Origin of the sequence: Vibrio sp. OPT41 (assembly GCF_015163595.1) — a bacterium.
GTDB classification, from domain to species: domain Bacteria; phylum Pseudomonadota; class Gammaproteobacteria; order Enterobacterales; family Vibrionaceae; genus Vibrio; species Vibrio alginolyticus.
Window position 1 is genome coordinate 118,316 of record NZ_JADDYH010000010.1, and the last position, 51,567, is coordinate 169,882.

Consider the following 51,567-nt stretch of genomic DNA (forward strand, 5'->3'; position numbering starts at 1 on the left):
GTGCAAAATCAGCCGAGGCATTCAAGCAATGTAACTGCTCTAGTGGCGTACCATTGAAATAAGGCTTAGAGTCGAACTTATGGAACAGCCCATCCAACAGACTCAGGTGATCCTTAACAATAATGACCGACTGTTTGATATCTTCTAGGTTCTGATCTTGCCCTGCTGTGTATTGGGAAAGTGCAAGGTTCATCTGTTTTTTTATGCCGATGTAATCGACAACCAGACCATTCTCTTTACCTTCAAATTTACGGTTTACTCTCGAAATGGTTTGGATAAGATTATGCTTTTGCAAAGGCTTATCAATGTAGATGGTATCGAGGAACGGCACATCAAAGCCCGTTAACCACATATCTACCACAATAGCGATTTTGAAGTTCGATTTGCCATTTTTAAACTGACGATCCAGCTCTTTACGATACTCTTTGCTACCGAGCTTATTCCACAAAGCTTTATCATCATCTTTGTCACGAGTCATAATCATCTTAACCCGCTCCATCGGCTTAACTTTCTTCTTATCACTTTCAGATAAAGTTGCACCATCTTCACAGACTTTTACATCATCCCACTCAGGACGAAGCGCAATCAGTTCTTTGTAGAACTGATAAGCGATTTCACGGCTACTACAAACGAACATTGCTTTGCCTTTTTGAGTCGTGCCTTCTTCAACACGGTTCTCATAATGCTCAACAAAGTCTTTCGCTATGGCTTTGATACGATCTGGGTCGCCCAGTATGGTAGACATACTCGCCATAGCCGTTTTGCTTTTATCTATTTGATATTCGTTTGTTCCAGCTTCTTCACACTCTTTATAGTATTTTTCGACTTCATCGAGCTGGCGACCATCAAGCAGCACTTTTGCTGCTCGACCTTCATAAACAATACGAACGGTAATTTCATCATAAACCGATTCTGTCATCGTGTAGCTATCGACAACCGCACCAAATACATCCAGCGTTGCGTCAATAGGCGTACCAGTAAAGCCGACATAAGTAGCGTTTGGTAAAGAGTCGTGAAGGTACTTAGCAAAACCGTAAGTCTTTTTCACCCCGTCTTCAGTAACAGTAATTTTCTGTTCTAAATTGGTTTGGCTTCGGTGCGCTTCATCCGAGATACAAATGACGTTGGTTCGATCAGTCAGCAGTTCCAAATCTTCCGTAAATTTATGGATAGTTGTCAAGAATACACCACCACTTTTACGCCCTTTCAGGTGTTCTCGAAGTTCAGCACGGCTCTCTACACTAATGATGTTTTGATCACCCACATAACCTTTTGCATTAGTGAATTGACCTGAAAGCTGATCATCCAGATCAGTACGGTCAGTAATAAGAATAATGGTTGGGCTACCCAATTCGATATCTTTCATCAGTAGACGAGATAAGAACAACATTGTGTAACTCTTACCACAACCAGTCGCACCGAAATACGTACCACCTTTACCGTCACCACTCACCAACTTACCGTGCTCATCAAAGCACTTCATATGTTGTTTGATATTGGCAAAAAGCTTTGTTGCTGCATAATACTGAGGATAACGACAAACAATCTTTTCTTGTTTGCTTGAGGTATCAGGTAAGTAGATAAAATGACGTATCACATCGGTAAGTCGTTTCTTGTTAAACAAACCGCTGATCATCGTAAACAATGAGTCAATACCATCTTTGTCGAGCTTCTCTTTACCCGTAATTTTACGCCAAGAGTAAAAGAACTCGTATGGGGCAAAGTACGACCCCATTTTGCTGTTCACACCATCACTAATCACGCATAGAGCGTTGTATTTGAATAGTTCAGGAATATCTCGATCATAACGAGTAGTAAGCTGCTTATACGCATCATAGATAGTCGCGTCTTCACGAATAGCGCTCTTAAACTCAAACACCACCAATGGCAAACCATTGATGTACAGAATGCCATCAGGGATACGTTGCTCATAGCCTTGTATCTCCATTTGATTAACTATGCGATAGCAGTTGTTCTCAAGTTCAACGTAGTCGATAAGCTGAATGTATAAATCTTTCTGGTTTGCGTCTTCACGCTTGAGCAAAAAACCATCAGAAATAAACTTCATAATGGTTTTATTGGTATCGTACAGATCCGAAGCGGGAAGATACTCAAGCTTATGGATAATTTGCTCTATCTCATAGGCGGTAATACCTTCCTCTTGGTAACGTTTAGCTAGAAATTCACGAAGATCGAACTTAATCAGCACATCTTCAGGTGCTCGCTCAATTGCGTCGCCACGAGTATGTGGGTAGCCTTCTTTCCCTAGCAGTTCAATGATGGCTTGTTCCAGCCGTTCTTCTGTGAATTTCATTTATTACGCCTTTGATATCTTAGCTTGAAGAATGGGAGCAAGATCCTTTAAAAGAGCTAGTTCTTTTGGTAATACAAGCAATTGATTTAATAGTATATCTAGCTGACGGTTGACTTCTTCATAGACTCCATCAGGAGCAACTATTATGCTCAATGGGTTAAGAATTTTCATTGTAAGAAACTTTGTTGCAGTTCCAGAAGAGCTACCCTTGAAGCCTTCTAATTCATCTTTGATAGAAAAGTAAACTTGCAATAAAGATAAGTTTTTAACTTTCGGTGTAATTACATATGTTCTCTGATAAGCATCAAATTTACCTTCAAAATACTTTAGCGGATAAATTGCACTGGCATTGTTACCAGCAAGAAGAACTGCTTTTCCATCAAAAGAATATGTGTCAGTTTTGTACGTCTCAGAAGAGCAAGTAAAAAATGGATATTTCCCATTATCAACCGCAGCATTTGAATTTAATTTTCCTGTTTTAAATGTCAAATAACTCTCATAAGTTCCAACTTTCCAGCCCTTTGGAACATCACGCATTGTTTCCTCACACACCTGCATTTCACCACCTGAAGACTTGTAAGGCTTCCCTTCTAGTTCAGGCTTACCGATAGATTCTGCGTATTCTTTTGAGATCGGAAATTCAAAATCAACAAACCACTGTTTATAAATAGCTTTAGCGGTATCTTCTAGCTTTTGAGTAAGTTGTCCGTTGAGTGCAATACGGGCATTCACCACATTGTATTCACGCACTATTTCACGCTGCTTTTCGATGGACGGGACAGGTAATTCCATATCGCAGAAATCGTCCCACTCTAAGCTTCCTCGAACGCCTCCTACAGCTAGAAAACAAGCGTGTCTATCAAACTCAGAACGTGACATCCACATCATCAAATATTCAGGATCTAATGACTCTGTATTAACGACCTCAAACACTAGATATGCTTGAGAAATAATTGCTTCATCAAAATCTATTTGCAGGGCTACTGGGATTTTTTTATCTCGTCTTACCTGCATTAAGCTGCAAGCAAATTGCCCTTTTTTTATGATTTTATAGTTGGCCATATCTGTCCCGACAGTATTAGCCACTGAAGGGATAAACTCTTTAGAAATCGACAAACCTAACAGCGTCTTAACTTCCAACTTCCTATTTCGAACATCGACCAAACGGATGTAATCGCCAATTTTTTTATAGTTCGATGTCATAACCAAGCTCTTTAAATACAGATAAAAGTTCAATCTTTGATTTCTGTTCAGCTTTGAGTAAATCTCTCATCTCTGTTTGTATAGAACTCATTTTCTCTTCAAAATCAACATGTTCATCTTTATTCACAAACTCTATGTACTTACTTGGTACGAGCGAATAATCTTTAGCTTTGATCTCTTCTTTAGATGCAGAATAGCAATACTCAGCAACATTTTCATAACCTGAATCCTCGCATTGCCAGCGATGGAAGGTCGAAGCGATATGCTGAATATTTTCTTGCGAGAATTGGATAAACTTCTTCTCAAATGGAACACCAATTTCACGGAGATCCATAAATAACACTTCGTCTTTTCGGTCTCTATAATTTCGGGTATGGTCGGCTTGCTCAACTACACGCTTACTCTTATTTTTATTGATAATCCACAAAGTTACACTGATGTTAGTGGTGTAGAACATATTTTGAGGTAAAATAAGAATTGCCTCGACTAAACCATTTTCAACCAACTTTTTACGGATTTCTTTCTCTGTACCATCCCCTGATAAAGCACCATTTGCCAAAACAAATCCAGCCACACCATTGTCTTCTGACAATTTAGAAACCATATGCAAAATCCAACCATAGTTGGCATTACTGCTTGGTGGCGTTTCGTAACCGTCCCAACGATGATCATCGACTAGCTCATCGGAAGCTCGCCAATCTTTCTGGTTAAACGGCGGGTTTGCCATAATAAAATCAGCTTTTAGAGCTTCATGCTGATCGTTGGCAAAGGTATCTTTTGCAGCCGCACCAAGGTTGGCAGAGATACCACGAATCGCGAGATTCATTTTCGCTAGTTTGTAGGTTGCGCCTGTGTACTCTTGACCATACACAGAAACGTCTTTCTTGTTACCTTTGTGGTTCTCAATGAACTTCATTGACTGAACGAACATCCCACCCGAACCACAACAAGGGTCATAGATTTTACCTTTGTATGGCTCAATCAATTCTGCAATTAGGTTAACGATGCTCTTTGGTGTGTAAAACTCACCTTTACCCTTACCCTCTGCAATCGCAAATTTAGATAAGAAATATTCGTAGACACGACCCACCACATCTTCGTGCGGATTCGCTAAGGTATCGATGTTGTTAATCACATCGATCAGTGCAGATAGCTTGCTCACATCCAAACCAAGACGAGAGAAATAGTTATCAGGCAATGCGCCTTGTAATGCTTTGTTGGTTTTCTCGATGGTGCTTAAAGCAGTATCGATCTTTAAGGCAATATCTTCTTGTTTAGCGTTTTGCTGAACAAAGCTCCAACGGCTTTCCTCAGGTAGATAAAAGACATTCTCTTTAGTGTATGCTTGAACTAAATCAACATACTTTTCTTGCCCTGAATTAATCAATTCTTGCTTACGCTTCTCGAATGTATCACTGATGAATTTGAGGAAAATCAGGCTCAATACGATGTGTTTGTATTCTGACGATTCAACACTACCACGCAGCTTGTTTGCTGCATCCCAGAGTGTTTCTTCGAATGATTTTTCTTTCTTCTTTGCTGCTGGTTTCTTAGCCATTTATTGATGTCTTCTTTCGATTATATTCGCTGCTGATTGTTCAAGATCTTATCAGGTGAGGTAAACCTACCAATGAAACTTATAATATCTTGTTTAAGTTATGTTTTTTGCGCTATCCAACTCAAATTAATTTGTTCGATCTTTTTTTGCAGATCTACAATTTTTTTATGTGCTTCAAGCACTTTCAACCTCACTATTTCAAGCTCTGCCAGCTTCTCGGCTGAAAAAACAGGAATATCCATATTACTAAGGTCTTTTGCTGATAACATTTGAGCGGTTGTTCCTGTTACCAAGCTTGAAAGCTGCTGCTGACCAAACTCCGAAGTGAGATACTGATACAACGCAACACTTGATAGATTGTTCACATGTGGTTTTAGCCTAAGAATCGCAAACGCCTGACTCGCGATGACATTATCTTCAATATTGTCATCGATTAGTGCCACTCGTCCGACAGCGCCACGACATGAAACAAGAACGTCACCCGCTTGAATTTTCTGCTTTTCAGCTTTTACGACGTCTTTGGTGGAGACCTTGATTCGCTTACCAGCTCCCTCAAGCTGCCCTATCGTGTTTAAGCTTGTGAGATTGTGTTCAATATATTCAACATCCGCATCCGCATCGTGCTTCACTGCCTGCGGGCGAACGATTTCAACCAATTCAGACAACTTAGCGGTAGGGTACTGCTCAAGAAACTGCTTAAGCGCCATATCTTCGTTGGTCAGAACATAACGGCTAGGCGATAGGTTGTAATCCATCGCTTCAATTTCTGCAATCGAGCACACTTTGCTGAATTCACTGCTCTCAAGTGCGTTGTAAACAGACAGTATTTGCTCAGCATTCACTAGCTTATTACGTACTCGCGAATATTTATCAACAAAGTGGTCACTGCTTGCATCAATGAACAAAACCGAGTCATTGGTTTTATGTTTATCAAATATCACAATACTCAGGGGGATCGACGTTGATGCAAGCAGGTTGCTCGGTAATGCGATTACCGCTTTAAGCCAGTTCCTATTCACTACATCTTGTTTAAACAGCTTTTCCCCCGCAGCAGAACGATATAAAAAACCGTTAGTTACAAAGCCAACTACACAATCTGAAGCGTGAGCTAACATATGGCGAAGTTGATAAACATCTCCCATTAAAGATTTTTCAGGGAAGCGCCCCCAGATATCATGAATATCTAATTTCGCATAGTTTTTCCCAAGTGGTGGCATTGCAATTGAGCTTTGAAATTGCTTGAGGCCACCATCACCAATCAAAGTAGGAACAAAGATTGGGTCAGTGACAGTAACTCGAAAGTTTCTATCTAAAAGTACATTCTGCACTTCAGCATAAAACTCGTCTGAACGCAGCAGTGTTTCTCCTTCTGTGACACTTTGAGGTGGTAATTTATTAGCAAATTCATAACCTGCAATAAATGGGCAGTAAACAGACTCCACCTTCTCACCTAACAAACTCACTCCTAAATGAGTAAGTTCATCAGGAATAGTTAACTGCACAGAACTCTTTCCACTATCCTCTAAAAGCTTCGTAAGTGCTGTTGATAAGTCTTGATAGCAGATAACATTTGCACGAACTAAATCTTGAATGGAAGTTACTAATTGATGAATAACTTTATCGGATAAAGACCAGCTCTCTGCGTGATACTGAACTGATACACAGTCATCCATAACCTTTTGAAGTTGTTCTTGTACGCTACTACCAGCTACAAATAGTTGGTGTTCATCACTCAACTTTTTGCTTTCATTTAGCTTTACCCAAGCGCAACACGCAGCAAACTGCTCAGCAAAAGCAGAAGGCTCATTAGAACCTCGCAAAGCATCCAATAGTGACCAAATTTGTTTTTTCACAGATTATCTCCCTTGAATTAGTGGACAGTTTGAGATCGGTTGTAGCTATCTAAGGCGTAAGTCGTGATTTCAGTCTCACCTGACTCAACAAGGACCAGACCACCTCGGCTTCTCATCTTCTGCATTTGCTGAGAAATCTTGTTCAACTCATCCAGAGCTGCATCGATTCCTTTTCTATTGAGGTAAGTCTTATCGCCATCGTCTACGCCAAACATTTTTACGATTTCAAGCATCTGTGACTTGATTGCTCGCTGATTCATGCGCTGATGGATGTGTCTTGTTTTTGCCATAACCAACTCTCCCTTGCCGTTTCGATAAGAAAAATATACAACCAACAAGGAAAAGTGTCAACGAAATTAAAATAATTTTTTACTGATTATTTTAATTTATCACCACACAAAGATATGGTGAGGAGTGTTCTTGGCAGCTTTTTCTTTTTGGAAGTAAGCCAACCATGTCCACCAAGAGCACGATCAAGCTCAGTTCGAGATAGCTTGCGATCGGAGTTAGATAGTATTTGCGTCACTTTCTTTGAAAGCTCTTTATCTCGTTGTTCCCAATCCACTCTATCAACATGTTGGACTTCTTGCGGCGCAGGTAGACAACTGTCTAGCCAATATTTCTGATGGTTATATAACCAAAAAAATGCAGCCTCACAGTCAGTTTTAACGTTTTGTATTGTCGCCTGAGGTTGGGTAAGTAGGTATCTTGTGATTTGGGCTTTATATCGACGAGACATTGATTGGTGTTTACAAAGCTTGCGCCATTCGACCAGTCCTTCAGTTGTTGAGATGATGAGTTCAATACTTCCTGTCGATACTTGATGCTTTCTTGCTATCACTTGACGGTGAAAGCCTTTACGAGCCATATTTATAACATCTTGTTTGAGTGCTTCGGTGATCACTTTGGGGCGGAGGTTGACTGGAATCTGATGTTTTAAAGCAATCCCTTTTACATAACAGCGGCTTTTTCCTAATTGCCTGCTAACTTCAGCCATCGAGCAGCCTTTACGTAGCAAATCGCAACAACGATCTTCAACTAATGAATTGGTGTTATCCACTTTGGATACATGGCTAAACTTCTCATCATCTGCAATCTGCTCTAAATAAAAGTCCAGTATGAGTTGCTTAAAGGGTGGCTGGTTCATCGTTCCCGAAAGAGCTGCTGACCAATATGAAAAATCCTGTTCAGACTTCGGCTTGAGAGCGCTGTCACTTGGAAGTATCTGCTCCGACAATACGAACAATGCCTTACAAATCTGCTTACGCCTTACCTGTCCCACACTAGTAATAAAGCCTTTTTTCCTAAGCCTCTCAATACGCTTTTTATTCGAAAGTATGCGCTCGTTCTTGCGAATTTGATGTAAGTAACATCCACAGTAGTTCGCAAATTTGGCTGCCATAGGTGAACAATCAAGTGGTTGAATAGAAGCTATAGATGGCATATCAATGTGCGACCTTTCAGGCAATGCTACATGATTTAGCCAAACCCCATGTCGTGGGCAAGCATCAACACCTGTAATCTGATGCAAACAATGCCAGTATGACACGCCATATTTACTTACTTCTTCTTCAGCACATTTAGGGCAGTATTTGATGTGTAGACGCTCTCTTTCTCTAAAAGCGGAAATTTGACTCGCTCTAATTAAGCTGTTGGGTGGCACGTTTATGTCACCTATCACTTGTCTATACTTAGGGAGAAAATGGAAAAACAAAGGAGCAAGAGTTTGATTTGTCCATATATCATGAACTGACTGATTTAAGGTTTTACATACCAATCCAAGATTTGCATTTAGGTAAGGATGCACAGAAGCTCGACTGTCGCCAAAGATATCCTGGAGGTACTGCTCTGTCGTAAAGCCACAAATATTAAAGTGTCTACAAATTCGACTGTGAAAGGATTCATCTGGTAATGGTTGGGGTAGCCTCATTTCCACGCATCCTCAATAAAATCACTCTAACTACAGGCAAAATGCTGTAACGGGTCATCGAGCAACGCACCATTTCGTCTTAAATATTCAAACGGATTGTCACTCTTACCTGCACGTTGAAAAAGGTCGGTATCTTCTATTCGGTCATGAAGATCAACAATGCCTAAAATGTCGATTAACTGCTTAGCAAACTCAGGATGCTGTGGCTTGGTGATATCGCCCGTGCTATCAACTCGGGAGACGGGTGATACTGATGGGGACTGTGGTTGGTTCGGCGAGACTCGCGACTTTCCTCTCGGCAACGCCCTTACAGACTTTAGGCTTCTAACTTCTTCCGTTTTTGATGATAGCCCACACGCTAGAGCATAACCCATCTCTAATGTGGCGACGGTTATTGTTTCATCACACGTCCCAATGACTGCTCGTTGCGCTTCTCGATATGTGCGACATGCCATATCCATGTTGCCAACGGATAATTCATAGAGCTTATTGTTAAGCTCTTGAGTTAGCTCTGTATAATTATTCGTCCATTGATACTTCCACAGCTCTTCAACAAATGCTTCCCAAGCATCACTGTCATGCTTCAATACCTCCATAACCAAATAACCACCACTTTCAGCACGCCTCGCCGCTTTCAACGTCCTTGCTAATGTGTCATCAAATGGAGGGTTCGCACAAAAGAAAATTGGAACACCAAGTTTGTTCACTAGACTGTGCAAGAAGTTCAAAAGATTGTTCTCACCACCAGTTCGTTTGAAAACAAGCCTCTGCATTTCATCGATCACTAAGATTCCAAGAAAACTAGATTTAATGTTCTGCTCAATCTGTCGAACTAATGCACCTATCGTTCCTGCGGGTTTCGTTTTTTCTCTCCCTAACGATAAATCTAAAGATGCCAGTATCTCTTCACATAAATCCCGAACGCTAGAGTTGTTTGGACAATCAACTTTTATCCATACAACCTGCTTATCCAGCTCCATAAACTGGTTGTCATATGATTCATGTTCAATAACATTAGGAAAGTAGTTGAGTATCTGTTCAAGCATACTTGTTTTTCCCACTCCACTTTCTCCGATAAGAGTTAATCCATCGCCTCTTGGTTGGAAAAAGCCCGTTCTAGGCTCAATATCAGGGCATTCATCGACTGGATAATGAAGATATTGTGCGGTTGTTGGGCTAAAAGGATTCTTCGATGAATAACCATTTTTGATTGCCCGCTCAACTGCTCTAAAACATTCATAGTAATCATGTAATGGCTGACGCAGCTCTTTAATACGACTAAGATATTCCTCTCGAACAAGCGGATCTGGATGCTGACAAATATGCTCTGCATAATCAGGATAGTGACTAAATGCGATCATCAACTCTTCCCAGCCTTTCTTTGGGGGTAAGGCTTCAATTAACGGATTACCTTGATGCTCAGGCAGAATTGCATTTTGGTAGGCGGCTTTTTCGATTCTCATTCTTTATCCTCACTCGCTTGACGCTTTCTTCCTCTAGGCAACACATGGATTTGCCTTCTAGCAGTGATCGGGGGGTGGGGGTTACCGCTAATATCCTGACTATCTGACTCAGTGAGGATGTTGGTCGTAGCCTCTAGCTCGTCTCTGCGATTTTTACGAACATTCTTCGTCCTTTCTCCAAAAGACAGTTCTGAAGACTTGCTGCGCTGCTTTGCACTTTGAGCCATTTTTTTTCGCTGTTTGTGAGCGTCAATCGATGCAACATTAATTGGTGACTGCTCTTTTTTGGCGGCTAACCAGTCTTGCATAAAATCAGCTTCAATCATGGTTTTGTTTTCAAACATACGACTACGAGGAAGCAAAAGACACTTGGTAAAACCTTGGTTTCTATCTAACCGAACATAAATAAAGTTTGTCGTATTCTCATCAATTCGCGCATCTAATTGCCATCGACCTGAACTTCTCGCCACTGAGGCTAAATTCAGTTCTTCAACATCATCACAGGTGTAATACATACCATTGTAATGGATACCACTTCTGGTCATGCTTACAGTAGTTGGAGGTAACAAGCGTGCGATTACTTCATTACTGTCGGCAAGCGTTAAGTCATGCTTATGTTTAGCAAGGTGAATCTTCCAATAATTTAGGGGCGTTGGTGCCAAATCATTTTGAATCAGCAAAGGACTGGACAAAGCAAGCTCATCAAAAATCGAACGGTTGTGATCTAAGACCGCTTGTATCATTTGAGTAGTTACTTCTTTTAGTGTGTATATTGCGTCTTTTCGAGGATCTCTGCTCCCTCTGACAACATTACCACCACGAGTTGTTCCCATAAGGTCATGCAGCAACTCTTTATTCAAAATATCAAACCGCTTTTCAACAATACCTTTACCATCAGGACGGTAAGGTGGAGTGAATTTCAGCTGAGTCATTGGTGTTAAAGCCTGCTGAGGTTTTAAACCAATCATTTCTCCATTGTCACATACAAGACTTTGGGGGATATGAGCCACAGGCCATTCTGAGTCTTCAATCTCAATGCCAAATTGACGGCAATACTCAGATTTAGGTAAAAAGCAATTGGCTAATGCCTGTCGAGCCGCTCGCCAAGAAGCATGATACAGAGATACATGCAACCCAACTATCATGCGGCTAGATCTATCCACAACGACATAAATGGTAGGTCTGCCTAGAACATATTGCGCACCAAGCTCAGAAACAACATGAACATCAGCGACCGTGGCATCTATCTCAAATACTGAACCTATAGTAGAACTAACTTGAGTGACGCTTCCTAAAACACTTCTTTTATTCCGAAGGTAATCCGTTTCTGACGTTCTCGCCTGAATGATATGGTCTTTATCGAACAGCTTTTTAGACCAATAACTGAACTGCTTTAATGTTGGAATATAAGGCGCTCTACCACATGCCTCGGCTAACCTTATTTCATTCTCATAGCGCTCTCTGAGTAAATGCTGGTAGGTCTTACTCAGAGTCATCCCATTTTCTTTCAGAAAATATTTCTTTAGCGCCTTGCGAAAGTAATCTTTATCTAAATCCGTGACGATATACTTCGCAGCTCGATTTAAAGCGACAGTTCTTGGGCTTCTAGGTGCTCCCAAAGCCTTATCTTTGGCAAGTCGCTCTTTTCCAGCGCCACCGCTACGTGCGAATGCGGGTAACAATGCCATTTTGTCTTGGCCATTTTGCCAATACTGAGTAAGTAACCTTGCGATACTTTTTCTATCTGAACCTACTGTTTGTGCATATTGTGCCAAGTACGGCGCTCGCTTCTTAGTAGCATAGTCGAACAGAAACTCATGATTATTGACTATACCCTCAATCAGTCTGTAATTTTTATCTCTACGATCTCGCTGAGAGGTTGGTATCTCAGACTCGTCGATTAGCAGATGAGGGGCGGCATTATATTCAGACCTTTGAATTTTTCTTCTTTTCGACTGTTGGATGAAACTTTCAATAGAAATACCAACAGGGCGTATTGTTGTAGAGGTTTGGCTTAAAGGAAAAAGGATTACGCAATCTGCGGCATCTAATACTTCTAGAACTCGGTATAATCCGTCTTCTAAGATTTCAGACCTTTTAAACTGCCACACAGAGTTTCTAACGATCTCCATTGATGATACCTCTCTGGATCAAATGAACTCCATCAATCCTAATAATTCCCTCTTCAGCGATATCACAAGACAAATCTACATCTATAAGTTTGTTCGCTATAAGGTAACGTAGGAGCGTCAAAGACTCATCATGTGAGGTAATACCTGATGCTGTAAAAAGATCACAAACATCTTCTACAAAACGCTGACCAATACCTAAGGTCTGTAAAGCGACAGTAACCTGTTCATCAGAAAAGAACGTTGAGTCTTCACGAAATGGAGCGGTAGCCCAATCGATGTTTTTACTCTGAGTTCGGGTAAGTTCATTCCCTACAAAAAAACTAAATGGAACATTCAAAAGCTCCCAGCAAACTCTTTCTATATCTATTTTTTCAAGGACTCTTTGATGATGAGCTTCGTCTTCAGGCTTTACCGAGATAGCTTGGTAGCGAATACCATTTTCAGTGCTAATCGTCAGAAGAACGTCAGTTGTTATAACGATTGGTTCACCGCTGATTGGATGAGCGGGGTGTTCAACCCCGATGACTTTGGCAATCTTTTGGGTGTAATTAAGGGGGAGTAACGGGAATTGCTCTCGAATATCGATAACACTGTCTGAAAACTCACTTAGATAAAACAATTGGCTTTCTATCGAAGATAGGAGATGGTGAACTCGCTGGGTTTTCCGACCATAAATCTGAGAACGTATCCCCCTAGACTTAACATCTTGCACTCTAAGCCAAGGCTTGTAATCCTTGCCCTCACCTAATCCATACTTGCCTTTCAGCGCTCTCGAATAATCTTCAAAAGTCTCTAACTTTCTGCCACGTCCCATAGCTGATCCAATAAAGTTTTCTTCAATAAAAAATAGAACATGTAGCTCTTACGGGCAAACTTTATTGTCTCAAAATGCTCTTACGGGCAAACTTTAACGCTTACGGGCAAACTTTATTGTCTCTACACAATTAAACCCACTGCCCCGCAACAAAACCGCTCGACCAGCACCACTGAAAATTGTAGCCCCCTAGCCAACCAGTCACATCCATCACCTCACCAATAAAATAAAGCCCTTTAATGTCTTTGCATTCCATGGTTTTCGAGGATAAGTGATCAGTATCGACACCGCCGAGTGTCACTTCCGCAGTTCGGTAGCCTTCAGTGCCATTCGGGGCGATATCCCAATGCTCTAGGCGCTCCACAATCGCCGCAAGCTCCTTTTGATTGAACTGTTTTAGCGGTTTATCGACTAGCTCTTTACGTTCAATTAAGACTTCAACCAGACGCTTAGGCAGCACTTTGGCAAGCGTATTCTTGAGTGACTGATTTGGATGCTTCTCACGACTGCGTTCTAATAACTCAGCAACATCATCGTTTGGCACAAGATTGATCAACACCTTTTGTCCGGCCCGCCAGAATGAAGAAATCTGTAACACTGCTGGACCAGATAACCCACGATGTGTGAACAACAGGGCTTCTTTGAACATGGTGCCATCTTCAGCCGTAATTTCCGCAGGTACCGCGATACCAGATAACTCAGCAAAGTCTTCTTTGTCTTCTTTATGCAGAGTAAATGGTACAAGACCTGCCGTGGTTGGGATAACTCGAAGACCAAATTGTTCCGCGACTTTATAACCAAATGGTGTCGCTCCCAGTTTTGGCATCGACAAGCCACCTGTTGCGATAACTAAAGACTCACATTCGACAATCTCAGTACCAGCATGCAAACGAAAGCCTTCATCAATTTTTTCAATCGAATGAACATCGCATTGGTAACGCTGCTCGATGTTCGGCATGTCACACTCAGCTAACAACATCTTCACGATATCTTTGGCCGTAAATGCATCGACACAAAACAACTGGCCGTGATCACGCTCTTCGAACTCAATGCCATGTTTACACACCATCGAGATGAAATCCCAGTTAGTGTATTGGGAGAGCGCCGACTTAACAAAGTGCGGGTTTTGACACAAATAGTGATTAGCTGAAACGTCGTAGTTAGTGAAGTTACAACGACCACCGCCCGAGATAAGGATTTTACGTCCTGGCTTTTTAGCATGATCGAGCACCAAAACACGGCGGCCTCGCTTGCCTGCTTCTGCAGCACACATTAAACCTGCTGCGCCTGCGCCAATTACAACAACATCAAATTTCTTACTCATCGGTAGCTCTTAGACTGATTGGTATCGAATCAAAATAAAAAAGGATGTGCACATTGCACATCCTTGCTTTCTAGGCGCGACATTCTACCGACAAATACCGAAAGGGAAAAGCGCTTAAACTCTAAGCGCTCTGTATGTCCGCATCTCAGACAGAACAACTATCTAGATTATTGACTCTTAGAGAATGAAGGCTGCAAGTAGCGTCACTCCGAGCAACGCGGTCGATAGAACAAACAATTCACGCACTCTTTCACACTTACCAGTAAAAATTTCATCGTGGTGATGATGATATTCTTTACTTTTAATGTAGTGATACAACCTCACCTGCTTGGTGACATTTCCATGAGTGGTAAAAAAACCATTACCATCAACTTGCTGATATAACAGCGGATGCGCTTCACGCATGATATAAATTAGAGAACGAAGAGCGGTGAGATACCGGACCATATTAACTCCAGTTACCACCATTAGCGCAAATAAGATTGTGTCTCCACTGATCATCTTTTCCTCCCTACATCTTCAACAATGCTCAAGAGAAAAAGACGATCAACACTTCGTCTTTACCCGCTACTTACAACGTCCCAAAACGCGTTTACGCAGCTGGAGCATCCATGATTGAAGATGAACCTTCTTTCGCCATTTGTGCTAGATCTTTGTCAATGAAGAACAACGCTTTACCGTCTTCACCTACCAGTTCGATCTTATCTAAAATCCCTTTAAACAACTTCTCTTCTTCGTGCTGTTCTGACACGTACCACTGTAGGAAGTTAAACGTTGAGTAGTCTTGGCTAGTAAATGCAACGTGCGCCAGTTTGTTGATTTTTTCCGTGATCATTTGCTCATGTTCAAATGTCTCGCGGAAAACGTCACCTAGGCTCGCAAAGTCATGCTTTGGCGCATCAATAGCGCCTAAGATTGGCATTGAGCCAGTTTCACTCACGTAAGTGAATAGGCGTTGCATGTGCTCCATTTCTTCTACGGCGTGAGCGCGTAAAAATTCAGCCGCACCTTCAAAACCTTTGTCTTCACACCAAGCACTCATTTGTAAGTATAGATTGGATGAGAAAAATTCTAGGTTAATTTGCTCATTCAATTGTTCGACCATAGTTTGAGACAGCATGTTAACTCCTATTATTGTGCATGCAATATACCCAAGTAACCTCGAAATAAATGACGCTGCGAGAATAGCTTGGTCTGGCAGACACGGCGAAGTTTCACTTCAACTCTAGTCAGTAACACTACGCTTATTTCAGCATATCAAAGTCACTTGGGTATAACGCCACTATAACATGATTACTGAGACAAGACTTTGTACCTACGGCACCGATATGAGATCACTTCAGCAAATTTTTTTTGGGGTTGGTGCTAATCTAAAACTATGACCTTACAAGGAGATAGCAATATGAGTTACAAACACATACTTGTGGCAGTCGACCTTTCAGACGACAGTAAAGTGTTGATTAAGAAAGCCGTATCACTGGCTAAACCTCTGGATGCGAAAGTCTCTTTTATTCACATCGACGTGAACTACGCAGAACTCTACACCGGGCTTATCGATATCAATATGGCAGAAGCGCAACATCAAGCAATGGAAGCATCGCGCACACAATTGGCAAACTTCGCTGAATATGCGCAATACCCAATTGCCCATACTTTAGTCGGTAGTGGCGATTTGAGTAATGAGCTGTGCGATACCATTCAAGATTACAGTATTGATTTGGTGGTTTGTGGTCATCACCAAGATTTCTGGAGCAAGATTCTATCTTCGACTCGACAGCTGATTAACTGCTCACCAGTCGATATGCTGGTCGTACCGCTAAAAGACTGATTGGCGCAGCGATAAAACTTGGTTAGACTGCGGGCACATTTGTTGTTGATAAAGATTCTCATCCATGGCTTATCTATCCGCAGTTACCCTACTTTGGGCATTCTCATTTAGCCTGATCGGCGTTTACCTCGCCGGTCAGGTTGATTCTTGGTTCTCGGTGTTCATGCGCGTGGCACTGGCGAGCCTGGTTTTCATTCCCTTTTTGAAATTCCGTGGCGTTAGCAAATCCCTGATCGCGAAACTGATGACCGTCGGTGGCTTCCAGCTCGGTTTGATGTATTGCTTCTACTACCAATCTTTTTTGCTCCTTTCCGTGCCAGAAGTATTGCTGTTCACAGTATTCACACCCATTTACGTCACGCTAATCTATGACTTCTTGAAAGGTCGCTTTTCACCTTGGTACTTAGTTACCGCAGCAATAGCCGTATTTGGTGCCGCCTGGATTAAATTTGCAGGCATTAATGAAGATTTCCTACTGGGCTTTTTGGTCGTACAAGGAGCAAACCTCTGCTTTGCCATCGGTCAGGTGGGCTACAAATATATCATGGAGAGTGAACCCGTCGATTTGCCACAACACACCGTGTTTGGCTACTTCTACTTAGGTGCACTTTGTGTAGCAACCGTGGCTTTCGCGCTCATGGGTAACCTCGACAAACTACCTACCACTGCAACACAATGGGGCATTCTGACATACCTTGGGTTGATTGCTTCTGGTTTTGGTTACTTTGCTTGGAACAAAGGCGCGACTATGGTGAACGCAGGGGCACTGGCAGTAATGAACAATGCATTGGTTCCGGCGGGCTTGATTGTAAACATTGTGATTTGGAACCGCGATGTTGATGTCATGCGACTCGCCATTGGCGGTGCGATCATCATGCTATCCCTATGGATTAACGAAACCTGGGTGAAAAAGCGCGTAGAGATGAGTTACGCCAATAAGTAACGCAGCTAATCCTATAAACATTTCGACAATAAAAAACGCTCTCCGACTGGAGAGCGTTTTTTTTAATTCAATTAATGCACTTTGGCTTGCGAGCTTGCGCCCATCAACGCATTAGGCGGCGCTGGTAACAACACTTCCAACTTCGCATTGCGGGCTTCCAGTTTGCGTTGACGCTTGAGCAACTTCTGCTGCTTTTTTGCCACTTTTAGCAGCTTTTTCTGCTGTTTGTAGTGTTTTTTCAGTGCCTTTTTCGCTTTCTTGAGCGATTTTTTATCAGCTAAATCAAACCATACTGGTGCGTCGGCTCTTACTGGCTCCGGAGATTTTTCGGCTTGTTTTTTCTCTTTCACACGCTCAACAACACGCTTCACAATCGCGGCTTTTTCGTTGCTTTGTTTAGTGGTCACTGGAATCGCTTGTGATGGCAGAGCTTCAACCAATAAGCCACATGCTTGTTGCTCACTCAATGGCTTGTCTTGGCATTTTTGTGGAGGAATTGCGGCTGGCTTACAAAGGGTATCTTTGGCCGATGAAGAGCGTGCGCAAGAACGACAAACGAATTTTGGTGCGACAACTAAACGATGGATATCACCAAGTTCTGCCGCGATCTGTTTGCGACTCATTTTACATAAACGTTTAGCCATTCTACTACTCCAGCTTCCCAGTTATCGACCGCATCACAACAAGTGAAATAATAATAATTCTTAGTTAGATATACAGTCAGAGAAGGGAATTAGCAAGAGAAAACTATCAATAGAGACGAGGAAAGAGAGGCTGAGTCACAGCACGACACACCGCACTGTGACAAGAAAAGTTGAGCCGTCAGGAAGTTATGCCATCGATGCTTTAACGTAGACATCGAAGCGATTTTTTTTCGTTTCAATCGCCATGGTCGGTTTTTTCTCGTTCAGCCAGTTAGCATAGTCTGGGCGTTTAACTACTACACGCTTTGTGGCTAACGCCATGGCTGGTTCTAGTAGGCCATCGGCGTCCAAATCAGCGCCAACCAACGATTGGAAAACGCGCATTTCTTTTTTCACGAGCGCCGACTTCTTTTTATTTTCTGGGTGCGGATACATCGGGTCAAGATACACCACATCTGGCTGGACAAAGTCTTTATCTTGCGCCAATTGTTCCAGCGCATCATGGCTAGAAGCATGGATAAGCGACATGCGCTCAGATACCCAGGTGCCGATTTCTGGGTCTTGTTTCGCTCGATCCAAGCCATCATCTAACAAAGCCGCTACGACTGGATGACGCTCGACCATCTGCACTTTACAACCTAGCGAGGCGAGCACAAACGCATCACGACCAAGACCTGCCGTGCCGTCTAACACGGTTGGCGTTGCCCCTTTGTTCAACCCCGCCGCTTTCGCAATTGCCTGACCTTTACCACCACCGAACTTGCGACGATGACCGACCGCACCACCAATCAAATCCACAAAGATTGCACCCAGCTTTGGTTCATCCACTTTACGTAGCTCCAAACGCTCGGTGGTTAGCACCAAAGCAAAATCGCTATCGTCAGTATGAGAAAGCCGCCAACGCGCAGCGAGTTCATCAAGATGAGATTGTTGAGACGGGTTTTCACAGATCAATTGCAGTTGCAAAAGGAGGCTCCAATAAAAATCGAGGTAACTGGCGCTGAGTGTATACCTAAGTTACCTATTAATGCTAGGTTGAGCTTGCTACGCAGGGGTTATACAGCCGTCAGTTGCTCCACTAGCTCAGAAAGCGGCTTAGGATGGCCAATACCGTAGCCTTGGCCGTAGTCCACACCGAGGTCTATCAAATGCTGCATGACCTGGTCATTTTCGACAAACTCCGCCACCGTCACTTTGCCTAGTTGCTTCGCCAGGTCATTGATTGAACGAACCATCACGCGGTCCATTTCATTTACGTTGATATCTTGCACGAAAAGACCATCAATTTTCACGATATCGACAGGAAGTTTCTTTAAGTAACCAAATGAAGACAATCCAGATCCGAAATCATCCAATGCAATCATGCAACCCAAAGCCTTTAGCTTGGTAAACAACTCAATGGCTTGATCCAGATTGCTCATCGCCGCTGTCTCGGTGATTTCTAAGCAGATTTTTTCACACGGCAGAGTCGAACTTTCCAATCGCTCCAATAAGAAGTCAATAAACTCTTGATTCCCCATAGATTGACCTGAAAGGTTTATCGAACAGCGACCAAGCTGTTCAACCACCTCAGGACGCTGTTCAAACCACTCTAGTGTTTGAGTAATAACCTGCTTATCAATCCAATGGGCAATGTTGTAGCGCTCGGAAGCAGGGATAAACAGCGCAGGAGAAACATAATCACCGTACCCACTGCGAATACGCACCAAAATCTCAAAATACATTTGAGTCTCGTGCTTTTGTAAGCTTTTTATCGGTTGAGCAAACAGTTCTAAACGTTGATTCGACAATGCCTCATGCACCAAATTGACGCTCTGCATTTCCATCTGACGACGCTGCAACTCTTCGTTATCTAAGCTGAATAGATTATAGCGGTTACGGCCTTGCTCTTTAGCGGCGTGACAAGCAGAGTCTGCTTGAGCGTGCACCATTTGTGGCGTATCAGCGGTATGATCGATGATACGGATACCAATTGAGCAACTGATGAACAGGCGTGTGTCTTCCCAAATAAAGAGGTGTTCGCTTAGTGTCGAGATGATCAGTTTGGCAATATTGATGGCGCCATATTCGTCACAGTCTTTGAGTAACACCGCAAACTCATCGCCTCCCATTCGAGCCAAGATGGAATTGTACGGCAGAACGCCTTCCAGCATACTTGCGCAGAATTGAATCGCCGCATCACCTGCATCATGCCCAACCGTATCATTGAGGACTTTTAGTTGATCTAAGTCGAGGTACAACATGGCGTGGACTCGACGATGGCTGTCCACTTCGCACAGTGCGGTCTTAAGCTCTAGTTCAAAATGGTTTCTGTTGTAAGTCCCCGTCAGTAAGTCATAGCGAGCTTGGTATTCCAATTTCTCGGAGAGCAGTTTGGTTTCGGTAATATCTTCGCCCACAATCAGCAGTTGCTCAGATTCACTCAGCGGACGAATATTCTCGCGCACCCAAACACGATGACCATTTGCATGACGATACTCGACTTCACGTCGCCAAACACCATGCACTTGCTGGTTGGGTTGCAATAACACTTGGCGAGGGAACAGCACTTTGTCATCAAAATAGAACTCCCTCAGGCGATGTCCGAGCATGTCCATCGGTTTGTAGCCAAGAAGTAGTTGAGCAAATCGATTCACTTCTTGAATTCGGTTATTACTATCAAGCGTCACCATCATCACGGGCTGCTGCTCATAATAGTTGCGTAGGGTTGACTCACGTTGGTAGAGCTTGTCCTCCATCAATTTACGACTGGTAATATCGCGCGCTTCAAACAAGTATTGCTTATGATTCCCTACTTGCTGAGAAAAAGGCTTGAGCGAAACTTCTAATACCAAGGCGCCGTGTTCTTTACTCCAAATTTCAGCTTCAAACGTCGACACTTGATGGTGAGGCGCATGGAAATACTCCTCTAGCAGCGCTTGGGCTTTCTCACTCCAGTTGGGATGAAACCAAAGTGGTCGGTCTAAACGCAGTCCTTGGTGATAAAGTAAGGATTGAAGGTGATCGTTGCCCGATTTAAGCACACCGTTGGCATCCAAAATGCCCATATACTGCATGCTCTGATCGAAAATCGATTCTAGAATAGCCTGGCTTTCTCGCGCAGCGCTCTCACTGCGACGCATCCGCTGTAAATAATAACCCATCAGCAAAATGACCACCGACATCACCACAAACAGACTACCAAACAGGCGAATTTCCTTGGCAAAACGTTCAGAAAGCTTCATTGGCTTATTAAAAAATACCGCAGAAACCTCTTGTTCAGCCCCCAATCCCCAACGCGCTACCGCTTGGTAATCGAGCTTTATTTCAGAATCACTTTTTTTCACGGCAGGCAGAGGCTGATCAGGGTTATCCAAAACGAATTCAAGCATCTCTGCACTCTCAATACCATGCCGATAACCACTTTGAATAACCCCTCCAACTGCGCCATGACCCAAACCAATGTCATGCACCATAAACAGCGGCGCGTTTGAGACTTTGTTGACACCAACCCAGTCACGCTCGCTGCCAACCATACCTTGTTTATCTCGGTAATAGGTCCAGAACAAGACGACTTTATCGGAACTCAGTTTTGCGACTTGTTGTTTTAGATCGATGATGCTGTCTGGGACAAGTTGTACGATTTTGTCTCGATATTGCGGGAACTTGAGGACAAAATTGTCGATTTGATAACGCAACACCTCACCGGTCACCGAGTGGTCACTGACGATGAGAACTTGTGTGTAGTTCGGATGTAAGCGCTCAATAAGAGCGAGATTCGCTTCCAAATCGACATCTTCCATGACTCCGGTTGCATTCAGAGAACGATGTAAAGAAGGATGGTAGTTATTAATGCCGTTAAATATAACTGGGGTGTCTTTGATGATTGGGGCTAAACGCTGCATGAGTTCAAGTGCATTGTTATCGCTCACTAAAATGGCATCGAATCGCTCTTTGCGTAATTTCGTAAAATACAAGGATTTTAGTTGCGCAAAAAACTGCTCACTCTGGTTACGTTTCGAGTCTAGATAGAGCACACGCATGTCCAGCGCTCGATCGCCCAGCTGTTGCTCGATGCCTCGCTGTATGGAGTCCGTCCAGAAAAAACCCTGATGATAGGAGTGCACGACCAACACCTTCGGATCTGAGGCCGTAGCAAACGCGCTCCAACATAGCGCGGCAATAACCAGAAAACGCTGCACATTATCTCCATAGCTCGGAGTTAACCCGCAGTTACTCCTGCCAAACCTTGTGAATCCTATCCGCTATGAGTATAAAAGGGAGGTAAAACTCTATCCCTAACGGAAATCATAGTATGAATGCGAGCCTGCCGAAACTCGACGACCTTGACCGCGCAATATTAAAAACACTGATGGCTGACGCCAGAACGCCCTACGCAGAAATGGCAAAGCAGTTCGATGTCAGCCCTGCCACTATCCATGTGCGTATCGAGAAGATGAAGTCGGCTGACATCATCGAAGGAACGGAGGTGATCATCAATACCAAAAAGCTTGGCTACGATGTGTGCTGCTTTATTGGTATTAACCTCAATGCAGCTCGTGATTACCACTCCGCGTTAGAAAAACTCAACGCGCTCGACGAAGTCGTTGAAGCTTACTACACCACGGGCGCGTATAACATATTCGTCAAATTGATGTGCAAATCGATTGAAGAGCTGCAATTTGTACTGATCGACAAGCTGCAAGCCATTGATGAGGTTCAGTCCACGGAGACATTGATATCGTTGCAGAACCCGATCAACCGCAACGTAAATCCGTAAAATTTTTTATAAAAAATGTACAAAAAAGGCCAACCGTTCGGTTGGCCTTGATGTTTTTTGCTCAATTTACGCCGCAATACCCGAATGGCGCAACAGTGCATCGATTTGTGGCTCGCGGCCACGGAAGCGCTTAAACAGCTCCATTGGCTCTTCACTGCCCCCCATTTCTAGGATGTTGTTCAGGAAGCTTAGACCCGTCTCTTTGTTGAAGATGCCTTCTTCTTCAAAGCGAGAATACGCGTCTGACGACAGCACTTCAGCCCACAGGTAGCTGTAGTAACCCGCACTGTAGCCACCAGCAAAAATATGGCCGAAGCTGTGTGAGAAACGCGCCCACTCAACCGCAGGAACTACCGCGACTTTCTCTTTCACTTTCGCCAGAGTTTCCAGTACACGCGCACCCACTTCAGGGTCATATTCGGTGTGAAGCGTGAAGTCGAACAAGCCGAATTCTAGCTGACGCAAAATACCCATCGCAGATTGGAAGTTTTTCGCTGCGAGCATTTTGTCTAGCATCGCTTTAGGTAGCGGCTCACCTGTCTCATAGTGACCAGAAATGAACGCCAGCGCATCCTCTTCCCAACACCAGTTTTCTAGGAACTGACTTGGTAGCTCAACCGCATCCCAAGGCACGCCATTAATACCTGAAACAGCACCTGTATCAACTTGCGTCAACATGTGGTGGATTCCATGACCAAATTCATGGAATAGCGTCACGACTTCATCGTGCGTGAACAGTGCTGGTTTGTCGCCCACTGGACGGTTGAAGTTACACGTTAGATACGCAACCGGCGTTTGCAGCTCGCCAGATAGCGTAACGCGACGACCACGACAATCATCCATCCACGCGCCGCCACGTTTGTGTTCACGAGCGTAGAGATCTAGGTAGAAGCTGCCACGGAGTGTGCCTTCAGCATCAAAGATATCGAAAAAGCGCACGGACTCATGCCAAGTGTCTACGCCTTCGCGCTCAGTAACGGTCATGCCAAACACGCGGTTTAGCACTTCAAACAGACCGCTCACGACTTTTGACTCTGGGAAGTATGGGCGCAGTTCTTCATCCGAAATTTGGAACAGGTGCTGCTTTTGTTTCTCGCTGTAGTAAGCGATATCCCAAACGTTCAGCTCTTCAACACCAAACTCACTTTTCGCAAACTGACGTAACTCTTCGACTTCACGTTCACCTTGCGGCTTCGCTCGTGTCGCTAGGTCATTCAGGAAGCCCAGCACTTGATCCGGCGTTTCAGCCATCTTTGTTGCTAACGACTTTTCACTGTAAGTATTGAAACCTAGCATACGTGAAATTTCATGGCGCAGTTTTAGCTGCTCAGTAATGATTTCTGAGTTATCCCATTTGCCTGCGTTTGGACCTCGATCAGAAGCGCGCGTCACGTACGCTTCGTACACTTCTTTACGCAACTCTTGGTTATCGCAGTAAGTCATGACAGGTAGGTAAGATGGGATATCTAGCGTAATTAGGTAACCATCTAACTCTTTTGCTTCTGCGGCAGCTTTCGCTGCTGCCAGCGCCGATTCTGGCATACCTGCTAGGTCTTTCTCGTCTGTGATGTGCTTGGTCCAACCCATGGTGGCATCCAGCACATTGTTAGAGAATTTAGAGCTCAGCTCAGACATACGTTTGCTGATCTCGCCGTAACGGTGCTGCTCATCGGATGGCAAACCAATGCCTGATAACTCGAAATCACGCAGTGCATCAGTGATGGTTTTCTGCTGGGCACGAGTTAACGTTGCAAATTCTTCGCTCGCTTTGATGGTTTTGTACGCTTCGTACAACCCTTTGTGCTGACCAACCCAAGTGCCGTACTCTGACAAAATTGGTAGGCAACTTTCGTAAGCTTCACGTAGCTCTTCGCTGTTCACTACCGAGTTCATGTGACCCACTGGCGACCAGATGCGGCTTAAGCGATCATCCGCTTCTTCAATTGGCGCAATCACACTGTCCCAAGTTGGGTGAGCGTTGTCTTGTAGAACTTCATCGATTTTTGCTCGGCAGTCAGCAATCGCTTGCTCAACGGCAGGCTTGATGTGTTCTGGTTTAATTTGAGAAAACGGAGGTAGGTCCGTAAACGTCAGAAGAGGATTAGACATGAATAATTCCTTTTGTGTTTTGACTCTGTGATTGCCTGTCTATTTTGTGTAGATAGGCCAACTCAATGTACAGACGAGCCAGCAACATGGATTGGGGGAGCTCCGTTCCCTTTCTCTATGCCGCGATGACCATCATATAGTCAACCAGCGCTACTCTGTCCTTGAGTCTTGTTATACCTAAATGAAATTTCACACCCTTTTGAGTGCGAGAAACTCACCTAGTTCAATTCGATTACCAATAGTAAGTGTGGGTGACTTAAAGAAATTTCAATAGCGTCCCCTTATCAGAGGAACAGATTTGATTGGAAGTTCTACATCTTTAAGTTACTTGAGTATAATACCGCCATAGAGTGAAAATCACAGACCACACTCAGCCAAAGAGTGTTTCGAGAGTTTAATTTGTTAAGTTACCGCCACAGCTTCCACGCTGGCAACCATGCCGACGTGGTCAAACACATCGTTCAAAGCCTCATTCTTGATGCGCTGAAACAAAAAGATAAGCCATTCGTTTATCACGATACCCACTCGGGTGTGGGCCGTTACGATCTGACTCACGAATGGTCTGAAAAAACGGGCGAATACAAACAAGGCATCGCACGTATTTGGGATAACCCAAGCATTCCTGAAGACATCAAAAGCTACATCGATGCCATTAAAGTGCTCAACAACGGCGAGAAGCTGCGTTACTACCCAGGCTCACCACGTGTAGCGCGCGCGCAAATCCGCCCACAAGATCGCATGGTGCTGACCGAGTTGCACCCGGCCGATCACCCATTGTTAGAGCAAGAATTCCATCGTGATCGCCAAGTGAGCATCTTCAAAGAGGACGGGTTCCAACGCCTCAAAGCAAGCTTACCGCCACAAGAACGTCGTGGTTTGGTGCTGATTGACCCACCATACGAACTCGCGAAAGAGTACCGCGATGTGGTGCGAGCGATTCATCAGAGCCATAAACGTTGGGCAACCGGTATCTACGCGATTTGGTACCCAGTGGTAAACCGTCACGACATCGAAGATATGATCGAAGGTTTGGAAGCACTCGGTATTCGTAAAATTCTGCAAATCGAGTTAGGTGTTGCACCCGATACCAACGAGCGCGGCATGACGGCATCCGGCATGATTGTGATTAACCCGCCATGGAAACTGGAAAGCCAGATGAAAGAGATTCTGCCATTCCTGCAAGACGCGATCGCACCAGCAACTGGCCACTGGAAAGTGGACTGGATTGTGCCAGAGTAAGCACTTCAGTACCGATATCTTCAAGCGCAACGATATTCTCGTTGCGCTTTTTTATGCTCTCACCTTCTCCCTCCAGTCGTGCTTATTCTTCTTTTTGTGCCTCTCATCGCTATTTGTCATAAGTATTGTCGCTTTTTCCCATTTAGGAATTAGTCGAATTCGATTTATGATAGTGGGATAACGGTGGCATTGAGTTCGGACAAGGTCATCCCAATCTATCTATGTACCAGATAAAATTTATAAGCTCTTGGAGAAAGTAATGGCGACTCATTTTGACTATATCTGTATCGGTGGCGGCAGTGGCGGCATCGCATCTGCAAACCGTGCGGCGATGTACGGCGCGAAAGTTGCGCTAATCGAAGCTCAAGACCTTGGCGGTACCTGTGTCAACGTAGGTTGTGTACCGAAAAAAGTGATGTGGCATGGCGCGCAAATCGCAGAAGCAATGAACCTGTACGCAGAAGATTACGGTTTTGATGTCGACGTGAAAGGTTTCGACTGGAGCAAACTGGTTGAGAGCCGTCAGGCGTACATTGGTCGTATTCACCAATCTTACGATCGCGTTCTTGGCAACAATAAAGTAAACGTGATTAAAGGCTTTGCTAAGTTTGTTGACGAAAAAACTGTCGAAGTAAACGGTGAACACTACACAGCAGATCACATCCTGATCGCGGTTGGTGGTCGTCCTACTATTCCAAACATTCCAGGCGCTGAATACGGCATCGATTCAAACGGCTTCTTCGACCTAGCAGAGCAACCAAAACGCGTTGCGGTTGTGGGTGCTGGCTACATCGCAGTTGAAATTGCTGGCGTACTGCACGCGCTAGGTACAGAAACGCACCTGTTCGTACGTAAAGAGTCACCACTGCGTAGCTTCGATCCAATGATCATCGATACGTTGGTTGAAGTGATGGACGCAGAAGGTCCAAAACTGCACACCCACTCTGTACCAAAAGAAGTGGTAAAAGAAGCCGATGGCAGCCTAACTCTGCACCTAGAAAACGGTGAAAGCCAAAACGTTGACCAACTGATTTGGGCAATCGGTCGTCACCCAGCGACAGACGCAATCAACCTAGCGTCAACCGGCGTGGCAACGAACGAAAAAGGCTACATCAAGGTAGACGAATACCAAGAAACTAACGTGAAAGGCATCTACTGTGTGGGTGACATCATGGAAGGCGGTATCGAACTAACACCAGTAGCAGTGAAAGCGGGTCGTCAACTTTCTGAGCGTTTGTTCAACAACAAACCAAACGCGAAGATGGACTACGATTTAGTACCAACTGTGGTATTTAGCCACCCACCAATCGGCACTATCGGTCTAACAACGCAAGAAGCAGAAGAGAAGTACGGCAAAGACAACATCAAAGTCTACACATCTGGCTTTACTGCGATGTACACCGCTGTTACTAAGCACCGTCAACCATGTAAGATGAAGCTTGTATGTGCGGGCGAAGAAGAAACGGTTGTTGGCCTACACGGCATCGGTTTCACGGTAGATGAAATGATCCAAGGCTTCGGCGTAGCAATGAAGATGGGCGCAACCAAAGCAGACTTCGACTCTGTTGTGGCTATCCACCCAACGGGCTCTGAAGAGTTCGTTACTATGTAGATCTTTTTATGGAAAACTAAACTTTAGATTTTCATAGTCTGGAAAACTGAACTACCCTCATTAAAGACTTGTTTTTTTTGAGGGTATTTTTATGGTTTACGTAATTGAATCATCATCAATAAATGTTCCCAGAATATACCCGCAAGCATCAACTGACACTCATCCCATTTCACTAAAGGGCTTTCCTACCTTTTATGACTCCAATCATCAATACTTGATGCCTGTTAACCTATGGATGAACTATCTAGTAAATCTAAGGAAGTCCAAAGACTTAAACTCTGCCGTTCGAGCAATCAAAAGGTACTGGCAGTTTTTGGAAATGAAACAATTAAGATGGGATGATTTCCCAGCGACAAAGTACCTACGTCCAACTTACCGCTTTAGAAATGATGATTTACTCAGCAGCGCCCGAAATGGTGAAATGCAGTTTTCTACCGCATCCTTGTACATGCTTCATGTCATCAAATTTTATGAATGGTGTATTACCCATCAACTCCTGCATGTAACTGAACACGCTAAACCATTTGAGTATGAGCTGGTTAAAGTGCAGAACCAGGGGATGATGAGACACCTAAATCCTCAATTTCTTGTTACAAGTACAGACCTGCGTATTAAAGTTCCAAAACGCGCCAACATTCAGTCATTGAATCCATTAAGTAAGGAAGAAATTCGATTATACGCCCTTGAGTTAACCAATTTTGGCATTGAGTTTGTGTTACATCAATTATTGCAAATCCACTCTGGGCTAAGAATTAATGAAGCCTGTACTTTTCCCCAATCTCTTGCCCTTAATGAACTCAGCACAGGCTTATACTCTGAAGTTTTGATAGGACCTGCGAACGGCGTTACTACGAAATATAGTAAAGAGCGAAAAGTAGAAATCCCTGCAAAGTTAGCAGTTTTACTCCACTCTTACTCAACATCTATTAGGAGGAAAAAGCGATTAAAAGGTAAAGAAAGCTCATTTCTGCTCGTTACAAAAAATGGCACTCCATTCAATGCAAATAACGTACAGCAATCCTTCCGACGGCTGAAAGAAAGCATAGAAGTAAAATATTCCATGTCTTTTAAGCACAGGACTCATGACCTCAGAGCAACCTATTGTACCTACCGACTATCATCATTGCTTGAGCATGGGCTACAAAAGAATGCTGTACTCCAAATGATGGCATGGATGGGACACAACAGCGAAAGCACTATATGGAAATACGTAGACTACCTTGAGAGAGAAAAGAGCGTTCAGAATGCCACTAGTTTCTTAGACCAGATACTAGAGGAAGCAGTATATGAATGAAATATCACACCATCCTGAATTGGTAGTAAGCCTCAAAATCGGTATATCTAAATATCAGTCATTTGATTTCAATCGATTTCGCTACCTTGGAGTTCCCCAAAAAAAACAAATTGATAAGGCAAAATTCGCAAATCGCGACAAGTTGGTTCACAAGTGGGTAGATATCTTAGGAAGAAGCCAAGAATATTCTGACCAGACGAAGTTTGGTTATTTCCATGATTTAACTCGATATGTAAGTTTTACTGACAGCCGGATGCTCAACCCCGAATCTGAGGAGGCTGCGAATGCTTGGGAGCAGCATCTCATTGAAAAAGTTAGGCTAGGAAGCATGCCAGTCAATACAGCACAAAAGCATAACAGTGCTATCCGCTGCCTATTAAGGCTCTTAGGCTACCCTGTCGAGAAATGGTTTTCTCCTCATGGTCTATTCCGCCGAGAATCAAATCCAACAGAAGCTTATTCAGACACAGAACTAAAAACTCTTCTGAGGCTTATCCAACCACTGTTTAATCAGCTTTTTAAACAAATTACATCCGATTTTCCTCTCTACCTAAACGCCCAACCAAGAGATAAATTTGCGTCTATCCAACTTAAAGGACGCAATTGCCAAGTCGCTGGGGCTATAACTAAGTGCTTTACACTAGGGTACTTCTTAATGTCGTACTACACATGGGGAAATAGCACTACCATTCTGAAAATGAAGAAGTTTAAGAAATCGGATCTGAGCAAGAACATCGTGTATTCACAAAGCGTACTAAAAGCCAGAGCTAATAAGTACGTGACCATCTCGATTGGTGAAAACAATAATCAAAATGTCCCGAAACATGCATTGAGATTTATCGAGAAGCTTCTCGAACTTAGTAACCTAGTCGCCCCCAATAGCGATCATCTGTTTTTTAAAGTCAGCAGAGGAAAAGCTACCTCCCTTGAACCTTCAAATCTTCGTGACATAACCAATTGGTTGCTTGAGTATTTCAACCCCACAGATGATTACGGAAAACCACTGAGGCCAATGGCTAAAAGGTTTAGAGCTTCAGGTAGTGCTCGTTACTTAGATTTAACGGGAGATGCGGTTGGGGTGGCTAGTCTATTGGGTAACACTCCCCAAACAGTAAGTCGTCACTATACAACCGGTAGTCCCATAGAAAACAGGAAACAGTTACAGGCTGCTGCCCATACACTAGAAGCCGTTGCTCGCTGCTCTGATTTAACTGAGTCAAAAAATTATGCGAAACAACAACTGGATGTTGAAGTACTTCCATATGACGAGTTCCTAGAAAAATACTCATCTTTTAAAAAGAAACCACAAACGACAATCATAGGTTCTGGTTGCAAGAACCCTTTCGATACCCAAGCTGGCAATTACAGAAGAAAAATGAACTTCAGTCCTAAAGATCTAGATGTCGAGCACCTAGCTTGCTCAGATATTCTGAAATGCTTTAGCTGCCCCAACCAAGTGATTCTCGAAGAAGTGGAAGATATTTGGTGTTTGATGAGTTTTAAAGAGGCTGTTAACGACTCTCTCGCAAATCACACGAATCGACAGCAATTCGAAAGAAACTTTAGAGACTTAATAGACAAAATTGAAATGGCTATTTTTAAAGTCGATCCAGCAGTGCGGCGAAAAGCCCAAAATAAACTTAGAAAAGAAGGTCGATATTGTTTATGGCCTGAAGGAATTAACGACCTCTTTTAGGAATCCAAAATGAGAATATTACTAGAGCTTCCGAGTAGCACCGTCCTAAAAGAAAATCAAAACGGATACCTGCATATACTTGACCTATATAATAAAAGTGACTTTCCGTCTCTTTACAAAATACCAGTCACTAAAAACTTTTCTGGTGCCACCGTCAGTTTCTTTGGTGATGAAGAGTGGGATCTAACCGCTTATGTTGATAGAAAAGTCACCAACAAATACAAGATAACGTTTTCTGACATCTCATCACAACCTTTAGCGAATGAGTTCAAGCTAATCTGCTTCATTTGGATATACACTTCCGCCGGACAAGGTCGCTCGTCACCGCTGAAGCCAACTTCTCTTATAGCACTTCATAGTAAGTTGACACAAATCTACAAGTACTTAGACAGATTGAAGTTAGACAGCATATCAAACCTATCTCACCCCGTACTTTTTTATGAGTTTTGCAATCATATTCAAGCCTTGAAGTATAGCTTTATAAGCGCACAGCACATATTCGCAGCTCTCGGGAAAGTGCAAAAATCATTCAGATATTTACCTTTCTCACTCGAACTTCCTACAGATCAAGGACCAGGAGAACTCGCGTCAGAATACTGCTGTCCCTCAAAAAGTAGGTCAGACCAATTCTACGCCATGCCGACATCAGTTATGGAAAAGATATACTTTTGGTGCATTGATTTTATTGAAGAATTACATCCCAACAAAGAGATTCTAAGCGAACTAGCTACTGAGATGAGACTCAATTATACGATGGGGAAAAAGCTCGTCGATAAAAAAATAGACTCTGGTACATGGAAATGGCTAAGCTACGATTCTCCTGATTATCGTATTGAAGTTAATAAATCCAAACCCGTACCGTACAAGAACATTATTGAATCATTTTTAGTTGGTTCACCTCTCGAAAAATACTATCTCCCCACAGCATCGCGCATGCAGGGTTGGTTTAACAAAATATTGACTGCTTGTTACATTCTATGCGCAGCATTCACGGGAATGCGAAGAAATGAATTGTATGGGCTCCACTCAGATAGCTTCAAAACTCGAATATTCAATGGCAAAACAATTTACACACTTCAGTCTTATCACCACAAAATGACTCAAGGAAGAGGGCAATTGACCGAGTGGGTTACATCTCCTGTTACAGGCAAAGCTATTGAGTTAGCAGAGGCCTTAACACGACACATGCGAGTCGAATTATTTTCAAGCCCTAATCCAATGAAAAATCATGAAGCTAGCTGTCTTTGGATAACTCAATCAAGAAAAAGTGAAGAGCCAAAGTTAATGTATGAGGGGCACTTAAGGTATCACTTCGACTTGATAGCTCAAGAGGCAGGTGCAATTGTTAACCAGCAAGTTCTTGATGAGTTTAAGCTAATCAACCCGAATAGAAATCCTCTACACGCCGACAAAAATATTCAACTAGGTAAAGTTTGGCGTGTCACAACCCACCAATTTCGCCGAACTTATGCGGTATTCGTACGGCGACATAACCTTTGCTCTCTAACTGCAGTTAAAGACCAGTTCAAACACCTCGATATTCCAACGACTGATTGGTACGGGGAAGGTAGTGCGGCCGCAGAGTTAAGGGGAATAGAAAAAGATACCGAGCTTAAAGAGCTTATAAAATCTGTCGCCAATGAGGTGATCATAGATAACGTGTATCGCTGGTTTAATTCAAGCGAAAAGCTATACGGGAAAAGAGGTTTAGAAATAATGAAAGAACGAGGTTCTATCCCTTCAGACCTAAAAACAAGAGAACAAATTCAAGAACTTGTTGAAAAGGGAGTAATTGATTTAGTTGGAACGCTCCACTCATATTGCCTTGCCGGTTACGAATGTCGTATGGATAAAGTGGCTTCCCCAGCCAGTTGTTTTAAATGTGAAAACCAACTCATTGACGAGGATAAAGCCCAAAACTGGATACACCGCCACAAGTGGGCATCGGAACAAGTCATTTACCTAGATTCAATTAACCGATTAACCTCCTCCATTGAAAGCCACTATATAACCCAGATTCGAGCCACCGAGAGAGTGATGTACTACTTTAAGATTCCTTTTAAAAAATTTGACCTCAAGGGGGCAGAGCGTGGGTAAGTCTAATGTAACAAGAGCTAAGATAGAGGAAGCACTAAAACGTATACTGCAAGGAAAACCCAAGGTCATACCTTCTACACAGAAGCTCTCTGTAAAAGCAGTTGAAGAAGAAGCCGGACTAGGTAGCGGGTCTGTTTATTATTATCCTGATATTGTTAAAAAAATTAAAAATGACTCTTTAAAGAAACAAGGCAACAATCAAAACAGTTCTTTGTATGACGAAAAGATCTCATATCTTCGTGAACAGTTAAAAAAAGAAAAGAGACTAAAAGAAAAATATCGGTCCGAGGTTACTGAGCTAAAAACTCAGCTTGCTAACATGGCGAGCCAGCATAACCAACTCGCCTTAATAATTCAGCAATATCAGTACAAAATTGCAGAACTAGAGTCTATAGGTAAAGTACATCAACTAGAAAAGCCTGACGATTAACCGATTCACGACTAAAGCAGCTCCAAGCGAGTGATCGTTCCCTTTTCTTTTTTGCCAAGCCAATAGCCTCTACGCCCAACAATAAGAACAAGCATTGGTATTTCGGTGTTTATGCTTCGATTCCAAGAACCTAGATCGGTATAGGAGGGGCATGGCCTATCTTCCGGGTGTGTATGCCATTCCCCAAGGTACTGATGAGCACCACCAGTGATTTCAAAAGCCTCATTGACTCGTGACTGATGATGAGCTCCTCGACGGTCTACGCGGCACCTCTGACGAATATCGCCAGGCCCGGGGTCAGATATATCGCAAACAACCAAATGTTGCCCTCTACGCTCTCCTATAAGGACACCTGCAGACTCAGGAGTAAGATGATGGAGCTGACGATAAGACAGCAATCGCGTTACTACATGTCCCATAATGACAACAAGACAATCACTCTCATCTTTGAAAACAAGTTCGACATCACTCATCACAAATATTACATCCTGAGAAGTGCTTTAGAGTTCTCGGCTTTTTCGAACGAGAGCCATCTAGCATATGCTCACTATAATTCCATGGAAGAGTATGTTCTAGCGTATTCAATACTGCCTCCTGAGCTAAAGCTGCCGTTATGTGGCTTACTGCAGCATCGTATGGTGTATATGTACTTCCACAACTTATGTGCTTCTCTTTTTCCTGATCAATGCCCTCAAAACGAAGATCTACTTTATTTCGATAAACTGCGGGATCAGCTATCATACAACCATAACAACAGCTACCATCGTCAACCAAAACCTTTGAAGCCCGCCCATTACCATCATTAAATGCATGAATAATCACTGGCCTAACATCTGCGCTTAGAGTCCTAACCACTGCCGCAAGACGCTTGGAAACGGGTGGGCGACCTGTTGCATCAATAACGATGTCATATTTCAATAGGACATCAGCTTGGATAGGGAACTGTCTGTCAATCCCTTTGATATTCTGCGCAATATGGACGGCTTCCTTCAGGCTATTGGCTAAAGCTATAGATTTAGCTAGACCAAAGTTATGAGCTGTCAGAGAATGCCGAGCAAAATTGTGTGGTTTGAAAGAATCATTATCATAAAGGTGGAAGTGATTTTCTCCGCAGCCAGCGCCACTACGCAGCAGCAGTTCTGCCAAATATCCACCTATAGTCCCGCATCCAATAAGAGCAATACGCTTATGACTTAAATTTCCAACGTCTGGTCGTGGTTGATTACGACTTAGTAGAGTGTCTCGATCAGCTCTGGTCACACCTAACCGCTTAAAGTTGGCACTAACAAGCTTGCCACCTAATAATGTCGCTTCATTGTTTATGTTCCGCTTTCTAGTGACATTCTTACCAAAGTACCGTTTGCCGAGAACACCCAAATTCAGCTCCAAGTAAACGGCCAACTCATCTTGCCCTTCCACATCAAACAACAATATGTGACGTTTTGTCTTCTTGGACATCAAGAGAGTAACCGTCTGAGCATGCGCAGAGCAATCAACAAGCTTCAACCAACTCAAAACCTCACGAAGGCAGGATGGAGGCCAGTTTACACCAGCCAAACGGTTCGGCTTTACTGATATACAATGCGTTGTAATTGACACTTCTTGCAGGGAGCTTTCATCGAACTTTCTTTGGTTCAACCATTTTACTAACTCTTCACTTTGCTCAGAGCAGGCAGCTACGTACTCTCTGCGGATAGATCCACTACTTAGTTCAGCTTCTACGAGGTGAGCCTTTAATTGAACTTTTCTCGATGGCTTAGCTAACAAGTAGAGATCTTCTTCTGACTGCCAATAAGCACTGAACTCTCCTTCAAGTTCAACATCATTTGATGTTCCACTCTCTACAGATGCTACAGAGTTATCCAAGGTAAGCTGTATTTGCTCATCCACATCTTGATAAGTTGACTTTAGATCATTGGAGTTCCAATCAGCCTCCATTTGGGCAACATAGCATAGGTAAAACCCGAAATTGATATGAGGCAGTAGTCGACCTTTATACTGTTCGGGTTGCTGCAGAATATACGCAAAGGGTAGCTGTATGTGCGGGTCATTCCACAGAACCAAAGCAATTACAAATACCCCACCTTTAGTCGAGTACTCTTTTACGTAGTAGCCTTTGCGCCGGCTTTTTGTATCCAACAGAATGCCTTTAGGCATTTGTTTAGCTGGCGTATAACGAAATCCGCATCCCAGTAATGTATGATGTAATTCCTGCTTCACTTTCAACCACTTACCATTGTACTGTTAATTTTCTCTGGTTTTGAGGCTGAACTAGGCTCTTGAGCAAATGCAGGAAGTGCCTTTGCTAAAACAATAAGATCGCTATTGGTAACACGGCTCCCAAATGCCATATTGATCTTTTTCAAGGCCTCGGACTTAGAATCAGCCAATTCAGCAGATGACAGAATACTAGGCAAGCGCTCTAATTTACTCATAATATCCATCTCACGGCGGCCATGCTTAGAAGAGGGTGGGAACAATGGCTTTTCATCGGTATCGTCAGGACTCTCTACCCCTCGAGCAAACTCATCAGGAAGATTCTTAGCAACTATCTTCATAGTCTCTCCCAGATCACTGGAATCATGAGAAACTCTATCAAGTATGTTTACCGTTGCCGCCATGAGACTTATCGAAGATGGACCACCAACATCCCATTGTGCATCCCGCCATGCTTTCATAAACCGACAGACCTTACGGAGGTGTTTTCCAATTCGTACACAGCTATCGTTAAACCAATCTTCAACTATTTTTGGATCACTATTAACCCATTTTCGCTCACCTTCGCGAAGAGCGAGGTTCACATTCTCAGAATCGACCTCATAAGAGTCAGTATCATCCGAATCATAGAAATATGATTCACAGCCAACATTTTCGAGCAATGACCTGTTTGCTTTTAAAGCAACTTGCTTTTTCATAAATTCATCTTTAGGGATAGCATACATAGGTACATCTATATGCGTTTTCTCTCCCTCGATTTTAATCCGTCCACATGTCTGCTTAGCTTCAAACTTCCAACCACTATTTTCCGCTACAAGTGATTTTAGTGAGGCGTCTACAAGGAGAACTAGTAAGGTATGGCCAATCTTGGGCTCTGACTCAAAGATAGGCATTGGCATGTAGGTGCCATCATCAATATCCATTTCTTGACCTGGCTGAAACGGACGATTCAGAGTGTCATACTGGAAGCTTCCCTGAGTCCAGAAGCGCGGTGTCAGTCCCAAAAACTCATCACGAGTATCTTCATCCATCTCGTGAATAAGCTTAGCTACCTCTCGTTGATCGTTTTCAGACAGGTACTTGATTTTAGTCTTTGAGACCTTTTCCTGAATAATTTCAAACGTAAGAACACTTTGTTTCACAGCCTTGGCAATGCCCTTAGCTTCTTCAAATACATCTCGTGTTCTTAACCGGATAATCTTGCGCAGCGCCTTAAGGTTGTTCTTCTCTTCGTCTGTAAGAACTAGCTTACCCATCAAGCCATCATTTCGGTTTGTATAGTACTGGTGAAAGTTCCAAGCCATTTTCACTCTCCTCTAAGATTTATTTAAATTTGCGGGCAGGTACTTTGAAAAAATCTGCCAATGCTTTGTTTTTAGTGAACTCTTCAGTAGCTAATTGCCTACCACGGCTAGCTAAATTGCTGAGCGAGCTTTCAGAAGCGTTATCCAAAGTAATGTCACTTGCAGCTTCATGGGGTACTGTGTCATCCAGATACACGAGATTGCCTATGGCGTCATGTGTCGCTAACTCTCTTGACAACATAGCTCTGTGAAGTTGCTGATTCGCCGTCATGGTACTGAGGACCAACCTTTCTCCCATACCCCATAACCCTAGATAGCCGCTTTTACCAGACAAACTAGAAGGGCTGAGACTATACTCCGCCCCCAGAGTACCTACGTTGAGTATCCTGACATCACTAACCTTTGTCTCAGGAAAGTCTGTCGTCATATCGCGAAAAACTTCATGTAAGCCAATAAAACTCGGATTATTTGCAACCAAGCCTCCATCAGCAAAATAGGCATCCAAATCTTCACAATAGTGAGGAGCAAAATATGTGGGTGCAGCTGAAGTAGCCAAAGCTGCATCAATTAACTTGAGGCGACCATCCCTGTTAAATTCCGGGTTGTGGGGAGTTTTGAAGAACTGAGGTTTACCTGTAGAAAGATTAACTGTAGGAATGAGAACTCTACACTTCAGATCATTAAAAGTGCTGTCTTCACCGACCATACTGGCTATCGTTGTAGCTAATGGCTTACTGTCATAAAGCGGACGTCTGGCCAGTCGATACTTTCTGCGTAAACCTGAGAAAAATCGTGGGTATTTCTGCTCAGGAAAGATATGTCCTGCTTGTTTTCTAAACACCTCTTCCAGCTCTTTTGCGCTCTTTCCATAAGCCAAACCCAAAGCCAGAATTCCACCAATAGAAGTACCTGTAATCAGGTCAAAATAATCTCCAATTTTAAAACCATTAATACCTTGTGTTTCTTCGACTACTCGCTCAATTTCAGCCAACAAGCTGATAGTAAATAAGCCTCTTGCTCCGCCGCCATTCAAACTAAGAATTCGGACTTGGTTTTTAACATGTTCATTCTCAGGTGGATTTGGCATGCTGCCTCCATTTTCAATCCATCACATCAGTACAGTTAGGGTAAGTTGTGGTAACGGATTTACCACAACTCTGGTTTTGAGTATTTATACACACAAAGCTGGTCATGGTTCATACCCAGAGCCGTTACAACGTGGGCATTGAAGAGGCTCGTAGCTCCGCTTGGTCAGCTTTTCGAATGTCCGCTTCACCGCCCATGCTTCTTGCCTTTGCATTCCTTACTTTTTTTGAGTCATATCTTACCCCTAGAAAACTGCTGGTTACGCCGCATCAAAATAGCCACGCAAACGTTCTGAAAGCTCACTTACCTTTAGTGCATGAAGTTTTGGAGCCATATCCTTTCTTGAGTTGAGAAACGTTACCGCTCGGTTATGTTTAAGTAGTTCTTGCCCACCACAAACAACCAAGTACTCCTGATGCTCAGAGTTGGCGGCATCCATAGCTGTATAGGCGAGCTTCTCAATCGCTGTCCCGCTTGTCTCCTGATACTTAGCAGCAATCTGCAAACTTCCTTGTGGCGTATAGACGATGAAGTGAGCGTAATCATTTTTTTCGGGTAGTAGCGTACTTGAGTAACGAACGTTACTCTGAAACGTAAAAGGTTGTTTCGTAGAGTTTTGAGTCAACCCAATGCTTTTAAGGGTGGCAGAAATGTCCGCCAGTAAGTGCTTACGAGACATATGCATCCTCCTATCGAGCTTTATTGGATTGAGCTAAAACAGAAGCGGCGAGCGTTTTCGTTTCTTCACTGTACTTAGTGCTCTGTAACGCCTTGGACGCTCTGCTTTCCATTTCAGAGCTAGTCTGTCTAGGGGTTGAAGTTTGTGATAAAGCCGAACCAGCAAACGCTTTTGCGATCGATGAAGCATTTGGGTTCTTTAGGGTGTGGGAAGCAAGTGAAGCAACATCACTTGAAGTCTGTTTGGTGTTTTTAGGCATAACTAAGCCTCCAAAAATTGGTGATAACTATTTCATGTTCACCAGGATGGATGCTAAGCTAAGGGTTCGACGTTTAGATGAACATCCTTCCTAGTGGGTGATGATTGTCTTTAAGTAAGCCCCTGACAATCGTTGGGGGTTTTCTTTATCTAATACCTGTTAGTTTTTACTCCACAGACAAACACTATATGTTGTGTCATTCATACTACGGATCACAAGATAGTGCCGATAAGCAGGTATTTCAAGTTGCATACAACACACCAACTGTGGATAACTCACTTTAACGCCATCACCTGTTAGTAGCTGCTAACCTATAACCTTTTTAGCTACAAGCACTCCAAAAACTTCAACCTCATAACTAGCTGATATATAACCAAGAAAAATAAAAATCACTTGATCTTTGGTTACATTTCGATCTATAGCCACTCAAAAAGCAAGGCCTTATTTTTGCACTTCTGGTTCATCATTTTTTTTTAACCAGAGGGTTAAAAAACACCTCTTCAGGCTGAAGAGATGTTACGATCAAACTCTGGTTAAATCAAGATTTTTAATCAGAAAGACCAATCAGCTCATAGACGAACTCTTTTCCACCGCTCTCAGCCACTTCCTCAACTCGCTTAACGTAGCCCAACTTAAAGAGGTTCTTAAGACGAGTACTTGCATTTTGAGTGCTAATATCCAAGCTCTTTGAGATTTCGCTCGTTGTGGCTTTCTTGTTGGCACACAAATAATCCGCAAGCTCTTTAATAGACTTTGACATAGCTGGCCCGATAAATGAAGGTTCATTCCCCTGCCATACAGTCATTGGCTGCTCTTTTGCTATAGCCCCATATGTCCAGTTGTCTAATAAGTCTTCATCAATAAAATCCGTTAAATAGAAAAACTTCTCTCCAGAATAATGTTTTGCCAGTGACATAACACTCTCTCTTGGAAAAGATGCATCCGTAGCAATAATTCCTTGCAACGATATACCAAAAGTGTTCTTTTCTTGATGGGACTCAACAAATTGTAACAAAGAAGCGTAAACAGCCTTACCTTTAACGTTTCCATTTGGGTGCGCGTCTTGCGTAAAATCTTTAAGTTTAAGAAGCATAAGTCTGGTTCATGTTTTTTATTTAATGAGAATATAGCACATTAATGTAGATAAAAATCAAAACAAATGTGAGTTCCTAATATTTTTGTGAGATTCTCATGAAAGTAGAACTCATTAACTTTTCCGCCTCGATACTTAATCGTTATCTCAAAACACTCTTGTCTGATACAAATCGTAGCATCAAACTTAGCTGCGTTTTTGGCGCTAACTTTCATACCTAACCCACGACTTTTGTAATTGGGGTCTTTAGCACCGCTAATACCTCCACTCTCAAAAACTTCCTTTAACAACATGGCATTGCTTTCTGAGTTGTCTTCAGGGAATCTCTCAAACAAGTCTGAATAACGCGACTTAAGCACTGGCCTCAACGTCCCAACAATACCTTTCCCGCTATCCGAGAAAACTGTTTGTACGTTTTTACCAATACCACCTTTTTCATACACTTGGAGTGCGGCAACTCCAGGAATTGGGGATTCAGAATGCTCTATGATGTTGTTTATAAACTCAGCAATAAAACCAAACGCCGTATTGGCATGCTCTTCACCCGCTAAAGCAATAAAAGACTGCTTCAATTTAGACGGTAAATCAGTATGTTCGGTCTGATAAGGAATAGAGACAAACTCCATAACTTTGTTGTTTTTTCCATAATGGCAGGAGCTGTCTTGCACTTCTGGAACAACATTAATAGAGCCGTCTAACTCGTCGAATAGTCCAACACGACATAAATAAGTGAAAGAACCTTCGCACTCTGAAAAGTCCAAAGTTATGTCTTTTCCTTCATGTGCTAACTGATTAACAAGACACAATATTCTCGAGATCGCACCAAGTAAAATCGAACAATCGCAGAACTTTAATCTTATGCGGTCAACGGAACTTGACCACAAATCTTCCTGCTCCATAAGGATATTTTCAAAATCAGATATTCTTAGCCAACCCGTTTTGGCAATTTCTACGACCGTCTCTTTGTCTGATAAGTACCACCTATCATCTGAACACGTAAATAGTCCACTGTCATCGTGATGTAGAAATGAATTGACCGATTTTTTTTTAAGGTTTAATCGCTTAGCGATCTCTCTCCCTTTTAATCCCGGATTATTATGCAGTAATAGCTGTATCTCTGACTTCATCAATCAATTCTCACATTTGAATACATGTATTGCACACCTAGCAGAAAATACCAAAGCAGTTACATATGGTATGGCTAATGCATTGTAGCGGAAGTTGAAGCTGAACCAGAGTACAAAAGATCATTTTTTGACTAGGGTGCAATCAGAAAAGCGGAAATTATGCGATGCTTAAAAACCCCTAATTGAAGCTCATCAAGTATGGCAATAGGACCATTTGAATGAGGTGTGGTACTGCCTACGCTACTCCACATCAATGTTAAGTCCTCACTACGGCTTTCTAAAAGGTCTTTTTCATTCAAGGAAGTACATTGATCTTCCAACTCAAATTTTAATGTGCTCGATGCTTTTGCGAACATACATGATTCAGGAATGTCTTGCTCTATCCGCTCCAAAAATTCTATAAGGTTTTGTTCTGCGAAAGTGAAGAGCCACGCTTGCTGGTTTATTGAGCCATTAACTCTAAGAATACGCCCAAGTACTTGCCTAAAGTACAGTTCTGTCTTGACTGAACTAATGTGACAACAAACTTGAAGGCGAGGAATATCTGTGCCTTCGCTGATCATTCCAACACTTACAATCCACTGTGTATGACTCTGACGATAGCGTTCAATTTCAGCTAATGGTTCTTCGTGGCGGTAAGTAACAATTGAGGCTGATTGGGCGTATTTTTGAGAGAGTATTTTTTTAATTTTTTGTGCATGCTGAACTGATGACGCAACCACCAACCCTCCAGCATTTGGAGATTGAGAACGTAGCTCTGCAAGCTTTTTACACCCCAGACCAAGTAAGTATTCCATCGCTTCTTGATTGTGAATGACACTTTGATACGAGGTTTTAGTCTGTTTGAGCATCTCTAGTATTGAGGAAAATGATTCAACCTTTTCATCACTAATTACCGACAAATGTTCATTGTCTACTAAGACCAACTTTGGAGATCTACAAACATTATCAGCAATAGCTTGCTTCAACGTATATTGATAGTCGACCTGAAGCTGCCCCTCAGGGTCACTGTACTCACCTAACACGATAGGCAAAGCATCCGACCGTCATGGGGTTCCTGACATAGCGAGTGTGTAGGTAGCAAGTCCCTGAATCTTTGTAAGTACTTGTTGCCCCCAAACATTTGCATTTTCTACATCCGAACCAGAACAATGATGAATCTCATCAAAGACTACGAACACTCTTCGGTTACTGAGAGTTTGCCAAAATTCATCATTAAGAAATTGAATTGATTGATAGGTTAGTGACTGCCCAATTGAACCTAACCCACCATTAAAAGTGCAATTAAGAGTGTTCGAAAAGGTTCTTTTTATACTATCCGAAACGGTTAAAGATGGAGAAAAACACAACACAAGATCGACCATATCATCTTGCAACAATCTTGAAGCTATCGTGGCTGCAAGCACAGTTTTACCAGCTCCTGGTGTGGCTTGGCAAAAGAAGTGACGATGGTTATCTGTAAATTTTCTTAATGCCCGTTCAGAACACTCTCTCTGCCAAGCTCTCAGCATGCTTGTTTTCCGTCATAGAGAACCTTTAGAACATTTGTTAAGCCATTTACTCTTCCCAGTAGGTACGCTGAACGTTCTTTTGCTTCTTCAAGAAGCGTGATTAATTTCGGTTCCAGTTCAGGAAATCGCGCTTTGAGAGACTGGTATTCATCAATCTCACCCAAAACAATCTCTAGTTCTCCTTTACATTGATTGCACTCACTCACTAACACCGAGTAGTCACGGCTCGAATAAATATCAATATCTACATTTCCTGATTTTGGCTCCACATTAAGAGATTTAAAGGTGTCTGTCTGAAAGTATCTTTTTTGACGACCGCTCCCTTCACTTCTAAGCCAGCCTTTCTTTATAAACCGTAAGATTTGTCGATAAACCTTTTTGCGCGCTTCATCAGGATCAACAGGAGAGCCTTTTAGAACAATAAACTCATCCCTTAATTCAATTACTGAAAAACCATCTATTGTTCTTTCAACCAACAAGTTATACATCTCTGTACTGAGCTTCATAGAACGCTTCATCTATTGCTAACACCACCAAAACTAAGGATTGCTTAGTATACAGAAATCAGTAAAACTAAGAAAATCTTAGTTACCGCTGAGCTTTAAGATATGAACCATAAGTGTCATTCCAAAACCCAATTCCACTGCGCCTCAAAGAAGCGCGTAAAAAAGCAAAACTCTCTCAGAAAGCCTTGGGAGTAAAAATAGGTATGGATGAAAGCTCGGCAAGCCCAAGGATGAATCAGTACGAAAAGGGGAAACATACACCCGATGTTCAAACGCTGAAATTGATTGCGGATGAGTTAGGCGTCCCTTTGAGCTATTTTTTCTGTGAAGATGACGATTCTGCTGAGCTATCAACTTACATAGCTCAACTAACGAAACAACAAAAAGAAGATCTGATAACCCACATCAGAAATAAATACCTAAGAGAATAAGCGTGAAAAATATTGTAAATACTGAAAGACATCGTGAATCCACAGCTGATCATGTAACCCTCCTAGCTGGAACTCAAAGTGATCGTGCGCGACTAATGTACTCAGCCTCATTTCGAAGGTTGCAACAAAAAGCACAAGTTTTCTCATTAGAAAGTAACTCCGCGGTACGTTCACGCTTAACTCACTCTCTTGAGGTCTCTCATATAGGACGTTATATCGTTGCCAGTATCTCTGAGAAGATTAAAGATGCTAGCGACATTAGCCAAGATCAGAAAGATTATTGGAAAGACAATGGTATAGCCCTATCAAACATTGTAGAAACAGCATGTTTAATGCACGACATTGGTAACCCTCCATTTGGACACTTTGGTGAAGCAGCTATATCTAAATGGGCGAACTCTCAAGAAGCGATTAACACGTTATCTGCTTCGTTGGGTACGACATCTAATGAGTATCTGCGAGCCCTCGATGATTTTAAGTTTTTTGATGGAAACCCACAGGGATTTAGAATCATCACTAAACTTCAAGGTGATGATGGTTTTTATGGTTTAAACCTAACTTACGTTCAACTTGCAGCTTTCTTAAAGTATACATACAGCCCTGCAACGATTAACGAGCATAAAGATAAGCCTTTCACTAAAAAAGTGGGATATTTCGATACTGAAATTGATGTAATAGAAAGTGCTTGGTCTACTCTTGGTATGGCACCTAATACAAGACACCCCCTAGGCTTTTTAATGGAGGCTTCAGATGATATCTCATACTGTATTAGTGATATTGAAGACGGGATAGAAAAAGGGATTATTTCCGTAGACCATTTCAAAGCCAATGTCATCCAAGGACTAGAAAAGGTCAGCCCAAAGCACGGCAACCCTCAGATATGCTCAGATTTGAGCAACATTCTAAATTCCGTTAAGCAAGCTCCCGTTGGACAGTTTTTAAGCTTCAAAACGAAGCTGTCAAACTTTTTGGTAGATAGTGTTGCCCAAAGTTTTGTTGATAAATATAACGATTTCATCAAGATGAATGTGCACAAAGAAATCATATCTAAAGGTACCTTAGAGTATGACCTTTTAAAGATACTAAAGGTTTATACTGGTGACTATTTGTTTACATCTTCAGAGGCTGAGTGCATGGAGCTATCTGGGTACTCTATAATTTCTGGAATTATTTCTGACTACCAAAAGCTACTAGAGCTTCCCAAAGAGCAGTTTATGTCATTAATTATAAATGACTTCGATTTAATTAAAGAGAATGACCTTCACATCCATAGAAGGCTCTTTAATCGACTACCAGAAAAACATCTAAATGCATATAAAGCGGCTATTCTGAAGAATTCGTTACCAAATTTTGTGAAAGAGCTTGGTGAGAACACTACTCTTAACGATGCTTTAGTTGAGCATTTAACTCAGTTTGATAAAGTGAAAGAATGGAACTTACGAGCCCACCTGATTATTGATTTTGTATCAGGAATGACAGACCAATTTTCAATGGAGTTTTTCCATATGTTAAAGGGGATAAATGTTAAATAATCATACAGGTAACAATTTCCACGGTATGAAGCTAAGCCGCCACCCTGTAGCTTGGGTGGCGAAGGTATTGGCTTCTTGGATAAATAGCAATGCTCAACTAGAGATGAGTAGGTACCAGTACGTTCCTCAATCTTTCAATGATTACAGATCAACATTTTTAGTGCCGGTTGCTCAAGTGAATGAGAGTTCACTTCTTGAGATGTTGATGTCTCTAGAACCAGAAACTGAGTTAGCTGTACATTCAAAAGTAATCTTGAACAACGAGTGTTACCACATTCCAATGATAGACTTTGGTTCAAAAGGTTCTACACCTTCTGCGTCAGAGGCCATAAAAGAGCTGTGTAGATATTGGAACATGGGCTTCAACCTGTACGAGAGCGGTCGGTCATTTCATGGTTATGGCAATCGTCTTTTAACAAATGATCAATGGCTTCAATTTATGGGAAGTCTTTTGCTCTTAAACAAACCCAGTGGCTACAAGCTTATAGATGAACGGTGGGTAGGACATCGTATTATGGGAGGGTACTCAGCGTTAAGGTGGAGCAAAAACACATCACACTATAAACGCTTTCCGGTTCATTGTGGCTTCGTCAACGCGGACACTTTCCAAATACACGAAACTGATATCAATTCTATAATTCCTCCTCCGCCGAGATCGATAGGCCCAAGTTTTTAACGAAATCAAGTCTGGAAAATCGATTTTCCAGACTTAAATTTTCTTAAAATTTAACCTAGTTTTTGTGATTTCTGGAAAATATCTCTTAGAGGCCGTTACCAAAGGATTTCCAGAAAAATTCCAGAGTTAGATATAAAGGGTAATCGGAAACGATGCGTTAATTACGCGCTAATCGCATTGCTGATTTCAGCGAATCATTTGAAAAGGTCACCTTAGGGTGACCTTTTTTTGTTAGCCCATGCTTAACTCGCGTTCTCCAATAACGTGCGAATAAACTCGGCTTTGATAGCACTCTCCTGCTTACCGTCATGAATCAGACACAAGTCTGCACGCAGTGACTCTTTCAGCTTGATAAAACGAATCCCATGCCAATGATGCTGAGAAAACGTCGACGGCACCAACGTCACGGTATTGCTGTTTGCCACATACGCCATCAAGGTGCTTGGCTCCACCACTTGTTTGCCAATATGGGGTGAAAAGCCTTCTTGCAGACAGGCATTAATGATGAAGTTTGCCGAGGCAGAATTCGCCAAACTCATAAACGCAAACTCACACGTCTTTAAATCTTGGAGTCGCAGCAAAGATTTGCTGGCTAACTCATGTTGCTCCGACACCGCCACCACAAACACATCTTTGCCCAAAGACACCGACTGATACGGATAAATGTTGAGTGCATCGGCAAAACGCACAATGCCCACATCGATTTTCTTCTCGCTCAGGTGCTTCTTTTGCGTCTCTGGGTTAAGGTCAAAAATGTCGGCGTGATAAGTGTCATGCTCAGCATGGAAGCGCTGTAACAGACGATCAAATCCGCCCCAAAATGCGCTACTTACCACACCAACTCGCAAGATGTTTCTCTGGTTCAAACCCACTTGCTGCACTTGATTGAGCGAGACATCTAAGGTCTGAAAAATCAGTTGGCATTTGGACTCCAACAATCGCCCGGCCTCCGTTAGCATGACGTTTCTTGAATCACGCTCAAACAGTTTGACGTTAAGCACCTCTTCCAACTCTTTGATGCGATTGCTCAACGGCGAATTGGTGATATTAAGGTTCTCGGCGGCCTTAGTGAAATGCTTGGTTTGTGCGACCTCGTAAAAGTAACGCAGCATCTTCAGCGTCACGCGCTCAAATGGTTCTGACTTCATGCATTGAGTCCTAGCGAATTTCATCATCCTCTTTTTAAGGATGATAGTAGCGAATAAAGCAAAGATAACCAGCGCAGAAAGTCACACAATGGAATCAACACACAACCAGAAGGTGACTAACATGAATCACGATCCAGTAATCGGCGCGCTACAAACCATTCACGAACGCAAACCAAACTTCCAACCTAAAGCGGCGTTTATTTTAGGCTCTGGCTTAGGCGTATTGGCAGACGAGCTACAAGACAAAGTGGTCATTCCATACGAAGAGCTCGAAGGCTTTCCGGTTAGCACCGTGCAAGGCCACTCTGGTGAGTTGGTACTTGGCACCATGGGCGGCGTAGACGTCGTGTGCATGAAAGGTCGCGGTCACTACTACGAACACGGCTCAATGAAGGTCATGACCACGCCCGTACGCACCTTTAAAAAGCTGGGCTGTGAGTTTCTGCTCGTCACCAACGCGGCAGGCTCACTTCGCCCTGAGCGTATTGATGTCGGCTCTCTGGTGGTATTTCATGATCACATCAATACCATGCCTGAATCGCCAATGATCGGTCCGAATGATGAAGAGTACGGCCCGAGGTTCTTCAGCCTCGCCAATGCGTACGACAAAGACCTGCGCGCAGAAGCGTTTGAAGTCGGAAAAGCCAATGGCATTCACCTGAATGAAGGTGTGTTTGTCTCTTACACAGGCCCCAACTTTGAGACCGCAGCCGAAATCCGCATGATGCAAATCATCGGTGGTGATGTGGTGGGCATGTCGGTCGTGCCAGAAGTGATTTCTGCGGCGCATTGCGGCTTACCCGTATTGGCAGTGTGTGCGATCACCAACATGGCAGAAGGCTTGGGAGATGTAGAATTGTCTCACGCCCAAACATTGAAGTGCGCGAAGCTAGCCGAAGCAGATTTCATTCGCTTTATTAAGCGCTTTATTAAGCATCACTTCTAAAGCTGTTTCATTCCAAAAAGCAAAAGGGTCATCAAGTAACTTGATGACCCTTTTTCGTATCACTTTTTCTAACGTTCGGGGGTATTTCGGAGCCGTTTGTGCGTTTTACTTAACTGCGCGAACCAATTCAGCAATGCCTTCCCAATCGCCGTTGTCCATCATTGCGGTTGGCACCATCCACGTACCGCCACAAGCTACAACCGATTTCAGCGCTAGGTAATCTTCCACGTTGGATGGGCTCACGCCACCTGTTGGCATGAATTCCACTGGGTAAACCGCCGTGAGTGCTTTCAGCATGTTTACGCCGCCTGATGGCTCAGCAGGGAAGAACTTCAACATACGCAGACCCATTTCCATCGCTTGCTCAACCAAGCTTGGGTTGTTTACACCCGGTACGATAGTCACACCACGTTGCTGACAGTATTTCACTGTGGTTGGGTTGAAGCCTGGGCTAACGATAAAGTCCACGCCCGCTTCGATCGCGATATCCACTTGTTCTGTGGTCAGAACGGTGCCCGCGCCAATCAACAGTTCTGGGTACGCTTCACGCATGATGCGAATCGACTCCGCCGCCGCTTCGGTGCGGAATGTCACTTCCGCACATGGTAAACCGTTTTCTACCAACACTTTTGCCAGTGGCAGAGCGTGTGCTACGTCGTTGATTGCGATAACTGGGACGATTTTGATTTCTCTTAATCGTTGTTCAAGTGTTGTCATGGGGAACCTCTAAAGAATAAAGCTTAATGTTGCGACGATAATAAACGCGATACCGCCAAGTAACGTTTCCATTACCGTCCAAGTTTTTAACGTGGTTTTCTCATCCATCTCAAGGAGACGAGATACCAACCAGAAACCAGAGTCATTGAAGTGAGACAGTACCGTTGCGCCACCCGCAATCGCGATTACGATAAAGCAAAGGTCTAGTTCACTCAAACCTGTTGATGCAGCCACAACTGGCGCGATAAGAGCCGCCGTAGTGGTTAGCGCTACGGTTGCCGAGCCTTGAGCAACACGCAGACAGGTTGAAATCACAAACGCCGCCACAATCACAGGCATACCTGTGTCTGTAAGAACGTCAGCCAGTGCATCACCGATACCACTTGAACGCAGTACGCCGCCAAACATGCCACCTGCACCCGTGACTAGGATAACACCACAGATAGGAGCCAATGACTCACCACATAATTTTTCTAGTTTTGCCATGCCGTAGTCTTTGGCAAACACAGCCAGACAGACAATCAAAGTGATCAGCAACGCAACTGGGGTTTTACCTAGCATACGTAGGAACTCAACCAGTGCCGTTTTGCCATCAATCACACCCGCAACCGCCAGTGTGTTCAATACCGTATCCAAACAGATTAGCAGGACTGGCAGCACAAGGATGGTCATAACCGTGCCAAATTTTGGTGCGTTGCGCTCATCCACCATCGCTTCGCCATTAAAGAAGGCTTTAGATAGTGGGATATCGAATTTTTTGCCCGCGTACAAACCAAATAGGTAAGCGCCAAGGTACCAAGTTGGAATAGCAACCAAAATACCCACCACCAATAGCAGACCGATGTTTGCGCCAAGGAATTCTGCCGCTGCAACCGGACCTGGGTGTGGTGGAACAAACGCGTGCATAACCGCAAAAGCACCAGCTGCAGGCAACGCGTATTTAATTGGTGAGCCACCAAAACGAGCCGCCACACTTAGGATGATTGGCATCATCACTACAAGGCCAGCATCGAAGAAGATTGGGAAGCCAAACAGTAATGAAGCGACGCCCAAAGCAAATGGTGCGCGCTCTTTACCAAAGCGACCAATCAAAGTGTCTGCCAGCACTTTCGCACCGCCAGTCACTTCAAGAATTTTACCGATCATCGCACCGAGACCAACCAGCAATGCCACGGAAGCCAGCGTGCCGCCGAAGCCGCCCATCATGGTCGATACGACTTTCTCTGAAGGAACGCCAGTGGCGATTGCCGTACCTAAACTCACCATAGTAAGGGAAGCAAAAGCATGGACTTTCAGTTTAATGATCAGAACGAGTAACGCTGCAATGGCAAGGCCTGCAATCGTCAGTAGGAACGTAGGATCTGGGGCTTGGGTTAATTGCTCCATAGGTTCACCTTTAAGAATTATTGTTTGTGTTATGGTTCACATTTATTTCAGTTACCGGTAACATGTTACCGATAACATGAATAAGATAAACCCATATTTTAAAGTGAATTCAAAAATTGAGATCACGCGCAAATTTGGTTATGAGGATAAGTTATGGCTGGTAGTAGTGTCATCGTTATGGGCGTTTGTGCTAGTGGTAAAAGCACAATTGGTGAGCATCTAGCGAAAAAGCTAGGGCGTAAATTCATTGATGGTGATGATCTTCATCCACGAGCGAACATTCAGAAAATGGCTTCGGGCCAACCTCTGAACGATGATGATCGCAAGCCATGGCTAGAACGCATTCGTGATGCGGCGTACAGCCTAGAAAGCAAAAACGAACACGGCATTATTGTCTGTTCAGCACTGAAAAAGATTTACCGCGATCAGATCCGCGAAGGCAACAACAACGTGACCTTCCTGTTCCTTGATGGCGATAGGGAGTTGATCCTTAATCGCATGCGTATGCGCAAAGGCCACTTCATGAAAGAAAACATGGTGAAGAGCCAATTCGAGACACTAGAGCGCCCAGACAACGAGCCTCAAACTCTGATCGTCAGTATCGACGGAGACATCAGCGACGTGTTGGAACGCTCTGCCGCTGAGCTAATCAAAATGCAAGCGATCGAGGTGGCGTAATGACTCACTCTGTTGTTCTTGAGGTCACACAACGCTTGACCGAGCGCAGCCGTGAAGCGCGCGCTGCCTTTCTTGCTCGCACCGAAGTGCAAGCCGAAGCTGGCAAAGGCCGTGTTGGTTTATCTTGTGGTAACTTAGCCCATGCAGTCGCCGCTTCTTGCTCTTCTGAAAAGAAAAATATTCTCGATTTTACTCATGCCAATGTCGCGCTGATCAGCGCCTACAACGACATGTTGAGCGCCCACCAGCCGTACCAAGACTACCCAGCACAAATCAAAAAAGTGCTGGCGGACTACGGCCATACGGCGCAAGTCGCAGGTTGTGTGCCAGCGATGTGCGATGGGGTGACTCAAGGTCAAGCAGGCATGGATATGTCGCTGTTTTCGCGTGACTTAATTGCGCAATCAACGGCGTTGTCTTTGAGTCACAATGTCTTTGATGCCACATTACTGCTTGGCATCTGTGACAAAATCGCACCGGGGCAACTGATGGGCGCGCTGTCTTACGCACACCTACCAACGGCGTTTGTGCCAGCGGGTCTGATGGCAACAGGCATCAGCAACGAAGAGAAAGTCGACGTGCGCCAAAAATACGCAGCGGGAGAAGTCGGCAAAGACGCTCTGCTGGATATGGAGTGTCGCGCTTACCACTCTGCGGGTACGTGTACATTTTACGGCACCGCCAATACCAACCAGTTGGTGTTCGAAGCCATGGGCTTGATGCTGCCAGGTTCGGCATTCATTCATCCCCATACCCAACTGCGTAAAGCGTTAACCAATCACGCGGCTCTGAAAATCGCCTCAATGACGGCGGGTTCTGCACACTTCCGTCCGCTGGCCGAGGTGGTCACAGAAAAGAGCTTGGTCAACGGCATCATCGCTCTACTTGCATCTGGCGGCAGCACCAATCACACCATTCATATGATCGCCGTGGCGCGTGCTGCTGGCATCTTGCTCACCTGGCAAGACATCAGCGATCTGTCGGATGTGGTTCCTTTATTAGCGCGCGTTTACCCGAACGGCCCAGCCG

General features: G+C 43.4%; 43 protein-coding genes and 1 pseudogene (1 of these 44 running past the window's edge). 15 read left to right on the forward strand and 29 right to left on the reverse strand.

Translation table 11 applies throughout. The features are described from left to right. The 12 genes from IQP38_RS02165 to ftnA form a co-directional block, all read right to left on the reverse strand. A protein-coding gene (locus IQP38_RS02165) for a type I restriction endonuclease subunit R (protein ID WP_193837250.1) crosses the window boundary here: on the reverse strand, positions 1-2,314 show its 5' portion. The gene continues 854 nt to the left of window position 1, outside the view; the window shows 2,314 of its 3,168 coding nt (coding positions 1-2,314); the start codon lies at positions 2,312-2,314; its stop codon lies beyond the left edge, outside the window. A 3-nt stretch (positions 2,315-2,317) separates the two neighbouring features. Continuing rightward, positions 2,318-3,517: a restriction endonuclease subunit S gene (locus IQP38_RS02170; protein WP_193837251.1), complete on the reverse strand. Its 1,200-nt coding sequence runs from the start codon at positions 3,515-3,517 to the stop codon at positions 2,318-2,320. Beyond that, positions 3,501-5,075, reverse strand: coding sequence for a type I restriction-modification system subunit M (locus IQP38_RS02175; RefSeq protein ID WP_193837252.1), 1,575 nt, complete (start codon positions 5,073-5,075; stop codon positions 3,501-3,503). Before IQP38_RS02175 ends, IQP38_RS02170 begins: the two co-directional genes overlap by 17 nt. A 98-nt stretch (positions 5,076-5,173) precedes the next feature. Further along, positions 5,174-6,928: an N-6 DNA methylase gene (locus tag IQP38_RS02180; RefSeq protein ID WP_193837253.1), complete on the reverse strand. Its 1,755-nt coding sequence runs from the start codon at positions 6,926-6,928 to the stop codon at positions 5,174-5,176. Positions 6,929-6,945: 17 nt separating this feature from the next. Further along, on the reverse strand, positions 6,946-7,218 hold the full coding sequence (locus IQP38_RS02185) for a hypothetical protein (protein ID WP_078558436.1): 273 nt from the start codon (positions 7,216-7,218) through the stop codon (positions 6,946-6,948). Positions 7,219-7,304: 86 nt separating this feature from the next. Next, the gene (locus IQP38_RS02190) at positions 7,305-8,858 is read right to left on the reverse strand and encodes a TnsD family Tn7-like transposition protein (RefSeq protein ID WP_228009960.1); all 1,554 of its coding nucleotides are present in this window, start codon (positions 8,856-8,858) and stop codon (positions 7,305-7,307) included. 26 nt (positions 8,859-8,884) lie between these two features. Next, positions 8,885-10,321 carry an AAA family ATPase gene (locus IQP38_RS02195; protein WP_193837255.1) on the reverse strand — a complete coding sequence of 479 codons (1,437 nt, stop codon included), beginning with the start codon at positions 10,319-10,321 and terminating at the stop codon, positions 8,885-8,887. Continuing rightward, positions 10,318-12,453 carry a DDE-type integrase/transposase/recombinase gene (locus tag IQP38_RS02200; protein WP_193837256.1) on the reverse strand — a complete coding sequence of 712 codons (2,136 nt, stop codon included), beginning with the start codon at positions 12,451-12,453 and terminating at the stop codon, positions 10,318-10,320. The genes IQP38_RS02195 and IQP38_RS02200 overlap by 4 nt, the downstream gene beginning before the upstream one ends. After that, positions 12,440-13,267, reverse strand: a complete 828-nt coding sequence (locus tag IQP38_RS02205; protein WP_193837257.1) for a TnsA endonuclease N-terminal domain-containing protein — start codon at positions 13,265-13,267, stop codon at positions 12,440-12,442. The genes IQP38_RS02200 and IQP38_RS02205 overlap by 14 nt, the downstream gene beginning before the upstream one ends. Positions 13,268-13,397: 130 nt before the next feature. Beyond that, the gene (locus IQP38_RS02210; protein WP_005382944.1) at positions 13,398-14,591 is read right to left on the reverse strand and encodes an NAD(P)/FAD-dependent oxidoreductase; all 1,194 of its coding nucleotides are present in this window, start codon (positions 14,589-14,591) and stop codon (positions 13,398-13,400) included. A 177-nt stretch (positions 14,592-14,768) separates the two neighbouring features. Beyond that, on the reverse strand, positions 14,769-15,092 hold the full coding sequence (gene uspB, locus IQP38_RS02215; RefSeq protein ID WP_005379169.1) for a universal stress protein UspB: 324 nt from the start codon (positions 15,090-15,092) through the stop codon (positions 14,769-14,771). Positions 15,093-15,183: 91 nt separating this feature from the next. Continuing rightward, a complete protein-coding gene (gene ftnA, locus IQP38_RS02220; protein WP_005379167.1) occupies positions 15,184-15,711 on the reverse strand; it encodes a non-heme ferritin in 528 nt (175 codons plus the stop codon). 282 nt (positions 15,712-15,993) lie between these two features. Here ftnA and uspA point away from each other — a divergent pair, with 282 nt between their 5' ends. Together uspA and IQP38_RS02230 are read left to right on the forward strand one after the other, a co-directional pair. Beyond that, the gene (gene uspA, locus IQP38_RS02225) at positions 15,994-16,419 is read left to right on the forward strand and encodes a universal stress protein UspA (protein ID WP_005379165.1); all 426 of its coding nucleotides are present in this window, start codon (positions 15,994-15,996) and stop codon (positions 16,417-16,419) included. Between the two features lie 64 nt (positions 16,420-16,483). Then, positions 16,484-17,362 (forward strand): carboxylate/amino acid/amine transporter, encoded by an 879-nt coding sequence (locus IQP38_RS02230; RefSeq protein WP_017821112.1) that lies wholly within the window; start codon positions 16,484-16,486, stop codon positions 17,360-17,362. Between the two features lie 71 nt (positions 17,363-17,433). On the opposite strand, the gene IQP38_RS02235 is transcribed toward IQP38_RS02230, so the two are convergent. The 3 genes from IQP38_RS02235 to IQP38_RS02245 form a co-directional block, all read right to left on the reverse strand. After that, positions 17,434-18,006 (reverse strand): hypothetical protein, encoded by a 573-nt coding sequence (locus tag IQP38_RS02235; RefSeq protein WP_064376901.1) that lies wholly within the window; start codon positions 18,004-18,006, stop codon positions 17,434-17,436. Between the two features lie 186 nt (positions 18,007-18,192). Then, positions 18,193-18,972: a class I SAM-dependent methyltransferase gene (locus IQP38_RS02240; RefSeq protein WP_005382933.1), complete on the reverse strand. Its 780-nt coding sequence runs from the start codon at positions 18,970-18,972 to the stop codon at positions 18,193-18,195. Positions 18,973-19,061: 89 nt separating this feature from the next. Further along, positions 19,062-22,187 carry an EAL domain-containing protein gene (locus IQP38_RS02245; protein ID WP_193837258.1) on the reverse strand — a complete coding sequence of 1,042 codons (3,126 nt, stop codon included), beginning with the start codon at positions 22,185-22,187 and terminating at the stop codon, positions 19,062-19,064. A gap of 113 nt (positions 22,188-22,300) precedes the next feature. Between IQP38_RS02245 and asnC the strand changes: the two genes are divergently transcribed. After that, the gene (gene asnC / locus IQP38_RS02250) at positions 22,301-22,765 is read left to right on the forward strand and encodes a transcriptional regulator AsnC (RefSeq protein ID WP_005389595.1); all 465 of its coding nucleotides are present in this window, start codon (positions 22,301-22,303) and stop codon (positions 22,763-22,765) included. A 66-nt stretch (positions 22,766-22,831) separates the two neighbouring features. On the opposite strand, the gene prlC is transcribed toward asnC, so the two are convergent. After that, positions 22,832-24,874 carry an oligopeptidase A gene (gene prlC, locus IQP38_RS02255; RefSeq protein WP_017635033.1) on the reverse strand — a complete coding sequence of 681 codons (2,043 nt, stop codon included), beginning with the start codon at positions 24,872-24,874 and terminating at the stop codon, positions 22,832-22,834. Positions 24,875-25,273: 399 nt separating this feature from the next. On the opposite strand from prlC, the gene IQP38_RS02260 reads away from it, so the two are divergent. From IQP38_RS02260 to IQP38_RS02285, 6 genes are all read left to right on the forward strand, one after another. Then, entirely contained in the window at positions 25,274-26,113 is an 840-nt protein-coding gene (locus IQP38_RS02260) for a 23S rRNA (adenine(2030)-N(6))-methyltransferase RlmJ (RefSeq protein ID WP_005379158.1), read from the forward strand. Between the two features lie 259 nt (positions 26,114-26,372). Continuing rightward, the gene (gorA, locus tag IQP38_RS02265; protein ID WP_025768282.1) at positions 26,373-27,725 is read left to right on the forward strand and encodes a glutathione-disulfide reductase; all 1,353 of its coding nucleotides are present in this window, start codon (positions 26,373-26,375) and stop codon (positions 27,723-27,725) included. A gap of 91 nt (positions 27,726-27,816) precedes the next feature. Beyond that, positions 27,817-29,019, forward strand: a complete 1,203-nt coding sequence (locus IQP38_RS02270) for a site-specific integrase (protein WP_193837259.1) — start codon at positions 27,817-27,819, stop codon at positions 29,017-29,019. Beyond that, complete coding sequence (locus IQP38_RS02275) at positions 29,012-30,715, forward strand: hypothetical protein (protein WP_193837260.1); 1,704 nt, start codon at positions 29,012-29,014, stop codon at positions 30,713-30,715. The genes IQP38_RS02270 and IQP38_RS02275 overlap by 8 nt, the downstream gene beginning before the upstream one ends. Positions 30,716-30,724: 9 nt before the next feature. Then, the gene (locus IQP38_RS02280; protein WP_193837261.1) at positions 30,725-32,812 is read left to right on the forward strand and encodes an integrase; all 2,088 of its coding nucleotides are present in this window, start codon (positions 30,725-30,727) and stop codon (positions 32,810-32,812) included. Next, positions 32,805-33,242, forward strand: coding sequence for a hypothetical protein (locus IQP38_RS02285; protein ID WP_062850840.1), 438 nt, complete (start codon positions 32,805-32,807; stop codon positions 33,240-33,242). Before IQP38_RS02280 ends, IQP38_RS02285 begins: the two co-directional genes overlap by 8 nt. A gap of 11 nt (positions 33,243-33,253) precedes the next feature. Here IQP38_RS02285 and IQP38_RS02290 read toward each other — a convergent pair whose 3' ends face one another. From IQP38_RS02290 to IQP38_RS02335, 10 genes and pseudogenes are all read right to left on the reverse strand, one after another. Next, the gene (locus tag IQP38_RS02290) at positions 33,254-33,715 is read right to left on the reverse strand and encodes a Mov34/MPN/PAD-1 family protein (RefSeq protein ID WP_062850839.1); all 462 of its coding nucleotides are present in this window, start codon (positions 33,713-33,715) and stop codon (positions 33,254-33,256) included. Next, positions 33,708-35,462, reverse strand: coding sequence for an E2/UBC family protein (locus IQP38_RS02295; RefSeq protein WP_193837262.1), 1,755 nt, complete (start codon positions 35,460-35,462; stop codon positions 33,708-33,710). The genes IQP38_RS02290 and IQP38_RS02295 overlap by 8 nt, the downstream gene beginning before the upstream one ends. A 2-nt stretch (positions 35,463-35,464) precedes the next feature. Continuing rightward, on the reverse strand, positions 35,465-36,769 hold the full coding sequence (locus tag IQP38_RS02300; RefSeq protein WP_153993869.1) for a CBASS cGAMP synthase: 1,305 nt from the start codon (positions 36,767-36,769) through the stop codon (positions 35,465-35,467). Between the two features lie 13 nt (positions 36,770-36,782). Beyond that, a complete protein-coding gene (locus tag IQP38_RS02305; protein WP_193837263.1) occupies positions 36,783-37,850 on the reverse strand; it encodes a CBASS cGAMP-activated phospholipase in 1,068 nt (355 codons plus the stop codon). A 258-nt stretch (positions 37,851-38,108) separates the two neighbouring features. Then, positions 38,109-38,528, reverse strand: coding sequence for a PD-(D/E)XK nuclease superfamily protein (locus tag IQP38_RS02310; RefSeq protein ID WP_062850836.1), 420 nt, complete (start codon positions 38,526-38,528; stop codon positions 38,109-38,111). A 10-nt stretch (positions 38,529-38,538) separates the two neighbouring features. Continuing rightward, a complete protein-coding gene (locus IQP38_RS02315) occupies positions 38,539-38,787 on the reverse strand; it encodes a hypothetical protein (protein WP_193837264.1) in 249 nt (82 codons plus the stop codon). A gap of 547 nt (positions 38,788-39,334) precedes the next feature. Next, positions 39,335-39,880: a helix-turn-helix domain-containing protein gene (locus tag IQP38_RS02320; RefSeq protein WP_193837265.1), complete on the reverse strand. Its 546-nt coding sequence runs from the start codon at positions 39,878-39,880 to the stop codon at positions 39,335-39,337. A 41-nt stretch (positions 39,881-39,921) separates the two neighbouring features. Beyond that, a complete protein-coding gene (locus IQP38_RS02325; RefSeq protein ID WP_193837266.1) occupies positions 39,922-41,007 on the reverse strand; it encodes an ATP-binding protein in 1,086 nt (361 codons plus the stop codon). 131 nt (positions 41,008-41,138) lie between these two features. Then, a pseudogene (locus IQP38_RS02330) lies at positions 41,139-42,518 on the reverse strand (DEAD/DEAH box helicase). After that, entirely contained in the window at positions 42,512-43,024 is a 513-nt protein-coding gene (locus tag IQP38_RS02335) for a hypothetical protein (protein WP_318123851.1), read from the reverse strand. The pseudogene IQP38_RS02330 and the gene IQP38_RS02335 overlap by 7 nt, the downstream one beginning before the upstream one ends. Positions 43,025-43,137: 113 nt before the next feature. Here IQP38_RS02335 and IQP38_RS02340 point away from each other — a divergent pair, with 113 nt between their 5' ends. The 3 genes from IQP38_RS02340 to IQP38_RS02350 are packed head-to-tail and all read left to right on the forward strand — an operon-like array spanning position 43,138 to position 45,663. Then, positions 43,138-43,455 (forward strand): helix-turn-helix domain-containing protein, encoded by a 318-nt coding sequence (locus IQP38_RS02340; RefSeq protein ID WP_193837268.1) that lies wholly within the window; start codon positions 43,138-43,140, stop codon positions 43,453-43,455. Between the two features lie 2 nt (positions 43,456-43,457). Continuing rightward, positions 43,458-44,987, forward strand: a complete 1,530-nt coding sequence (gene dgt, locus IQP38_RS02345; protein WP_193837269.1) for a dGTPase — start codon at positions 43,458-43,460, stop codon at positions 44,985-44,987. Continuing rightward, a complete protein-coding gene (locus tag IQP38_RS02350) occupies positions 44,977-45,663 on the forward strand; it encodes a hypothetical protein (RefSeq protein ID WP_193837270.1) in 687 nt (228 codons plus the stop codon). Before dgt ends, IQP38_RS02350 begins: the two co-directional genes overlap by 11 nt. 242 nt (positions 45,664-45,905) lie before the next feature. Here IQP38_RS02350 and IQP38_RS02355 read toward each other — a convergent pair whose 3' ends face one another. Further along, the gene (locus IQP38_RS02355; RefSeq protein WP_005379156.1) at positions 45,906-46,811 is read right to left on the reverse strand and encodes a LysR family transcriptional regulator; all 906 of its coding nucleotides are present in this window, start codon (positions 46,809-46,811) and stop codon (positions 45,906-45,908) included. 121 nt (positions 46,812-46,932) lie between these two features. Between IQP38_RS02355 and xapA the strand changes: the two genes are divergently transcribed. Next, positions 46,933-47,757: a xanthosine phosphorylase gene (xapA, locus tag IQP38_RS02360; RefSeq protein WP_171344464.1), complete on the forward strand. Its 825-nt coding sequence runs from the start codon at positions 46,933-46,935 to the stop codon at positions 47,755-47,757. Positions 47,758-47,862: 105 nt separating this feature from the next. Here xapA and IQP38_RS02365 read toward each other — a convergent pair whose 3' ends face one another. Together IQP38_RS02365 and IQP38_RS02370 are read right to left on the reverse strand one after the other, a co-directional pair. Further along, positions 47,863-48,474, reverse strand: coding sequence for a bifunctional 4-hydroxy-2-oxoglutarate aldolase/2-dehydro-3-deoxy-phosphogluconate aldolase (locus tag IQP38_RS02365; protein WP_193837271.1), 612 nt, complete (start codon positions 48,472-48,474; stop codon positions 47,863-47,865). Between the two features lie 9 nt (positions 48,475-48,483). After that, positions 48,484-49,860: a GntP family permease gene (locus tag IQP38_RS02370; protein WP_012841240.1), complete on the reverse strand. Its 1,377-nt coding sequence runs from the start codon at positions 49,858-49,860 to the stop codon at positions 48,484-48,486. 153 nt (positions 49,861-50,013) lie between these two features. Between IQP38_RS02370 and IQP38_RS02375 the strand changes: the two genes are divergently transcribed. Continuing rightward, positions 50,014-50,538 (forward strand): gluconokinase, encoded by a 525-nt coding sequence (locus IQP38_RS02375; RefSeq protein WP_193837272.1) that lies wholly within the window; start codon positions 50,014-50,016, stop codon positions 50,536-50,538. Further along, on the forward strand, positions 50,538-51,567 hold a 1,030-nt coding region (locus tag IQP38_RS26150), incomplete at its 3' end, for a dihydroxy-acid dehydratase (RefSeq protein ID WP_228009955.1). The genes IQP38_RS02375 and IQP38_RS26150, both read left to right, overlap by 1 nt.

Bases quoted from the DNA above. Each gene is read 5' to 3' on its own strand.
- IQP38_RS02175 (WP_193837252.1), bottom strand. From the start codon at position 5,075: ATGGCTAAGAAACCAGCAGCAAAGAAGAAAGAAAAATCATTCGAAGAA.
- IQP38_RS02290 (WP_062850839.1), bottom strand. From the start codon at position 33,715: ATGAGTGATGTCGAACTTGTTTTCAAAGATGAGAGTGATTGTCTTGTT.
- IQP38_RS02335 (WP_318123851.1), bottom strand. From the start codon at position 43,024: ATGAAGCTCAGTACAGAGATGTATAACTTGTTGGTTGAAAGAACAATA.
- IQP38_RS02370 (WP_012841240.1), bottom strand. From the start codon at position 49,860: ATGGAGCAATTAACCCAAGCCCCAGATCCTACGTTCCTACTGACGATT.
- IQP38_RS02195 (WP_193837255.1), bottom strand. From the start codon at position 10,321: ATGAGAATCGAAAAAGCCGCCTACCAAAATGCAATTCTGCCTGAGCAT.
- IQP38_RS02315 (WP_193837264.1), bottom strand. From the start codon at position 38,787: ATGCCTAAAAACACCAAACAGACTTCAAGTGATGTTGCTTCACTTGCT.
- prlC (WP_017635033.1), bottom strand. From the start codon at position 24,874: ATGTCTAATCCTCTTCTGACGTTTACGGACCTACCTCCGTTTTCTCAA.
- IQP38_RS02275 (WP_193837260.1), top strand. From the start codon at position 29,012: ATGAATGAAATATCACACCATCCTGAATTGGTAGTAAGCCTCAAAATC.
- IQP38_RS02350 (WP_193837270.1), top strand. From the start codon at position 44,977: ATGTTAAATAATCATACAGGTAACAATTTCCACGGTATGAAGCTAAGC.
- ftnA (WP_005379167.1), bottom strand. From the start codon at position 15,711: ATGCTGTCTCAAACTATGGTCGAACAATTGAATGAGCAAATTAACCTA.
- IQP38_RS02270 (WP_193837259.1), top strand. From the start codon at position 27,817: ATGGTTTACGTAATTGAATCATCATCAATAAATGTTCCCAGAATATAC.
- IQP38_RS02185 (WP_078558436.1), bottom strand. From the start codon at position 7,218: ATGGCAAAAACAAGACACATCCATCAGCGCATGAATCAGCGAGCAATC.
- IQP38_RS02325 (WP_193837266.1), bottom strand. From the start codon at position 41,007: ATGAAGTCAGAGATACAGCTATTACTGCATAATAATCCGGGATTAAAA.
- IQP38_RS02305 (WP_193837263.1), bottom strand. From the start codon at position 37,850: ATGCCAAATCCACCTGAGAATGAACATGTTAAAAACCAAGTCCGAATT.
- asnC (WP_005389595.1), top strand. From the start codon at position 22,301: ATGAATGCGAGCCTGCCGAAACTCGACGACCTTGACCGCGCAATATTA.
- IQP38_RS02310 (WP_062850836.1), bottom strand. From the start codon at position 38,528: ATGTCTCGTAAGCACTTACTGGCGGACATTTCTGCCACCCTTAAAAGC.
- gorA (WP_025768282.1), top strand. From the start codon at position 26,373: ATGGCGACTCATTTTGACTATATCTGTATCGGTGGCGGCAGTGGCGGC.
- IQP38_RS02235 (WP_064376901.1), bottom strand. From the start codon at position 18,006: ATGGCTAAACGTTTATGTAAAATGAGTCGCAAACAGATCGCGGCAGAA.
- IQP38_RS02365 (WP_193837271.1), bottom strand. From the start codon at position 48,474: ATGACAACACTTGAACAACGATTAAGAGAAATCAAAATCGTCCCAGTT.
- IQP38_RS02190 (WP_228009960.1), bottom strand. From the start codon at position 8,858: ATGAGGCTACCCCAACCATTACCAGATGAATCCTTTCACAGTCGAATT.
- IQP38_RS02320 (WP_193837265.1), bottom strand. From the start codon at position 39,880: ATGCTTCTTAAACTTAAAGATTTTACGCAAGACGCGCACCCAAATGGA.
- IQP38_RS02210 (WP_005382944.1), bottom strand. From the start codon at position 14,591: ATGAGTAAGAAATTTGATGTTGTTGTAATTGGCGCAGGCGCAGCAGGT.
- IQP38_RS02170 (WP_193837251.1), bottom strand. From the start codon at position 3,517: ATGACATCGAACTATAAAAAAATTGGCGATTACATCCGTTTGGTCGAT.
- IQP38_RS02355 (WP_005379156.1), bottom strand. From the start codon at position 46,811: ATGAAGTCAGAACCATTTGAGCGCGTGACGCTGAAGATGCTGCGTTAC.
- IQP38_RS02375 (WP_193837272.1), top strand. From the start codon at position 50,014: ATGGCTGGTAGTAGTGTCATCGTTATGGGCGTTTGTGCTAGTGGTAAA.
- IQP38_RS02230 (WP_017821112.1), top strand. From the start codon at position 16,484: ATGGCTTATCTATCCGCAGTTACCCTACTTTGGGCATTCTCATTTAGC.
- xapA (WP_171344464.1), top strand. From the start codon at position 46,933: ATGAATCACGATCCAGTAATCGGCGCGCTACAAACCATTCACGAACGC.
- uspB (WP_005379169.1), bottom strand. From the start codon at position 15,092: ATGATCAGTGGAGACACAATCTTATTTGCGCTAATGGTGGTAACTGGA.
- IQP38_RS02200 (WP_193837256.1), bottom strand. From the start codon at position 12,453: ATGGAGATCGTTAGAAACTCTGTGTGGCAGTTTAAAAGGTCTGAAATC.
- IQP38_RS02205 (WP_193837257.1), bottom strand. From the start codon at position 13,267: ATGGGACGTGGCAGAAAGTTAGAGACTTTTGAAGATTATTCGAGAGCG.
- IQP38_RS02280 (WP_193837261.1), top strand. From the start codon at position 30,725: ATGAGAATATTACTAGAGCTTCCGAGTAGCACCGTCCTAAAAGAAAAT.
- uspA (WP_005379165.1), top strand. From the start codon at position 15,994: ATGAGTTACAAACACATACTTGTGGCAGTCGACCTTTCAGACGACAGT.